The organism is Burkholderia sp. Bp9015 (genome assembly GCF_003853505.1).
In the GTDB taxonomy this organism is placed as follows: Bacteria; Pseudomonadota; Gammaproteobacteria; order Burkholderiales; family Burkholderiaceae; genus Burkholderia.
The window spans coordinates 1-56,397 of record NZ_QTPZ01000023.1 but is presented as its reverse complement, the minus strand read 5'-3'; the positions used below and the strand labels follow the sequence as shown (position 1 = coordinate 56,397).

Here is a 56,397-nt window from a genome sequence, read left to right as displayed (position 1 = left end):
TCCGCGTCCGGCGTGCGCGGTTGCACCGTCCGGCCGGCCGGTTCGCCCCGGCGCGCACGGCTGGCGCGGCACAGCACGAAAGGGCGGGATCATCGCGTCAATTGCTGAGAGAAGGGCGGGCTTTACGGTATAATCCGTTTTTCCCGCGAGCATCCAGCGATGACCAAATATGTTTTCGTCACCGGCGGCGTAGTTTCTTCCCTCGGCAAGGGTATTGCCGCCGCCTCTCTCGCCGCGATCCTCGAATCGCGCGGTCTGAAAGTCACCCTCCTCAAACTCGATCCCTACATCAACGTCGACCCCGGCACGATGAGCCCGTTCCAGCACGGCGAAGTGTTCGTGACGGAAGACGGAGCGGAGACCGACCTCGACCTCGGCCACTACGAGCGCTTCATCAGCACGAAGATGCGCAAGGCCAACAACTTCACGACCGGCCAGATCTACGAATCGGTGATCCGCAAGGAACGCCGCGGCGACTATCTCGGCAAGACCGTGCAGGTGATTCCGCACATCACGAACGAAATCCAGGCGTTCATCGAGCGCGGGGCGGCATCGGCCACCTGCGGCGAACCGGACGTCGCGATCGTCGAGATCGGCGGCACGGTCGGCGACATCGAGTCGCTGCCGTTCCTCGAGGCCGCGCGCCAGATGAGCCTGCGCCTCGGCCGCAATAGCGCGTGCTTCGTGCACCTGACGCTCGTGCCGTACGTCGCGACGGCCGGCGAACTGAAGACGAAGCCGACCCAGCACAGCGTGCAGAAGCTGCGCGAGATCGGCATCCTGCCGCACGTGCTGCTGTGCCGTGCGGACCGCCGCATCCCGGACGACGAATCGAAGAAGATCTCGATGTTCTCGAACGTGCCGGAAGACGCCGTGATCTCGGTGTGGGACGCCGACAGCATCTACAAGATTCCGCAGATGCTGCACGACCAGGGCCTCGACCGGATCATCTGCGAAGAGCTGAAGCTGTCGCCGAAGGACGCCGACCTGAGCATGTGGTCGGAACTCGTCGAGAAGCTGGAAAACCCGAAACACGAAGTGACGATCGGCATGGTCGGCAAGTACGTCGATCTGACCGAGTCGTACAAGTCGCTGATCGAGGCGCTGCGCCACGCATCGCTGCACACGTCGACCAAGGTCAACATCGAGTACATCGACTCGGAAGAGATCGAGACGAACGGTGTCGACAGCCTGAAGCATCTCGACGCCGTGCTGGTGCCGGGCGGTTTCGGCCGTCGCGGCACGGAAGGCAAGATCGCGGCGATCCGCTATGCGCGCGAGGCAAAGGTGCCGTACCTCGGCATCTGTCTCGGCATGCAGCTCGCGGTGATCGAATTCGCGCGCGACGTCGTCGGCCTGAAGCAGGCGAACAGCACGGAATTCGATCCGGAAACGCCGGAACGCGTGGTCGCGCTGATCACCGAGTGGCACGACCGCGAAGGCAAGGTCGAGACGCGCACCGAGGAATCCGATCTCGGCGGCACGATGCGCCTCGGCTCGCAACGCTGCCCGATCAAGCCCGGCACGATGGCCGAAGAGATCTATGGCAAGGACGTGAACGAGCGCCATCGCCACCGTTATGAAGTCAATAACCGCTTCGTGCCCCAGCTCGAAGCCGGCGGCCTTATCATCAGCGCCCGTACCCCGAGCGAGGATCTGCCGGAAATGATGGAGCTGCCGCGCTCGATGCACCCGTGGTTCGTCGGCGTCCAGTTCCACCCGGAATTCACGTCCACGCCGCGTGACGGTCATCCCCTCTTCAAGTCGTTCGTCGAAGCCGCGCTCGCCAACAAGCAAGCGCGCGGAGTGTAAAGCATGAAGCTGTGCGATTTCGAGGTCGGTCTCGACCAGCCTTTCTTCCTGATCGCGGGTACCTGCGTCGTCGAATCGGAGCAGATGACGATCGACACGGCGGGCCGCCTGAAGGAGATCTGCGAGAAGCTGAACGTCCCGTTCATCTACAAGTCGTCCTACGACAAGGCGAATCGCAGCTCGGGCAAGTCGTTTCGCGGCCTCGGAATGGACGAGGGCCTGCGGATCCTCGGCGAGGTGAAGCGCCAGCTCAGCCTGCCGGTGCTGACCGACGTGCATTCGATCGAGGAGATCGAGCAGGTCGCGTCGGTCGTCGACGTGCTGCAGACGCCCGCGTTCCTGTGCCGCCAGACCGACTTCATCCACGCGTGCGCACGCTCGGGCAAGCCCGTCAACATCAAGAAGGGCCAGTTCCTCGCGCCGCACGACATGAAGAACGTGATCGACAAGGCGCGCGACGCGGCGCGTGAAGCGGGGCTGTCGGAAGACCGCTTCATGGCGTGCGAGCGCGGCGTCTCGTTCGGCTACAACAACCTCGTGTCGGACATGCGCTCGCTCGCGATCATGCGCGAGACGCACGCGCCGGTCGTGTTCGATGCGACCCACTCGGTGCAGCTGCCGGGCGGGCAGGGCACGAGCTCGGGCGGCCAGCGCGAATTCGTTCCGGTGCTCGCGCGTGCGGCGGTCGCGACGGGTGTCGCGGGCCTCTTCATGGAAACGCATCCGAATCCGGCCGAAGCGAAGTCGGACGGCCCGAACGCGGTGCCGCTGAACCGGATGGGCGCGCTGCTGGAGACCCTCGTCACGCTCGACCAGGCGGTGAAGCGCAATCCGTTCCTGGAAAACGATTTCAACTAAAGATCGAATGAACCATGCGACGGCTTCGCGCGTCAGTAGCGTAAGCAATGTCGGCGCGCATGCCGTCGCAGTTTGAAGAATCCATCGTCATTCTCAGAGGAAACCCATGAGTGCAATCGTAGATATCATCGGCCGCGAGATTCTGGATTCGCGCGGCAACCCCACCGTCGAATGCGACGTGCTGCTCGAATCGGGCACGATGGGCCGCGCGGCGGTGCCGTCGGGCGCGTCCACCGGCTCGCGTGAAGCGATCGAACTGCGCGACGGCGAAGCCGGCCGCTACAACGGCAAGGGCGTGCTGAAAGCGGTCGAGCACATCAACACCGAAATCTCCGAAGCCATCATGGGCCTCGACGCGTCGGAACAGGCGTTCCTCGACAAGACGCTGCTCGAGCTGGACGGCACCGACAACAAGTCGCGCCTCGGCGCGAACGCGATGCTGGCCGTGTCGATGGCCGTCGCGAAGGCAGCGGCTGAAGAAGCCGGCCTGCCGCTGTACCGCTACTTCGGCGGCTCGGGTGCGATGCAGCTGCCGGTCCCGATGATGAACATCGTCAACGGCGGCGCGCACGCGAACAACAGCCTCGACATCCAGGAATTCATGATCGTCCCGGTGAGCCAGCCGACGTTCCGTGAAGCCCTGCGTTGCGGCGCGGAAGTGTTCCACGCACTGAAGAAGATCCTGAGCGACCGCGGCATGAGCACGGCAGTCGGCGACGAAGGCGGCTTCGCGCCGAACTTCGGCAGCAACGACGAGTGCCTGTCGACGATCCTGCAGGCGATCGAGAAGGCCGGCTACCGTGCGGGCGAAGACGTGCTGCTCGCGCTCGACTGCGCGGCCTCCGAGTTCTACCACGACGGCAAGTACCAGCTCGCGGGCGAAGGCCTGCAACTGTCGTCGGCCGAATTCACCGACTACCTCGCGACGCTCGCCGACAAGTTCCCGATCGTGTCGATCGAAGACGGCATGCACGAAGGCGACTGGGACGGCTGGAAGCTGCTGACCGAGCGCCTCGGCAAGAAGGTGCAGCTCGTCGGCGACGACCTGTTCGTCACGAACACGCGCATCCTGAAGGAAGGCATCGAGAAGGGCATCGCGAACTCGATCCTCATCAAGATCAACCAGATCGGTACGCTGACCGAAACGTTCGCGGCAATCGAAATGGCGAAGCGCGCGGGCTACACGGCCGTGATCTCGCACCGCTCGGGCGAAACGGAAGATTCGACGATCGCGGACATCGCGGTCGGCCTGAACGCCGGTCAGATCAAGACGGGTTCGCTGTCGCGCAGCGACCGCATCTCGAAGTACAACCAGCTGCTGCGCATCGAGGAAGATCTCGGCGACATCGCGAGCTACCCGGGCAAATCGGCTTTCTATAACCTGCGCTAACGCGCTACTATCGGGTTCGTCATCTCGACGCCGCTCTGTGCATGTCGCGCGGAGCGGCGCTTCTTATATCTGCGTCTCTTACATGCGGCTTGTCACTGTCGTCCTGATTGCCTTGCTGGCGCTCATTCAGTACCCCCTATGGTGGGGACACGGCGGCTGGTTGCGGGTGCACGAATTGCGCCAGCAGCTCGGCGATCAGCTGCAGAAGAACGCGGACGAGAAGCTGCGCAATGAACGGATCGCGGGCGAAGTGCAGGATCTGCAGGGCGGTACTGCGGCCATCGAGGAGCGCGCGCGCTACGAGATGGGCATGGTGAAGGATGGCGAAGTGTTCGTGCAGTTCGTATCGCCGAACGCGCCGGCCAGCCCGCTGAACAACACGCCGTCGAGCACGTCGACGCGCGGTACCGTGTCCGCGGCACCCGTGCGTGTCGTGCCGAACCCGCAGTCGATCGCGAAACCGTCGCGGCATCACGGCGGCGAGAAGGGCAAGGCCGCGCATCACTGAGCGCGGGAGTCCGAACCATTGAAAAAGCGCGGGAAATGCCGCGCTTTTTTATTTCCTGTCAGTCGTCAATCGGGTCGGTCGACGCGATGTCGCGTCACCACCACCAGCCCGGGTAACCGTAGCCATAGCCGATGCCGGTGCCCCACCGGTTGCCCCAACCACCGCCGTAATAGCCGCCGTAGACGGTCACGGGTGGCGGCGAGTAATAGGACCACGCGCGCGCGGCGGCCTCGGCCGCCATCGCGTCGTTCTGCTCGCGCAGCACCTGCCGGTCGATCTCGTCGTAGCGTTTGCGCTCCGCGCTCGACAGGGCGGGCGGCCGGCCGCCCGACGCGCCTGGCTCGGGCAGGCGGCTCAGGATCGTCGACGTAGGCGGCTGCACCGCGCAGCCGGCGAGGGCCAGCGTGCCGGCTGCGACACTGGCCAGGACGAGAGTGCGGAACGGGCGATTCATGAGTTTCTCCAGCAGCGCGCCGCAGTGCAAAGCGGCTTGCGCCGAAGGCGGAACCTGCGGCGCGTGAGCCGTACGGGCGACGCTCGTGCGTCATTATGCGCCCGCGCCCGCATCGCGGGCACGGACGCGCGGCTCGCTCAGTGACGCTGGTCGGTCGCGGGCGTGATGCCGGTCGCGAGTTCCGGCGCGGCGAACAACTGCGCGACGTCGACGGGATCGAATTCGTAGCGCTGGTTGCAGAACTCGCAGTGGATCTCGACGTGACCGCGCTCGACGATCACGCTGTCGACTTCGTCGCGGCCGAGCATGCGCAGCATCGCGCCGACCTTCTCGCGCGAGCACGAGCACTGGAAACGCGTCCCGGCCGGGTCGAAGTGCTGCACGTTTTCCTGCCAGAACAGCCGGCGGAACACGACTTCCGGTTCGACCTCGAGCAACTCCTTGGCGGACAGCGTGCCGCCGAGCGTGCAGACGCGCTCCCAGGTGTCGGCGTCGGTCTCGGCGTTGCGCGGCACGATGCCGCCGTCGCCCGGCAGCTTCTGCAGCAGCATGCCGACCGCGCGGTCGCGATCGGCCGCGAGCCACAGCCGCGTGTCGAGCTGCTCCGAGTGGTGCATGTAGTGCTCGAGCACCTGCGACACCGATTCGAGCGGGCCGTCGACGCCGTTCAGCGGCACGATGCCCTGGTACGGCTGCTGGCCCGGCAGCTTCTCGGCCGGGTCGAGCGTGATCACGCAGCGGCCGTGACCGCTGGCGTTGACGAGCGACGCGAAGTGCATGTCGTCGCCGATCGTCTGCGCCGCGTCGCCGGCGAACTTGGCCGTGGCGCGCATCGACAGGTCCGAGCCGCACTGGACGACCAGCATCTGGACCGGCCCGTCGCCGAAGATCTGCATGATCAGGGTGCCGTGAAATTTCAGGTTCGCCGACAGCAGCGCACACGCGGCCATCATCTCGCCGAGCACCGTGCGCACCGGGGCAGGGTAGTCACGGCGGGAAAGCACCTCTTGCCACGTGTTGCGCAGCGACACGATCTCGCCGCGCACGGGTGCCGAATTGAACATGAATTTCTGTAACTGGTCGCTCACTCTTCTTCCTTGAAATCCGCGCGAATCAGCCGATCCGCACGAGTTGCTCCTTGAAATGCGCACGCCGCTCGACGTACGTCTTCGCATTTGCGCGCAGCCGCGCGATGTCGTCTGCCGACAGCTCGCGCACGACTTTCGCCGGGGCGCCGAGAATCAGCGAATTGTCCGGGAACGTCTTGCCTTCCGTCACGACCGCGCCGGCACCGACCAGACAGTTGCGGCCGATCACCGCTCCATTCAAGACCACCGCCTGAATCCCGATCAGCGAACCCTCGCCGATCGTGCACCCGTGCAGCATCGCCTGGTGCCCGATCGTCACGTTTTCGGCAATCGTCAGCGGAAAGCCGGGGTCCGTATGCAGGACCGCGCCTTCCTGGACATTGCTGCCGGTGCCGACCGTGATCGTCTCGTTGTCGCCGCGAATCGTCGCGCCGAACCAGACGCTCGCGTTTTCCTCCAGCACGACCTTGCCGATGATGGCCGCCGTATCGGCGACGAATACGCTTTCGTGGATCGTCGGGGCCGTCTCGCCCAGTTTGTAGATCGTCACGGAGTCTCCTGGTCTCTTCGATGATGGGCGCCGGTAGAATGGCGCGTCTGGCGTGCCGGGCGCGTTGCGTGACGGCACAAACGCTTATTGTAAACCGTCGCGTGCCTGCGCTCCCGCGATGCGCGCGGATGGTGCCCCCGTTTGATGAGCATGCAGCCTTCTTCCCTTACCGCGGCGCCGCGTTGCGTGCGCCGCGCCGCACTCGACGCGCTGCGGATCTCCGAGCCGGCCGCGAAGGCCTCGCAGGTCCGTGCGCTGTATGACGCGCTGCTGGCCGGACGGGCCGCGATCGCGCCGGCGCTCGGCCTGGACGAGCCGGCCGACCTGCCCGGCCGTCCGGCGCGCCCGCCGCTCGTCGAGCCGCGCCAGCTCGAGCGCCGCAGCATGCGCTCGCCCGCGGGGCGCGCGGTGTTGCTGCACGCGCTCGCGCATATCGAATTCAACGCGATCAACCTCGCACTCGACGCCGTGTGGCGCTTCGCCGGCATGCCCGACGCGTTCTACGCGGACTGGCTGAAGGTCGCGGCCGAGGAGGCCTATCACTTCACGCTGCTGTCCGACCGGCTGGCCGGGTTCGGGCATGCGTACGGCGATTTCCCCGCGCACAACGGGCTGTGGGAGATGTGCGAGCGGACCAAGGCCGATGTGCTCGCGCGGATGGCGCTCGTGCCGCGCACCCTCGAGGCGCGCGGGCTCGACGCGTCGCCGCCGATCCGTGCGCGGCTCGTGCAGGCGGGCGACGACGCGTCCGCGGCGATCCTCGACGTGATCCTGCGCGACGAGATCGGCCATGTCGCGATCGGGAACCGCTGGTTCCGGCACTTGTGCGACGCCGCCGGCCGCGATCCGGTTCCCACCTACCGCGAGCTTGCCGAGCAGTACCATGCGCCGCGGCTGCGCGGCCCGTTCAATTTCGACGCGCGCCGCACCGCGGGATTCGAGCAGGCGGAGCTGGACGAACTCGCCGCGCAGGACGTGCCGGACGGCCCGGCGGCGGGTTAGGGCGAGCGGGCGCCGCCGGCTCCAGACGGGCGGGCGAACGCTGCCGCCGGCTGGCCACACGGGCCGCTCGGCGGCATTTCCGTGGCAGCCGATGCGCCGGACACGTACCGTCGGCTCACCGTCGCTAGAGCGCAGCCTCGACTGCCGGGCGCCGGAACGGAAGTGCCATCGCTATAATCGAACGACCATTCTTTTTTTTGGCGACTGCAATGAATGCCTCGAGTTCTGTTTCCGATTTCGTCACCGTCCGCGGCGTCAAGCTGCATGTGCGGCGCTGGGGCCGGCCCGATGCGCCGACGCTGTTCATGCTGCACGGCTGGATGGACGTCGCGGCATCGTTCCAGTTCGTCGTCGACGCGCTCGCGGGCGACTGGCAGGTGATCGCGCCGGATGCGCGCGGCTTCGGCCTGTCCGACTGGCCGGTCGCGCGGCAGGGCGGCGGTCATTACTGGTTCCACGAGTACCTGGGCGATCTCGACGCGCTGGTCGATCACTATGCGCCGACCGGCGAAGTCAACCTGGTCGGGCACAGCATGGGGGCGAACGTCGTGTGCCTGTACGCGGGCGCGCGGCCGGAGCGCGTGCGGCGCGTGGTCGACCTCGAAGGGTTCGGGCTCGCCCCCGCACGGGCCGAGCAGGCGCCGCGCCGGCTGCGCGGCTGGCTCGACGAGCTGCGCGAGCCCCCGGCGCTGCGCCCGTACGCGTCGCTCGACGACGTGGCGGCCCGGCTGACCAAGACCAATCCGCGGCTCGATCCGCGCCGCGCGGCGTTCCTCGCCGCGCACTGGTCGAAGCGCGACGACGACGGCCTGTATCACCTGCTGGCGGACCCCGCGCACAAGATGGCGGGCCCGCAGTTGTACCGGCTCGACGAGGTGATGGCCGTCTGGAAGCAGGTGCGCGCGAAGGTGCTGCACGTCGAGGCCATCAATTCGCCGACGCTCGCCTACATCGCGGGCGACATCCCGCTGCCCGAGTTCAAGGCGCGCTTCGGCGCGTTCCCCGACTGGCGCGAAAAGCTCGTCGAGGATGCCGGCCACATGGTCCATCACGACCAGCCGGAGCAGGTCGCGGCGCTGATCGAGGCGTTCTGCGCATAGGCCGGCGGCGGCAGCGGCGGGGCAGGCGGGCGGCGCATTTGCCGCATTGCAGTAGAATGAAGCTTCACCTGCCATACCGACAATGAACGCTGATCTCCACTGCCATTCGAATGTTTCCGACGGGTTGCTGTCGCCTGCCGACGTCGCGCGCCGCGCCCATGCCGGCGGCGTGACCCTGTGGGCGCTGACCGACCACGACGAGATCGGCGGCCAGGCGGCGGCGCGCAGCGAGGCGGAAGCGCTCGGCATGCGCTACCTGAGCGGCGTCGAGATTTCGGTCACGTGGGCGTCGCGCACCGTGCACATCGTCGGGCTGCACATCGATCCGTCGAACCCGGCGCTCGTCGACGGCCTGTACCGCACGCGCCACGGCCGTGCGGCCCGTGCGCGGGCGATCGCCGCGCAGCTCGAGACGCTCGGCATCCCCGGCGCGTACGAAGGCGCGCTGAAGTACGTGTCGAATCCCGACCTGATCTCGCGCACCCACTTCGCGCGTTTCCTGGTCGAGAACGGCCATGCCGCATCGACGTCCGACGTGTTCGACCGCCTGCTCGGCGACGGCAAGCCGGGGTTCGTTCCGCACCGCTGGGCGACGCTGTCCGACGCCGTCGCATGGATTCGCGCGGCGGGCGGGGAGGCCGTGGTCGCACACCCGGGCCGCTACCGCTATACGCCGGTCGAATTCGACGCATTCTTCGGCGAATTCATCGATCTCGGCGGCCGGGCGATCGAGGTCATCACGGGCAGCCACACGCCCGACCAATACCGCGAATACGCGGACGTCGCGCGCCGCTTCGGCTTCGAGGTGTCGCGCGGTTCGGATTTCCATGCGCCGGGCGAGGGCCGCGTCGAACTCGGCAGCCTGCCGCCGTTGCCGCCCGACCTGAAACCGGTCTGGGAGCGCTGGCTCTGACGCGTCGCGGCCGCTTGCCGTTCGCCGTTCGCGCTGCCGGCGAGGCGCGCATCCGACTTCTCCCTCTTTACGTGTCCCCATGTCCCAGTTCTTCAGGATTCATCCGGATAATCCGCAGCCGCGCCTGATCAAGCAGGCCGCGGACATCGTCAGCAAGGGCGGCGTGATCGCAATGCCGACCGATTCGAGCTACGCGCTCGCGTGCCACCTCGACGACAAGGACGCGGTCGAGCGCGTGCGCCGCATCCGCGGCCTCGACGAGAAGCAGCACCTGTCGCTGCTCGTGCGCGACCTGTCGGAACTGGCCAACTTCGCGATGGTGGACAACCGTCAGTACCGGCAGATCAAGTCGGTGACGCCGGGCCCGTACGTGTTCATCCTGCAGGCAACCAAGGAAGTGCCGCGCCGGCTGTCGCATCCGTCGCGCAAGACGATCGGGCTGCGCGTGCCCGATCACGCGATCACGCTCGCGCTGCTCGAGTCGCTGGGCCAGCCGCTGCTCGGCACGACGCTGATCCTGCCGCCGGACGACGAGCCGCTGAACGATCCCGACGACATCCGCGCGCGGCTCGAGAAGCAGGTCGATCTCGTGATCGACGGCGGCGCGTGTCCGCGCGAGCCGTCGACGGTGATCGACCTGACGGGCGACGCGCCGCAGCTCGTGCGCGCGGGGCGCGGCGCGCTCGAACCGTTCGGGCTGTCGGCCGCGTAAGCGCCATTCATTTTTGCGCGAGTGCGCTTGTTACAATAACGCGATATGGACGCTTCCCTGATTCAGACCATCGCCGTCTACGCGCTGCCCGTGATCTTCGCGATCACGCTGCACGAGGCTGCGCACGGCTATGCCGCGCGCCTGCTCGGCGACAACACCGCCTACATGATGGGGCGCGTGTCGTTCAACCCGATGCGCCACATCGATCCGCTCGGCACGATCGCGATTCCGCTCGTGATGTATTTCCTGACCGGCGGCGCTTTCCTGTTCGGCTATGCGAAGCCGGTACCGGTATCGTTCGGCAACCTGCGCGATCCGCGCTGGGGCAGCCTGTGGGTTGCGCTCGCGGGTCCGGCCTGCAACTTCGTGCAGGCGCTGGTCTGGGGCGTGCTGACCATCGTGCTGCCCGCGGCCGGCATCGACGAGCCGTTCTTCACGCGGATGGCCTATGCGGGCGTCAGCGCGAACCTGGTGCTCGGCGTGCTGAACCTGTTTCCGCTGCCGCCGCTTGACGGCGGCCGTATCCTTGCGGCACTGCTGCCGCCGAAGCAATCGATCGCGCTGTCGCGCATCGAGCCGTACGGTTTCATCATCGTCCTCGTGCTGGTCACGACGGGCGTGCTGACGAATTTCTGGCTGCGCCCGCTCGTGAACGCCGCGGCCGGCGTGCTGAGCGCCATCCTGTCTCCCTTCGCCTCGCTTTTCTAACGACAATCATGTTCCCAGATCGTATTTTCTCCGGCATGCGACCCACCGGGTCGCTGCACCTCGGCCACTACCACGGCGTGCTGAAAAACTGGGTGAAGCTGCAGTCCGAGTACCCGTGCTTCTTCTGCGTGGTCGACTGGCATGCGCTGACGACGCACTACGAAACGCCCGAGGTCATCGAGAAGAACGTGTGGGACGTGCTGATCGACTGGCTCGCGTCCGGCATCGATCCGGCGCAGGCGACGCTGTTCATCCAGAGCAAGGTGCCCGAGCATGCGGAGCTCGCGCTGCTGCTCGGCATGAGCACGCCGCTCGGCTGGCTCGAACGCGTGCCGACCTACAAGGAGCAGATGGAGAAGCTGAAGGACAAGGACCTGTCGACCTACGGCTTCCTCGGCTACCCGGTGCTGATGGCGGCCGATATCCTGCTGTATCGCGGCTCGCTCGTGCCGGTCGGTGAAGACCAGGTGCCGCACGTCGAGATGACGCGCGAGATCGCGCGCCGCTTCAACTACCTGTACGGCCGCGAGCCGGGCTTCGAGGAGAAGGCGCTCGAGGCCGCGAAGAAGCTCGGCGGCAAGCGCGCGAAGCTCTATCACGAACTGCGCAACGCGTACCAGCAGGAGGGCGACGACGAGGCGCTCGAACAGGCGCGTGCGATGCTGCAGGAGTCGCAAAGCCTGTCGATGAGCGACCGCGAGCGCCTGTTCGGCTATCTCGAAGGCGCGCGCAAGATCATCCTGGTCGAGCCGCAGGCGCTTTTGACCGAAGCGTCGCGGATGCCGGGCCTCGACGGCCAGAAGATGTCGAAGTCGTACGGCAACACGATCGGCCTGCGCGAGGACGCGGAGACGATCACGAAGAAGGTCCGCACGATGCCGACCGATCCGGCGCGCGTGCGCCGCACCGATCCGGGTGATCCCGACAAGTGCCCGGTGTGGCAGCTGCATCAGGTCTATACGGACGAAGCGACGCACCAGTGGGTGCAGAGCGGCTGCCGCTCGGCGGGTATCGGCTGCCTCGACTGCAAGCAGCCGGTCGTCGAAGGGATCCTGCGCGAACAGCAGCCGATGCTCGAGCGCGCACAGAAGTACATGGACGATCCGTCGCTGCTGCGCGCGATCGTCGCGGACGGCTGCGACAAGGCGCGCAAGCACGCGGTCGAGACGATGCGCGACGTGCGCGAGGCGATGGGCCTGTCGTACACCTGACCTGACGGCATGCGCGAACCCGTCATTGCCGCCGCGGGCGGCCACGTCGCCCAGACCGAGCCGTCGCGCTGGGTCAGCCGGTGGTCGCGGCTCGTCCCGGCGGGCGGCGCGGTGCTCGATGTCGCCGCGGGCGGCGGCCGCCATGCGCGCTGGTTTGCGTCGCACGGGCATCCGGTCGTCGCGCTCGACCGCGATCCGGCCGCGCTGGCCGCATTGCGCGCGATTCCCGGCGTCGACGCGCGCGACGCCGATCTCGAGGGCGCGCCCTGGCCGCTGCCGGCCGGCGCGTCGTTCGCGGCGGTGATCGTCACCCATTATTTGCATCGTCCGCTCTGGCCCCATCTGCTTGATGCGGTGGCGCCGGGCGGCGTGCTGATCTACGAAACCTTCGCGCAAGGAAACGAAACGGTCGGCAAACCGTCCAATCCCGCGTTCCTGCTCGCCCCGGGCGAGCTGCTGGACGCGGTGCGCGGCCGCCTGCGGGTGGTCGCGTACGAGGACGGATTCGTCGCCGCGCCGCGCGAGGCGTTCGTGCAGCGCATCTGCGCGGTACGCGAGGGCGCGACCCCGACGGCGGGGGCGGGAATTCCACGTTACGAACTGCCCGGCTAATCCGCTACAATCTCAACGTTTACCGGTACATCAATCAATCGCGTTTCATGGCTAACGGCACCCAAGACGGCATTCAAATCCGCGGCAGCATCCCCGCGATCGTCACCCCGATGCTCGAAGACGGCAGTCTCGACCTGCCGGCGTTTCGCAAACTGATCGACTGGCACATCGCGGAAGGCACCGACGCACTCGTCGTGGTCGGCACGAGCGGCGAGTCGGCAACGCTCAACGTCGAAGAGCACATCCTGATGATCCGCACGGCGGTCGAGCATGCGGCGAAGCGCATCCCGATCATCGCGGGCGCAGGCGGCAATTCGACCGCCGAGGCGATCGAACTGACGAAGCACGCGAAGGCCGTCGGCGCCGACGCGACGCTGCAGGTCGTGCCGTACTACAACAAGCCCACGCAGGAAGGGATGTACCGGCACTTCAAGGCGATCGCCGAAGCGGTCGACCTGCCGGTGATCCTGTACAACGTGCCGGGCCGCACCGTCGCGGACATGGCGCACGAGACGACGCTGCGCCTCGCGCAGGTGCCGGGCATCATCGGCGTGAAGGAAGCGACCGGCAACATCGATCGCGCCGCGCACCTGATCAAGGCCGCGCCGAAGCATTTCGCGATCTACAGCGGCGACGATCCGACCGCGATCGCGCTGATGCTGCTCGGCGGCCACGGCAACATCTCGGTGACGGCGAACGTCGCGCCGCGCGCGATGAGCGACCTGTGCCGTGCGGCGCTGGCTGGCGACGTCGCAACGGCGCGCGAGCTGCACATGAAGCTGCTGTCGCTGCACAAGAACCTGTTCATCGAGGCAAACCCGATTCCGGTGAAGTGGGCGCTGCAGGCGATGGGCAAGATGCAGGGCGGCATCCGCCTGCCGCTTACGCCGCTCGACGAGCGCTGCCACGATGTCGTACGTTCGGCCCTCGTCGAGGCCGGCGTCCTCGCCTGAGGCTCAGGCGGCCGCGTCCTGCGGCCGCCGGCTCGACCCCTCATCAACCCGCACCGGCCGGCTCCGTCCGGCGCCGCTCCTGACGAGCGTTCTAGCAAGACGAAGGATTTCATGAAACGTTTCGCCTTTTCCTCTCGCGCCATCCAGGTTTCGGTGGTGGCGCTGGCGCTGGGCGCGCTCGCCGGCTGCGATACGCTGAACGATTATCTGGCTCCTGACCGGGTCAACTACAAGAACACGGGTTCGGCGCCGCCGCTCGCGGTGCCGAGCGACCTGAAGCCGGTGCCGACGACCCAGCAGTTCGTCGCGCCGCCGAGCAATGCCGGTCTCGGCACGCTGCCGCCGCGGGCGACCACGGCCTCCGGCAACGCGACCGACGGTGTCCCGAGCGCGCAGGATCCGCTCGGCATGCATATCGAGCGCGACGGCGATCGCCGCTGGCTCGTCGTGGACGGGCGCACGCCCGAGCAGCTGTGGCCGATCCTGAAGGAGTTCTGGCAGGAAAACGGCTTCTCGCTGAAGACCGACGCGCCGTCGACCGGCATCATGGCCACCGACTGGGCCGAGAACCGCGCGAACATTCCTGACGACTGGTTCCGCCGCACGATCGGCAAGGTCATCGACTTCGCGTATTCGTCGGGCACGCGCGACCGTTTCCGCACGCTCGTGAACCGCACGCCGGACGGCAACACCGACATCTCGATCACGCACAGCGCGATGGAAGAAATGATGGTCGGTCCGCAGGGCGGCACGTCGTCGCGCTGGGAAGAGCGTCCGCGCAACCCGGTGCTCGAGGCCGTGTTCCTGTCGAAGCTGATGCAGAAGTTCGGCCTGAGCGACGCGCAGGCGAAGCAGCTGCTGACCGATGCACGTCCCGCGACGGCGCCGGCGAAGGTCGCTGACACGAGCGGCGGCGCCGCGACGCTGCAGCTGGCGGAATCGTTCGACCGCGCGTGGCTGCGCGTCGGTCTCGCGCTCGACCGTACCAACTTCGCGGTCGACAATCGCGACCGCGAGAAGGGCCTGTACACCGTCCGCTACGCGAACACGATGGAAGAGCTGAAGCGCGACGGGCTGTTCGGCAAGCTGTTCTACGGCGGCCCGTCGGCGGCCAAGCCGGGCAAGGAATACCTGGTCAACGTGCGCGCGCAGGGCAATGGCGGCACGCAGGTCGCGGTGGTCGACGCGAACGGCCAGGTCGACAACTCGTCGGATGCGCAGCGGCTCATTTCGCTGCTGCAGGCCCAGCTGAACTGACCGCGTGCGCTTCGCCAGCCTTGGTAGCGGCAGCGAAGGCAACGCGCTGGTCGTCGAGGTGTCGAGCGGCACGACGACCACCCGCGTGCTGCTCGACTGCGGTTTTTCTGCGAAGGAGGTCGAGCGCCGCCTCGGCCGCCTGAATCTCGGCATCGACGATCTCGATGCGATCCTCATCACCCACGAACACAGCGACCACGTCGGCAGCGCGCTGACGCTCGCGCGGCGCGGGTCGCTGCCGCTCTACATGAGCTGGGGCACGGCGCGCGCAGTAGGCGCGGACGAGGCCGATGTCGATCTCCACGTGTTGTGGGGCGACGAGACGGCCGCGATACGCGATCTGGCCGTGATGCCCTATACGGTGCCCCACGACGCGCGGGAACCGCTCCAGTTCGTCTTCATGGATGGCTGTCGCCGGCTCGGCGTGCTGACCGACGTCGGCATGGCCACGCCGCACATCACGACCGTCCTGAGCGGCTGTGACGCGCTGGTGCTCGAATCCAACCACGATACCGCGATGCTCGCCGGGAGCCGCTATCCGCAGTCGCTGAAGGCGCGGATCGGCGGCAATCATGGTCACCTGAGCAACGACGCCGCCGCCGGCATCCTCGCATCGCTCGAACGCAGTCGCCTCCAGCATCTGGTCGCGGCGCACCTGAGCCAGCAGAACAACCGGCCCGAGCTGGCCCGCCAGGCGTTTGCCGGCGTGCTGGGAACGGACGGGGAGGACGTGGTCGTGGCCACGCAGGACGCGGGCTTCGACTGGCTGACGCTCGGTTGAGCGGGCGCAGAGCGGCGCGGGAAGGGGCGGGCGGCGGCTTGGCCTGCTTGCCTGCCGGGTGCGATGCGCGAAACCGACAGACGTAAAAAAACCGGCCCGAAGGGCCGGTTTTTTTTCAGCTGATGCTGAGGCTTACTGGCTTGCGCCCGAAGCCGGAGCAGCCGTCGCTGCCGAAGCAGCCGACGCCACAGCAGCAGCTGCGTCGCTCGCAGCAGCCGTTGCCGACGAAGCAGCAGCCGAAGCGTCGCTCGCAGCACCAGCAACTGCCGAAGCAGCCGACGAAGCAGCAGCCGATGCGTCGCTAGCAGCCGACGAAGCAGCTTGATCAGCGCTCTTGTTGCAAGCAGCCAGTGCAACAGCAGCCAACAGGGAAGCTACGAGGAGGGATTTCTTCATGATCACGTCCTTTTATGGTTAAAGGTAAGCAACAGCGCGAAACAATACCGGTAATGTGCTCCAACACCGACCTGGGCCGCTGGTGGAGACGCACTTCTAGAGCGTGAATCTTCCCTACGGCTTGGGCGGAAATTATATGCACTTTCCTATCGACCGTCGACAAATGCGGGGTCAATACGTTGTCTTTCCCATACAGAATTTGATCTGCACGGGCATACGGGGCGGCCCACTAAATCCGGTATCCGACCCGCAGCCAGCCCGCACAATACCATTCGTGCAGCAAGGCTGTCATCGAGGGAGCCCGGGATAGTGTTACAAACCGTTTCGCCTCCATGTGGCGGAGATTGGCCAGTTCGGGCAGCCATTCGCCGGCTTGCTCGAGCGGTTGTTCCTCGCCATTAATGAAGTACGATCGCGCGTTATACATCAATGCGGCGCGTCTGTCGAGATGCACGCCCCGGCGCGATGCCTGCGCGACGAACGCGGCCTCGGACAGCGGCCGCGCCGGCGGCTCGAATACGACGTTCGATTTGGGCTCGCTCAGGTAGCAGCCGAGGAATTCGGCGACGTCGCGCTTGCGCCAGCGGATTGCCTCGACGATCTCGGCGACGCGCTCGACCATCGCCGGCGGCAGTTGCGCGGGGGTGTCGACGGCCGGCTGCTTGGGGTCGCGGTAGAGCGCGTCGCCGCGCTCGTCGCGCAGGCCGCCGCGTTCCGCGAGGTAGTACAGGAATTGCGCGCCCAGCTCCCCGGCGGACGGCGCCCGAAAGCCGATCGAGCAGGTCATGCATTCGCCCTCCGCTACGCCGTCGTGCGCGATGTGCGGCGGCAGGTACAGCATGTCGCCCGGCTCGAGCACCCATTCGTCGCTCGGCTCGAAATGCTCGAGGATCTTCAGCGGCACGTCCGGCTGCAGCGACAGGTCCTTCTGCGCACCGATGCGCCAGCGGCGCCGGCCTTCGACCTGCAGCAGGAATACGTCGTACGAGTCGAAGTGCGGGCCGACGCCGCCGCCGTCCGTCGCGTACGAAATCATCAGGTCGTCGAGACGCGCGTCCGGGATGAAGCGGAAGCGGTCGAGCAGCGCGCGCGCCGCGTCGACGTGCAGGTCGAGCCCCTGCACGAGCAGGGACCAGGATTTGCGCGAGATGGCCGGCAGCGCGCCCGGCTCGAACGGGCCGTGCGCAAGTTGCCACTTGTTACGAAAATGGGTGATCAGCCGCGATTCGGCGTCATAGTCGGCTGCCAGCTCGAACAATGCGTCGCGCGTGACCGGCGGCTTCACGCCGGGGATCGCCTGGCGGATCAGCAGCGGCTTTTTCTGCCAGTAGCGGCGCATGAATTGCGCCGGCGAGAGGCCGCCGAGCAGCGGCGTGGGAAGATCGGAAGGCGGCGCGCCGAGCGGGGCGTCAGCGGCATCCCGCGGTTCGGCTTGAGACCGGTTGCGCATCGTATAATGAGACTTGTATTTGGGAGAATTGGATGAAAATCGCAAAAAACACCGTCGTGTCGGTCGCTTACAAGCTGTCGGATGCGCAAGGCAATCTGATCGAGGAAAGCGACGAGCCGATGGTTTATCTGCACGGCGGCTATGATGGCACGTTCCCCAAGATCGAGGAACAGCTCGACGGCCAGGAGCCCGGTTACCAGGCGCAGGTTCAGCTCGAGCCGCAGGACGCGTTCGGCGACTACGATCCCGAACTCGTGAAGATCGAGCCGCGCGATCGTTTTCCCGAGCCGATCGAAGTGGGCATGCAGTTCGAAGGCACGCCGGAAGACGGCGACGAGGAAGTGGATTCGCTGATCTACACGGTCACCGACATCGCCGAAGACAAGGTCGTGCTCGACGGCAACCACCCGCTCGCGGGCATGGCGCTGCGTTTCGCGCTCACGGTCAAGGACGTTCGCGAAGCGACCGAGGACGAGATCGAGCATGAGCACGCGCACGGCGCGGAAGGCCTCGAAATCGTCGACGAGGACGAAGACGAGGACGGCGACGCACCGTCAGGGCGCACCCTGCACTGAACTGGCGGGCAGGCCGGGCGCCGGCCCCGAGGCAGGGGGCGGCGCGGGCCACGAGGCGCCGCCCGGCGTCGTGCCGTCGCCCTGCAGCGGCGGCGCGACCGACGACGAGTCGGGCAGGGCCGGCAAGGCCGGGATCTCCGGCATCTGCGGCAGCGGGACCTCGTCGCGCGGCACGACCGGCAGCGCGGGCGGGGTTGGCAGATTCTTCGGCACGTCCTGCAGGCTCACGTTGAAGATCGTCTGCCGTGCCGGCGACACGTTGACCTTCACCCACTGATTCGCCGGCTGACGCGGTCCGATCGCGACACGCGTCACATTTCCCACCAGCACACCGTCGTCCGCATGCAGCGGGCGATCGATCAGGAAACCATTCGCAAGCGGCTCGCTGCTCGCGTGCATCACCAGAATCGGGCCGCGGAATGTCGCCGCCGCCTTCACCAGCGTTCGTTTCAGTTCACGGAAGCCGTCGCGCACGCGCGGCCGGTTGAAACGCAACCACGCAAAGCGTTCGGTCCGCTCGTAGCGATCGAACTGCGGATCGCCTTCGAACATCACCACCATGGCGCGCGCTTCGCGCCGCTTCGCGTATTCGGCCGCGTGGTCGATCCAGAAGCCGTTCGCGACGATGCGGTCCTCGAATTCGCCGTTGCGGCCGCCGGCCGTCAGATAGTGGTTGTTCGGCGCCGGTGCGTTCAGCGCGACGTAGACGACGTCGTCATGCATCCAGCGCGCGTTTTCGCGATACGGCCGGAACCGCGCGACTTCACTTTCGCGGGTGATCTGCAGCGCGCCGGCGTCGGGCAGCGCGGCGTCCGCCAGCAGCGTCTGGCGCAGGAAGTCCAGGCGTTCGACCGGATCGTAGCTGCCGCCGGCCGCCGTGTTGCACGTTGCCCAGTCGTCGTGGCCGGGAATGAACACGAGCGGCACGCGCGATGCGTCCAGGATCGCGCCGCGCTGCGTGTACAGCGTGTCGCGGCACGCTTCCTTCGCACCCTTGAGGTCGCCCGCATAGACGACGAAGGCCAGATTGCGCTCGCGCGCGATCGATTCGAACAGCCGCTGCGCGGCCGGCTCGTCGGCCGGCGCGTTGATGACGCCCGACACGATCGCGAACGAGTAGGGGGCGGCGGCACGCTTGGGCGGCGCCGCGAGCGTGCTCACCTGCACGAGCGCGAGCGTCGCCGCGATCAGTGCGGCTGCGGCGGCGCGGGCCGGCCGGCCCGACGGGAGGCGTTTACGCGTGCCCGTCGACATCGTGCGAGCGGACGAGCGTGCGCAGTTCGTACAGCAGGTCGAGCGCCTCGCGCGGCTTGAGGTCGTCGGGATCGATGTCGCGCAGCTTTTCGAGTGCCGGATGCGGGGCGTCGGCCGGCGCCGGCGCATCCGCGCACGCGAGCTCCTCGGCCGCGGCGGGCGGCGCGCTGAACAGGTCGAGCTGCGGCGTGTGCTGGGCGGCCGACTGCTGTTCGAGATACGCGAGATGCTTGCGCGCGGCGCGGATCACCGGCGCCGGTACGCCCGCGAGTTGCGCGACCTGCAGCCCGTAGCTCTGGTTCGCCGGGCCTTCGTTGACCGCGTGCAGGAACACGATGCCGTGGCCGTGCTCGACGGCCGACAGATGGACGTTGGCCGCTTGCGGGAATTCGGCCGGCAGCTGCGTCAGCTCGAAGTAGTGCGTCGCGAACAGCGTGTAGCAGCCGTTTTGCGCGAGCAGGTGACGCGCGATGGCCCATGCGAGCGCGAGGCCGTCGAACGTCGACGTGCCGCGGCCGATTTCGTCCATCAGCACGAGGCTCTGCGGTGTCGCGTCGTTCAGGATCGCCGCGGCTTCGGTCATCTCGACCATGAAGGTGGAGCGTCCGCCGGCGAGATCGTCGGCCGCGCCGATCCGTGTGAAGATCCGGTCGATCGGGCCGAAGCAGGCCGATTTCGCGGGCACGTAGCTGCCGACGTACGCCATCAGCGCAATCAGCGCCGTCTGCCGCATGAAGGTCGACTTACCGCCCATGTTCGGGCCGGTGATCAGCAGCAGCTTGCGCTCGGCGCCGAACCGGCAGTCGTTCGCGATGAACTGCTCGACCTGCGCTTCCACGACCGGGTGGCGACCCTGTTCGATCTCGATGCCGATTTCGTCGGTGAAGGCAGGCGCGACCCAGTCGAGCGTGCGGGCGCGCTCGGCGAACGCGGCGAGCACGTCGAGCTCCGCGAGCGCCGACGCGACGCGCTGGCACTCCGGAATGAACGGCAGCAGCGCCTGCAGCACGCCGTCGTACAGCGCGCGCTCGCGGGCCAGCGCGCGTTCCTGCGCGGACAGCGCCTTGTCCTCGAAGGTCTTCAGTTCGGGTGTGATGTAGCGCTCGGCGTTCTTCAGCGTCTGGCGGCGGCGATAGTCGTCGGGCACCTTGTCAGTCTGGCCGCGCGTGACCTCGATGTAGAAGCCGTGCACCTTGTTGTATTCGACGCGAAGGTTCGCGATGCCCGTGCGGGTGCGCTCGCGCGCCTCGAGATCGATCAGGAACTGCCCGCAGTTCTCGGAGATGTCGCGCAGTTCGTCGAGCTCCGCGTCGTAGCCGCGCGCGATCACGCCGCCGTCGCGCACCATCGCGGCCGGCTCGGGGGCGATCGCGCTGGTCAGCAGGTCGAGGCATTCGGCGGGCGGCGCGAGCGCCGCGTCGACGCGGGCAAGCGCATCCGCGTTCGCGACGATCGCGCTGATGCGCTCGCGCAGCGCGGGCAGCGCGGCGAACGTGTCGCGCAGGCTCGACAGGTCGCGCGGCCGCGCGGACAGCAGCGCGAGCCGCCCGGTGATCCGTTCGACGTCGGCGATCTGGCGCAGCGCGCTGCGCAGTGCGTCGAGGCTCGCGTTCGCCGGTGCGTCGAGCAGTGCGCCGATCGCTTGCTGGCGCGATTGCGCGGCGACCGACGCGCGCGGCGGATGATGCAGCCAGTGACGCAGCAGGCGGCTGCCCATCGTCGTGCAGCAGGTGTCCAGCAGCGAGTACAGCGTCGGCGATTCGGTGCCGCGCAGCGTTTCGGTCAACTCGAGGTTGCGGCGCGTCGCCGGATCGAGCCCGATGTATTCGGTTTCGTTCTCGACCTTCAGGCTGCGCACGTGACGCAATTGCTGACCCTGTGTGGCGGCCGCGTACAGCAGCAGTGCGCCGGCGGCTCCGCATGCGCTCGTCAGCGAATGCGCGCCGAAGCCGTCGAGGCCCGCGACGTCGAGCTGGTCGCACAGGCGCTGCGTGCCCGATGCGATATCGAAGTGCCATGCCGGCACGCGTTTGATCGCGCCGGCGCCCGCGGGCACGGCGTCGGTCGCGCCGTCCGCCGTCAGGATTTCGGCTGGCCGGATGCGTTCGAGCGCGGCGCCGAGCTGGTCGGGTTCGATCTCGGCGAGCCGCAGTGCGCCGCTCGCGAGGTTCAGCCACGCGAGGCCGATGTTGACCGCGACGCCGCGCTTGTTGTGGCCCGTGCACATCGCGAGCAGGTAGACGTCGTTCTTGTCGGACAGCAGTGCCGCGTCGGTCAGCGTGCCGGGCGTGACGACGCGCACGACCTTGCGCTCGACTGGCCCCTTCGACGTGGCGGGGTCGCCGATCTGCTCGCAGATTGCGACCGATTCGCCCATCTTCACGAGCTTCGCCAGATACTGTTCGACCGCGTGATGCGGGACGCCGGCCATCTTGATCGGCGTCCCGGCCGAGGCGCCGCGTTGCGTGAGGGTCAGGTCGAGCAGGCGCGCGGCTTTCTCCGCATCCTCGAAGAACAGCTCGTAGAAGTCGCCCATCCGGTAGAAGACGAGCGTGTCGGGGTGATCAGCCTTGATGCGCAGGTACTGCTGCATCATCGGAGTATGGCCGGCGAAGGCTTCGGGCGACAGCGTGGTCATAGGTCAGGCAGGAAGTTGTTGCTTTGGTTGCCCGAGTTTACCAGTCGCTTCCATGTGCACGCGCGAAGTTCGCCGTTCGGCTAGTTGCCGGCGACGAGGGGGGTAGTTCCGCGCAGGCAATTTCCGCTTCTCGGCGTCGGCATCGAGATTGTGGATCATCTCAATACGGGGCCGTTGACCGTAAGCGGGACGTCGGTCGTCCATGCACCGACCGGATTGATGGCCGATATCGGTCATTCGATCTCGTGCGGTGCAGCTGACTGCCGTCACTTTGCAGGTGCGGCCGTCGGTCGGATGCTCATGTGACTCGCAAGAGCCGCGTCGGCCACCCTCCTCAAACGTTGTCCATGCGCCAACGACGCGGCGTAATACCGGTCACGCGCGTGAATGTTCTCGTGAAGTGGCTCTGGTCGGCGAAGCCGCATGCATCCGAGATCATTTGCAGCGGCATCGACGATGTGCGCATGTACATCATTGCGCGTTCGATGCGCTGATTGATCAGCCAGCGATGGGGCGGTAACCCGGTGGTCTGATGAAAGGCCTTGACGAAGTGGCCACGAGACAGGCCGCACGCTTTCGCCACATCGGCGATCGAGATGTTGCCGGTAAGGTGTTCGAGCAGAAAGCCTTTCGCCACGCGCTCCTGCCACGCCGTGAGTTTGCCGGTCGACTTCTCCCGCCGCTCGCCGATGCCGCCGTACAGACGCGCGACATGCGTCTGGAAGGCGAGCGCGACGTGGTCGACGAACAGCTGGGATGCGTGCTCGGGCCGCGCCAGGGCGGGGAGCAGGGCTTGGCCCAGGCGATGGATGACCGGATCCGTCGCACTCAAATGCGGCGGCAAGTAAAGCTGGGGCCGCTGCCTGCCACCGATTTCATCGACTGTCTCCTCCAGCGTTCGGCGCGGGAGGTGAAAATGGATGCAGTCGAACGCCCCCTTCAGGTCGGAAACCCAGCTGCGATCGAGGTCGTGAATCGTGACGGTCCCTGCGTCATAGGGGACGAAACAAGCAACACGTCCGTCAAGCCACAATTCCTGTTCGCCGAACGCGCGCAATTGCAACACGATGAGATCGGCGTCTTCAAGTTCGTATGGCGCGGTTCGGCCAATATTTCTACGAGATGTCTGCAGTCGGCTGATGCCGACCTGGGCGTGCGGCAGCGTCTGCGTGACCACGCTTTGCCTGAGGTCGGCCGGCATGAAATCAGATGACACGTTGTCCGACTGTGCGGCGGTCATGGATTCGTGGAAACGTGGAGAATTCGGCCGCGGAGTATACCAAAGCGAAATTTGGCCTGGCATCGGCCGTGTTCGGCACATTGACCACTAATGGCCGCGGCGCATCGCAAAGAGGGGGTAGCTTCGCGTGGCGAACCTTGTCAGGCAGGGCGCAGATACTGCTGGATCACCCGGCGCACGGACCTTCGTGCGCCGGGCCTGACGGGCAATATCAGGACGCGTGCGCCGACATCAGATCGAGCGCCACCGCCTGCGCGACCTCGATACCGTCGATGGCTGCCGAATAGATGCCGCCGGCATACCCGGCGCCTTCACCGGCCGGATACAACCCTTCGACGTTCACGCTCTGGTAATTGTCCTTGCGCCGGATCCGGATCGGCGACGACGTGCGCGTTTCCACGCCGGTGAGCACCGCGTCGTGCATCGCGAAGCCGGCGATCTTCTTGTCGATCTGCGGCAGCGCTTCACGAATGGCTTCGATCACGTAGTCGGGCAGCGCGGTGCTGAGGTCGGTCGGGCGCACGCCCGGCTTGTACGACGGCACCACGGAACCGAGCGACGTCGACGGCCGTCCTGCGATGAAATCGCCGACCAGCTGGCCCGGCGCGCTGTAATCGCCGCCGCCGAGTTCGAACGCGCGTTCTTCCCACTTGCGCTGGAACGCGATGCCCGCGAGCGGGCCGCCCGGATAGTCCTCCGGCGTGATGCCGACGACGATGCCCGCGTTCGCGTTGCGCTCGGCGCGCGAATACTGGCTCATGCCGTTGGTGACCACGCGGCCCGGCTCGGAGGTCGCCGCGACCACCGTGCCGCCGGGGCACATGCAGAAGCTGTAGACCGCGCGTCCGTTGCTGCAGTGATGAACCACCTTGTAGTCGGCCGCGCCGAGCTGCTTGTGGCCCGCGAACTTGCCGAAGCGGCTGCGATCGATCAGCCCCTGCGGATGTTCGATCCGGAAACCCAGCGAGAACGGCTTCGCTTCGACATACACACCGCGATCGTGCAGCATCTGGAACGTGTCGCGTGCGCTGTGGCCCACGGCCAGCACCACGTGATCGCACCGGAGCGTTTCGCCGTTCGACAGCGTCAGCGAGCGCACCTTGCCCTGATCGATCTCGATGTCCTCGACCCGGGTTTCGAAGCGCACTTCACCGCCCAGTTCGTGGATGGTCGCGCGCATCTTTTCCACCATGCTGACGAGGCGGAACGTGCCGATGTGCGGCCGGCTCAGATAGAGGATGTCCTCCGGCGCGCCGGCCTTGACGAATTCGTCGAGCACCTTGCGGCCGTAGTGATGGGGATCCTTGATCTGGCTGTACAGCTTGCCGTCGGAAAACGTCCCGGCCCCGCCTTCGCCGAACTGCACGTTGGACTCGGGATTGAGGACGCTCTTGCGCCACAGGCCGAAGGTGTCCTTGGTGCGCTCGCGCACGGCCTTGCCGCGTTCGAGGATGATGGGGCGGAAACCCATCTGCGCGAGGATCAGCCCCGCAAACAGGCCGCACGGCCCCATGCCGATGACGACCGGGCGCAGGAAGTTGCCGTGCTCGGGCGCCTTCGTGACGAAGTGGTACGCCATGTCGGGCGTCACGCCGCAATGCGGCGTGCCGGCGAGTCGCGGAAGCACGGCCGCTTCGTCCTTGACCTCGACATCGACGATGTACGTGAGCTTGATGTCGGAGCGCTTGCGCGCATCGTGCGCACGGCGGAACACCGTGTAACGGAGGAGCCCGTCTGCCGCCACGCCAAGCTCCGCGAGGCGCGCGCGAATCGCGGCTTCGAGGGCGCTCTCGGGGTGGTCGAGCGGGAGTTTAAGTTCGCTTAGCCGTAACATGAATATTCGGATACGGTCGCCACGAAGTCGTGGCGGTGTTGAGACGGGCGCGGGCGCGGCGCGGATTTACTCCGCTGCCGGATGCATGTAGCTGTAGCGGTTCAGGATCGGGATCATCTGCGCGTAGATCTTCGGATTCGCCGCGACGATCTCATGACGATGCAGGAAATCGGCGTCGCCCGTGTAGTTGCCGACGAGGCCGCCGGCTTCGGTGATCAGCAGGCTGCCCGCCGCCATGTCCCACACGTTGATGCCTTGCTCGAAGAACGCGTCGAGACGGCCGGCCGCGACGTTCGCGAGATCGAGTGCGGCCGCGCCCGGGCGGCGCAGCCCCGTGCAGGCCTGCGTCATTTCGGTGAACAGGCGCGCGTAGGCGTCGAGGCCGTCCTTCTCGCGGAACGGGAAGCCCGTGCCGACCAGCGCGTCCGCCAGGCGGTCGCGGCGGCCGACGCGGATGCGGCGGTCGTTCAGGTACGCGCCGCGGCCGCGGGTGGCCGTGAACAGGTCGTTCTTGTTCGGATCGTAGACGACGGCCTGCGTGACGACGCCCTTGTGCTCGAGCGCAATCGATACGCAGTAATAAGGGAAGCCGTGGATGAAGTTGGTCGTGCCGTCGAGCGGATCGATGATCCACTTGAATTCGGATTCGTTCTCCGATTCGCCCGATTCTTCCGCGAGGATCGCGTGGTCGGGGTAGGCGGTCTTCAGCGTCTCGATGATCGCCTCTTCGGCGGCCTTGTCCACTTCGGTGACGAAGTCGTTCTGCTGCTTCTTGCGGATCTCGATCAGGTCGAGGTCGAGGGAGGCACGGTTGATGATCTGTCCGGCGCGGCGCGCAGCCTTGACAGCGATGTTGAGCATGGGATGCATGAGCCTGGATCCTGTAGCCGGCGGCACGGGCCGCCACGAAGTGGAACACACCGCCCGGAACGGCGCAAAACGTGCCGGGCGAGATGAGACGCGAATTGACAAAGAGCAGGGTACGACCCGCGTCGCACGGGGCGCGGCGCGTAAACGCATGATTTTAGCCGATTTTCGGGAGTTTCAGGTGACCGGGATGCGGGGAAACCCCACTGGCCGTCCGGACGAGTGGGTTTGCCGGGGCGATGGCGATACCATACTGCCATTCTGACGAACCGAGTCGTATGTAGTGGAAACCCCGCAGAACCCCGCCGTGCCGTCCGAATCGGGCGCGGCTTCGTCCCCGCCGCTGTCCGGCGGCTTCACTTCCACCCGTTTCGTGCTCGTCGAGCCGAGCCATCCCGGCAATGTCGGGGCGGCCGCCCGCGCGCTGAAAACGATGGGTTTCTCCAGGCTCGTCCTGGTCGCGCCGCGCGTGCCGCACGTGCAGAGCGACCCCGAGGCGATCGCGATGGCGAGCGGCGCGGACGACGTCCTCGCGTCCGCGCACGTCGTGCCCACGCTCGGCGACGCGCTGTCCGGCGTCCACTGGTCGATCGCGCTGACCGCGCGCACGCGCGAATACGGACCGCCGCGCCTTGCGCCGCGCGCGGCCGCCGAACAGGCGCACACGCAGGTCGGCACCGGCGACATCGCGCTCGTGTTCGGCAACGAACGCACGGGCCTCGCGAACGAGCACGTCGAGCAGTGCAGCGCGCTCGCGCATATCCCGGCGAATCCGGCCTACAGTTCGCTGAACCTCGCGCAGGCCGTGCAGGTGCTCGCGTATGAACTGCGTGTCGCGTTCCTGGAGCAGGGGAGCGAGTCGCCGCGCGACGCGCAGCCCGAGGTCGGCACGCTCGCGCAGAGCGACGAGATCGAGCGGATGTACGCGCACCTCGAGAATGCGCTGGTCGCGCTCGATTTTCTCGACCCGCGCAACCCGAAGAAGCTGATGCCGCGGCTGCGGCGCCTGTTCGCGCGCACCGGCCTCGAGCGCGAGGAGGTCAACATCCTGCGCGGCATCGCGAAGCACATCCTGCTGAAGTCCGGCACGCCCGAAGGCGACGCGTAAGCGGCCGAAGTACGCCGCGGCCGGGCGCTCATGCGTTCGGCGGATGCGCTCCGCCTGCAGCCGGCGTGTCGCATCGGCCGCCGCGACGGGGGTGCCCGGTCCGTGCCCGGCCACCGGATGACCGCATGACGCGCATAACCGCGTTACCTGGCCACGATGGGCGTCCCGCGCGAATACCCGCGCCGCTGACGGGGTGAACGCGCGACGCTGTGCGGCCGCGGGCGAGTGGCCCTACAATCGCCGGACATCATAAGCAAATTACCCGGCGCGATAACGACCGGCCGTTGCCGGCGGGCGTGCCGGCCTTTTCCCCAGCCCAGACCCGATCATGTTCACCAGACTGCGCGAAGACGTTGCGACGATTCGCGAGCGGGATCCCGCCGCTCGCAGTGCCTGGGAAGTGCTGACCTGTTATCCGGGGCTGCACGCGCTCGTGCTGCATCGCTTCGCGCATGCGTGCTGGCGCGCGAAGCGCTACTGGCTCGCACGCTTCGCGTCGCAGGCCGGGCGTTTCCTGACGGGTATCGAGATCCACCCGGGCGCGACGATCGGCCGGCGCGTGTTCATCGATCACGGGATGGGTGTCGTGATCGGCGAAACCGCGATCGTCGGCGACGACTGCACGATCTATCAGGGCGTGACGCTCGGCGGCACGTCGCTCACGCGCGGCGCGAAGCGCCATCCGACGCTCGAGGCCGGCGTGATCGTCGGTGCGGGCGCGAAAGTGCTCGGCGGTTTCACCGTCGGCGCGGGCGCGAAGATCGGTTCGAACGCGGTCGTCGTGAAGCCGGTGCCGGCAGGCGGCACCGCGGTCGGCAATCCGGCGCGCATCGTGATGCCGGCGCAACCGAAGCCGCAGCCCGAGCGCGCCGCGTTCTGCGCGTACGGGATCACGCCGAACGCGGACGACCCGATGTCGCTCGCGATTCACGGCCTGATCGACCACGCGGCGAAGGAAAGCCGGCGCGTCGACGAAATCGTCGCGGCGCTCGAGCAGCTCGGCACGCATCTGGAAACGCTGCAGGGCGCGGACGCGGCGCGTCTCGATCTGCGCAGGCTGTCGGCGGTGCTGGAAGGCAAGGCGGTCGAGCGCCAGGCGTAACGCGGCGCGTGCCGGCGGCCGCCGGCAGCTGCGGCCGTGTCGCTCGCGTCAGTCGAGCGGCATCGCGTGGATGCCTTCGGCGTCGACGCGCAGATAGCCGCCGCGCGGCATGCCGTGGTCGAGATCCCAGTCGGGCAGTACCCAGCGAATCCCGCCCGGTTCGAGGTGGCGCGCGGGGCGATGCGTGTGGCCGTGAATGATCACGCTCGCACGGCTCTTCCGGAACAGCGCGGCGATGCCTTCACGCGTGACATCGTAGATCGCCGAAGCGGGGCGCATCCGGCCCGCTTCGCTGTTCGAACGCATCCGTTGCGCGAGCGCGCGGCGCCAGCGGAACGGCCACGCGAGAAACAGCGCCTGCGCGACGCCATTGCGGGCAAACCGCCGAAATATCTGATAGCCGCGATCGGCCGTGCATTGCGCGTCGCCGTGGGTGAGCACGATGCGCTGGCCGAACGACGTGATCAGCGCCGGGTCGCGCAGCAGCATCGCGCCGGCCGCCTTCATGAAGCGCCGGCCGAGCAGGAAATCGCGATTGCCGTGCATCACGTAAAGCGCGATCCCGCGCTCCGAGAACGTATGCATCAGCGCGGCCATGCGTGCCGCGAACGGATCGTGGTCGAGCACGTCGTCGCCGATCCAGTATTCGAACAGGTCGCCGAGGATGAACACCGAGTCGGCGCTGTCGGCCGTGTATTTCACGAAATGCTCGAACGCGGCGACCGTCTTCGGAATCGCCTCGCTCAGGTGCAGATCGGAGAGAAACAGGAACGGGCGTGCGGCTTGCGCGTATTCGCGCTCGCCCGGCACGCCCGCGGAGACGCTTCGCGGCGGACTCTCCTGCAACATCGAAGTGCCTCCGTAACGGCTGTGGGTCAGACCACCACGGCCTTTTCGATCACGACGTCGTCGGTCGGGACGTCCTGGTGGAAGCCCGCGTTGCCCGTCTTGACGCCCTTGATCTTGTCGACCACATCCTGGCCTTCGACAACCTTGCCGAACACAGCGTAACCCCAGCCCTGCGGCGTCGGCGACGAGTGGTTCAGGAAATCGTTGTCGTTCACGTTGATGAAGAACTGGGCGGTCGCCGAGTGCGGATCGTTCGTGCGCGCCATCGCGATCGTGTAGTTGTCGTTCTTCAGGCCGTTGTTCGCTTCGTTGTCGATCGGCGCGTCGGTCGGCTTCTGCTTCAGGCCCGGCTCGAAGCCGCCGCCTTGAATCATGAAGCCGTTGATCACACGGTGGAACACCGTGCCGTCATAGTGGCCCTTCTTCACGTAGTTGAGGAAGTTCTCGACCGTCTTCGGTGCCTTCGCGGCGTCCAGCTCGAGCTTGATCACGCCGTGGTTCGTGTGCAGTTCAACCATGATGAATTCCTTCGGTGAGGCGGTTTAAATGGCACGCGGCCGGTCGTGCGACGCGGCCGCGTGTGGCGCCGGACGTGCCGGCAGGTGCTTATTTCGAAACGATGCTGGCCGATTCGATCAGGACCGGCTGGGCCGGCACGTCCTGCATCGGGCCGCGCGAGGTCGTCGCCACGCCTTCGATCTTCTTCACGACGTCGAGGCCCGACACGACCTTGCCGAACACCGCATAGCCGTTGCCGTCCGGGTTCGGGTAGTCGAGGCCGCTGTTGTCGACCGTGTTGATGAAGAACTGCGCGGTGGCCGAGTTCGGATCGCTGGTACGCGCCATCGCGATCGTGCCCGTCAGGTTCTTCAGACCATTGCGGCTTTCCAGCGGGATCGGCGCGCGGGTCGGCTTCTCCTCGAAGTTGGTCTTGTAGCCGCCGCCCTGGATCATGAAGCCCTTGATCACGCGATGGAAGATCGTGCCGTTGTACTGGCCGGCCTTCACGTAGTCGAGGAAGTTGGCGACCGTCTTCGGCGCCTTCTCCGGGTAGAGCTCGACACGGATGTCGCCCTGGGAGGTCTTCAGCTGCACGACGGGGTGCGCGGTGGCCGATTGCGCGAACGCGGGCGCGGTCGCGAGAAGGGCGGCGCCGCCAAGCGCCAGCAACAGACGTTTCATTGCGATCCTCAGGTTGGGAGGGAGGGGAGGTTGCGCCGCTTACTGCGACGGCGCGACGTACGGCGCTGCCAGCGCACCGGACGGACCGTTGAACTGGAACGTCGGCGACATCGGCAGCGTGGTGGTGCTCACGTTTGCGGCGGCGCGATCGGTGTATGCGCGCGTGGCCGGCGTGACGCCGCGCGCGTTGGCGGCCGGCTTCGGCGGCGACACGATCTTCTGCAGGTCGGCGAGGCGCTGTGCGGTCGCGCCGCTCGTGCGGCCGAGCGCTTGCGCGCGCTTGTACGATTCGGCTGCGAGGCGCAGATAGAGGTCGCCGAGGTTCTCGTACGCGAGCGAGTAGCTCGGGTTCGATTGCGTCGCGGTGACGAGCGCGCTGCGCGCTTCGTCGTAGCGGCCGTGCTTCGCGTAGAGCGCCGCGAGGTTGTTGTACGGTTCGGGCAGTTCGGGGTAGGCCTGCGTGATCGCGACGAACTGCTGGATCGCGTCGTCGTCGCGGTTCAGGCGGGCGAGCACGGTGCCGCGCTTGAACTGCGCCTGCACGTCGTGCGGATTCGCCGCGATGCGCGCGTCGAGTTGCGCGAGCGCCTGTTTCCATTGCTTGCCGGAGATCGACGCGTCGATTTCGGGCGTGCCGTCGGCGGTGGCCGGGGCCTTCTGCGCATGCGCCGCGGGGGCCGCGAACAGCGTCAGTGCGACGCCCATGACGGCGGTCGCAACGAGGGTCGCAGCGCTCGGCGCGCGGCCGCGATGAGGTTTCATAGGCGTAAATCGGAATGTTATACTCCGAGCCATTCTAACAAAACGTCTGCGCGTTCCGGCGAGCGGCAGACAGTCTTTCTTTGCCTCTCGTGGCCGTCACCGCTGTGCTTGCAGCCTGACCGCCCCATGTGATATCGAGGACGCGCGGCGGCGAGCCGCAGCAGGTGGTCCGTCCGTTTCGCATGCTGGGCGAGCTTCGCCAGGGCGGTTTCCTTCGGCTCACGGTTCATCTCTATGGAATCACTGCGCATCTACAACACGCTCGCGCGTGACAAGCAAGTTTTCGTGCCGCGCCAGTCAGGCGAAGTGCGGATGTACGTATGCGGGATTACCGTCTACGACTATTGTCACGTGGGCCACGCGCGCATGCTGGTCGTATTCGACCTCGTCCAGCGCTGGCTGCGTGCGATCGGCTATCGGGTCACGTACGTGCGCAACATCACCGACATCGAGGACAAGATCATCCGCCGCGCGGTCGAGAACGGCGAGACGATCAAGTCGCTGACCGACCGGTTCATCGGCGCGATGCACGAGGATGAGGCGGCGCTCGGCATCCAGCGTCCGGACATCGAGCCGCGCGCGACGCAGTTCATTCCGCAGATGCTCGGGATGATCGAGAAGCTCGAGGCGAACGGCTACGCGTACCAGGCGAGCGACGGCGACGTCAACTATTCGGTGCGCAAGTTCGCGAACTACGGGAAGCTGTCGGGCAAGTCGCTCGACGACCTGCGCGCGGGCGAGCGCGTTGCCGCAAACGATGCGAAGCAGGATCCGCTCGACTTCGTGCTGTGGAAGCGCGCGAAGGAGGACGAGCCCGACGGTGCGTCGTGGGCATCGAAGTACGGGATGGGCCGGCCGGGCTGGCACATCGAATGCTCGGCGATGGGCTGCACGCTGCTCGGCGAGCATTTCGACATCCACGGCGGCGGGCAGGATCTGCAATTCCCGCACCACGAGAACGAGATCGCGCAGAGCGAAGGCGCGACCGGCCAGACGTTCGTCAACTACTGGATGCACAACGGCTTCGTGCAGGTCGACAACGAGAAGATGTCGAAATCGCTCGGCAACTTCTTCACGATCCGCGAAGTGCTCGAACGGTACGACGCCGAGGTCATGCGCTTCTTCATCGTGCGCACGCACTACCGGTCGCCGCTCAACTACAGCGACGTGCATCTCGACGACGCGCGCGCGTCGCTCACGCGCCTGTACACGGCGCTGAAGGATGTCGAGCCCGACACGCTCGCGCTCGACTGGAACGAGCCGCACGCGCAGCGTTTCGCGGCTGCGATGAACGACGACATCAACACGCCGGTCGCGGTGGCGACGCTGTTCGAACTGGCGGGTGAAGTCAATCGCACGCGCGATGCATCGCTCGCGCGGCAACTGAAACAACTGGCGGGCCTCCTGGGCCTGCTCGGCCGCGAACCGCGCGCGTTCCTGCAGCAGGGCACCGGTGCCGCGCAGGCGGGCGGGCTCGCAGCCGACGAAATCGAAGCGAAGATCGCCGCGCGTGTCGCGGCGAAGCAAGCGAAGGACTATGCCGAAGCGGACCGGATTCGGGCGGAACTGCTCGACGCCGGTATCGCACTTGAAGACAAACCGGGCGGATCGACCGAATGGCGTCGCGTATGAGCGCGATGCGTTCCACTGACCGATCCGTCAGGTAGGAGGCAGGATGGCAACGGCCAGAAAAGCGCCGGTCAGGCGTGCGACTCCGCTCGCCGCGCGTCCGGCAGCCAAGCGCGCGCCAGCGGCGAAGGCGGACGCGACGCGCGCCGTGCCGAACGGCGCGCTCAACGGTCATGCAAAGCCCGCGCGCGCGAAGGGCGTGGACGCGGCGCAGCCGGAGGTCGCGATGGCGGCCGCCGACGCGGCCCGCAAGGTGCGGGCAGCCGATGCGGCAGTCGACGGCGCCGATGGCGTCGTGCGTCCCGCGTACTGGGATAAAGCGAGCGCCGATCTCGTCAAGCGCGACCGCATCCTGAAGAAGCTGATCCCGAAGTTCGGCCCCGCGCATCTCGTGAAGCGCGGCGACCCGTTCGTCACGCTCGCGCGTTCGGTCGTCGGCCAGCAGATCTCGGTTCCGTCCGCGCAGGCGCTGTGGGCGCGCATCGAGGATGCGTGTCCGAAACTCGCACCGCAGCCGGTCATCCGGCTCGGCGCGGACAAGCTGATCGCGTGCGGGCTGTCGAAGCGCAAGACGGAATATATTCTCGATCTCGCGCAACACTTCGTGTCGGGCGCGCTGCACGTCGACAAATGGACGTCGATGGACGACGAGGACGTGATCGCGGAACTCACGCAGATCCGCGGCATCAGCCGCTGGACGGCCGAGATGTTCCTGATCTTCAACCTGTCGCGGCCGGACGTGCTGCCGCTCGACGATCCGGGTCTGATCCGCGCGATCAGCGTCAATTACTTCAGCGGGGAGCCCGTAACGCGCAGCGAGGCGCGTGAAGTGGCCGCCAACTGGGAGCCGTGGCGTACCGTCGCGACCTGGTACATGTGGCGCAGCCTCGACGCACCGGACGCCGACGCCGATTGACGGCTATCGGGTTTTAAACATCAATAGTTGAGAGCCGGTTTTGCACGTCGCCCGCGCGGGTAGAATACGCGCTGCCGCAAGACCCAAGGATTCGAACACATGAAGACCACGTTTCTGGATTTCGAACAGCCGATCGCCGAACTCGAGGCCAAGATCGAAGAGCTGCGATTCGTGCAGGACGACTCGGCTGTCGATATTTCGGAAGAAATCGAGCGGCTGTCGAAGAAAAGCCAGCAACTGACGAAGGACCTCTACGCGAACCTGTCGCCGTGGCAGGTCTCGCAGATCGCGCGGCATCCGCAGCGTCCGTACACGCTCGATTACGTTGCGGAACTGTTTACCGATTTTCACGAACTGCATGGCGACCGCGCGTTCGCGGACGACCTGTCGATCGTCGGCGGCCTCGCGCGCTTCGGCGGCCATCCGTGCATGGTGATCGGCCATCAGAAGGGCCGCGACACGAAGGAGCGCGCCGCGCGCAACTTCGGGATGCCGCGTCCGGAAGGCTATCGCAAGGCCGAACGGCTGATGCGTCTCGCCGAGAAATTCGGGCTGCCGATCTTCACGTTCGTCGACACGCCGGGCGCATACCCGGGCATCGGCGCGGAAGAGCGCGGCCAGTCGGAGGCGATCGGCCGCAACCTGTACGTGATGGCCGAACTGAAGACGCCGATCATCACGACCGTGATCGGCGAGGGCGGTTCGGGCGGTGCGCTCGCGATCGCCGTGGCCGACACCGTGATGATGCTGCAGTTCTCGACCTACTCGGTGATCTCGCCGGAAGGCTGCGCGTCGATCCTGTGGAAGAGCGCCGCGAAGGCGCCCGAGGCCGCGGAAGCGCTGGGCCTGACCGCGCATCGCCTGAAGGCGCTGGGCCTGATCGACAAGATCATCAACGAGCCGCTCGGCGGCGCGCACCGCGATCCGAAGGGCATGGCAGCGTTGCTGCGCCGTGCGCTCGCCGATTCGCTGCGCCAGTTCCAGGGCATGAGCATCGATGCGCTGCGCGAGCGCCGCTTCGAGCGCCTGATGGCCTACGGCAAGTTCAAGGAAACCACGCCCGGCGCATGACCGGCGTGTTCGCATCGCGCGCCGTCCGGCGCGCGTCTCGCTCGTGATCCCCCCGACCGAATTCTCCGCCGACCGTGTCGTCCTCGACGCGGTCGGCGTTGCGCTTGCCGATCTGCCGGCCGATGCGCGCATCGCGATCGCGTACAGCGGCGGCCTCGACTCGACGGTGCTGCTCGACGCGGCCGTGCGTGTGGCGGGCGCCGCGCGTTGCGTCGCGCTGCACGTGCACCACGGCCTTAGCGCGAACGCTGACGCATGGGTCGCGCATGCGCAGGCGACGGCCGGGCAACTTGGCGTCGCGTTCGAGTCGGAGCGTGTCGATGTGCCGCGCGACAGCGGCCTCGGCATCGAGGCGACCGCGCGCGAGCGCCGCTATGCGGCGCTCGACGCGATGTGCGAGCGCCACGGCGTGGCCGCGCTCTGGGTCGCGCAGCATGCGGACGACCAGGCGGAGACCGTGCTGCTTCAGCTGTTGCGCGGCGCGGGGATCGCGGGCCTGGCCGCGATGGCACCGCGTTATCGGCCTGACGGCGCAAGCGTCGAGCGCGTGCGGCCGCTGTTGCGATTGTTGCGCGCGCAACTGGAGCGCTATGCGGCGCAGCGCGCGCTGACGTGGATCGACGACGAATCGAACGGCGACACGCGCTACGCGCGCAATGCGCTGCGCATCGACGTGCTGCCGGCGCTCGCCGTGCATTTCCCGGGTTTTCGCGATGCGCTGGGCCGCGCGGCCCAGCATGCGGCCGCCGCGCAGCGGCTGCTCGACGATCTCGCTGAACTGGATTTCGCCGGCGCCGCGCGCGACGACGGCCGCGCGCTGTCGCGCGATGCGCTGGTCGCGTTCGACGATACGCGCGGCGCCAACCTGCTGCGTTTCTGGATGCGCCGGCTCGGGCTGCCCGGTGCGTCGGCGGGGCGGCTGGCGAACATGATGCGGCAGCTGCGCGCCGCGCACGACGCGCATGCGCTGCGGGTCGATCACGCGGGGCAGTGCCTGCGGCTCTATCGCGACACCGTGTACTGGGAGGCGGGCGACAGCGCCGAGCCGGCCGACGACGGCACCGGAACGCCGCATCCCGAATCCTCGCTCGCGTGGGACGGCCAGGAAGTCTGGCGCGTGCCGGCATGGCGCGGCACGTTCGTGTTCGCGCCGGCCGAGGCCGGCAGCGACGGCGCGGTGCCGGAGGCGCTGCTGCGCGGCGCGACGCTCGCCGCGCGCGCCCGCGCGGGCGGCGAGCGGCTGCGTACGTCGCCCGGCGGCCCGGGCCGCACGCTGAAGAATCTGTTCCAGGAGCGCGGCGTGCCGGCCTGGCAGCGCGACGTGCCGCTGTTGTTTGCGGGCGAGCGGCTCGTCTACGTGCCGCGGCTCGGCGTGAATCACGGCGACGGGCTGGCCGATGCCGGCGCGTGGCGCCGGATCGAATGGCGTCCCGACCTGCTGATCGCATAGCGGCGACACGCTTGCCGCCGCGCGATCGCGCGCCGGTTTTCACCATTTGGTAAACAGCGCCGGAACGCTTGCCGAACCGGCGAGCGGCTTGTCAAGCGGGCCTCTATCGGGTACGCTCGGTCGTTTGCTCGGCTCGATTTTTGAGCGATTTGTGCAGGTTTTCCGCGTGACGTACCCGGTTTGCGCGGCCTGATCGGCCTTCCGGGCAAAATCCGTCACGCTTGCGTGTTGCGTCCCAGCCGTCCCCCTCGTCGTCCGTCCACAGCCACAAGCCGCGTGACCGAACGGCAACGCGGCCTGCCCAGCGCGCCCGTGCGGCTTCTCCTCCAGTTCAGAACGACAATGGCACTCATCGTACACAAATACGGCGGCACTTCGATGGGCTCGGTCGAGCGCATCAAGAACGTCGCGAAACGCGTCGCAAAATGGCATCAGGCCGGGCACCAGATGGTGGTCGTGCCGTCCGCGATGTCCGGCGAAACCAACCGTCTGCTCGGTCTCGCGAAAGAGATTTCGAGCCAGCCGAGCCCGCGTGAGCTCGACATGATCGCGTCGACCGGCGAGCAGGTCAGCGTCGGCCTGCTGTCGATCGCGCTGCAGGAAATCGGCGTCGAGGCCGTGAGCTATGCCGGCTGGCAAGTGCCGATCAAGACGGACAGCGCGTTCACGAAGGCGCGCATCCACTCGATCGACGACGAGCGCGTGAAGGCCGATCTGAACGCCGGCAAGGTCGTGATCATCACGGGCTTCCAGGGCGTCGATCCGGACGGCCACATCACGACGCTGGGCCGCGGCGGCTCGGACACGTCGGCGGTGGCGGTCGCGGCCGCGCTGGATGCCGAAGAGTGCCTGATCTATACGGACGTCGACGGCGTCTACACGACCGACCCGCGCGTGGTCGAAGAGGCGCGACGCCTCGATCGCGTGACGTTCGAGGAAATGCTGGAAATGGCCAGCCTCGGCTCGAAGGTCCTGCAGATCCGCTCGGTCGAATTCGCCGGCAAATACCAGGTGAAGACGCGCGTGCTGTCGAGCCTGACCGATCCGCTGATTGCGCTCGACGAAGAAATGCGCTCGGGCACCCTGATTACTTTTGAAGAAGACGAGACCATGGAAAAGGCAGTCATTTCCGGCATCGCGTTCCAGCGCGACGAAGCACGCATTGCGGTGATGGGCGTGCCCGACAAGCCGGGCATCGCGTATCAGATCCTCGGCCCGGTCGCCGACGCGAACGTCGACGTCGACATGATCATCCAGAACCAGAGCGTCGAAGGGAAGACGGACTTCACGTTCACGGTCGGCCGCGGCGACTACCAGAAGGCGATGGACATCCTCACCAACCAGGTGCAGGGCCATGTGAGCGCCGAGCGCGTGCAGGGCGACCCGAAGGTGTCGAAGGTGTCGGTCGTCGGCGTCGGCATGCGTTCGCACGTGGGCGTCGCGAGCAAGATGTTCCGCACGCTGTCGGAAGAGGGCATCAACATCCAGATGATCTCGACGTCCGAAATCAAGATTTCGGTGCTGATCGACGAGAAATACATGGAGCTGGCCGTCCGCGCGCTGCACAAGGCATTCGAACTCGACCAGGCCGCGTGAATTTTTTCGTGATGCATTGAAGAAAATGCATCACGGAAATTGACGCACGGTTCGAAACCCTATATTATCTCGTTCTCGTCGCACTGCCTCCCTGGTGCGAGCGAAAGTTTGGGAGACGTGGCCGAGAGGTCGAAGGCACTCCCCTGCTAAGGGAGCATCTGGGCCAAAACCTGGATCGAGGGTTCGAATCCCTCCGTCTCCGCCAAAAGCGGTGACAAAGCCCCGCAAGTTCTCGGACTTGCGGGGCTTTTTCTTTTCCGGCGTCGTTTCCGCACGCACCGCCCGGCGCCACGCTTCGTCCGGACAGCCAATCAATGCTCGACTCGAGCGGCGCTCATGCGCTAAATAGGCGTATCGCCTCGCGCGGCTCAATCGGGAGTTCCGGCACGCATGCATTCCGTACTGACCATCCTTTCGCACCGTCCCGTCGACGGGCTCGTCGACAATCACGAACGTTACGCGCGGGCCCACGGCTACCGGCACGCGATCGTCGACGGCACGCACGTGTACGGCGAGCGCCAGCAGGTGCTGCACAAGTACCACGCGATCATCGCGCAGCTCGTCGCGATGGAGCAGGGCGCGTTGCTGCTCGTGCTCGATTCGTTCTCGGTCGTGTTCGGCCAGCATGCGTTGCCGGCCGTCGCGGACGGTTATGACGCGATCGTCACGACGCAGACCTCGAAGTCGTCGTTGCCCGCCGCGAGCGGCATGATCTTTCGCAACGTGCCCGACGTGCGCGAGTGCTTGCGCAAGCTGGTGGTCGAGCTCGGCAAGTGGGCGATGCGCCTGCCCGAGCGGCAACACGCATGCGAGGCGACGCTGCTTGCCGAGCACTTCCCGCCGCTGCCGTTCGATCAGCCGCTCGCGACCGGCCATTTCGCGTCGGCCCAGACGGTATGGCGCGACGGGCTAGCGATCGACGCGGTCGTCGGCGCGCATCCGCTCGTGGCGCACCAGGCGCCCGAATGGCAGCAGATCGATGGCGTATGGGCGCCGACGCCCGACTACGACTTTCGCTACGTGCTCGCGCTCGTCGACGACGCGGCGCGTGTCCAGCGGGGCGAGCAGCCGAGCGCGATGGACGACTGGCGCACCGCGCAGCAACGCCCGCGCGAACCGGCGCGACACCTGAACCCGCATGCAAGCATTGCGTTCGTGAGCCTGCACACGTCGCACATCGCCGGTTACGGCGATCTTCACGAAGAGAACTTCGTTCGCTACTGCACGCGACACGGCTATGCGTACCACGCGTATCGCGAACCGCCCGCGCTCCTGCCGGCCGGCGTCGATGCGAACTGGGCGAAGCTGCACCTGATTCGCGAACATCTGCCGGATCACGCGTTCGTGTTCTGGGTCGACGCCGACATCCTCGCGATCGACCAGCGCCAGACGGTCGACGGCGTGGTCGACGGCCGCGATTTCGTGATCGGCACCGACCACACGGCCTGGGCGATCAACTCGTGCATGATCGGCGTGCGTAACGTCGCGCCAATGCGCGAACTGGTCGAACGCATATGTGCGCGGATCGAGCGCATCGGCGATCGGTCGTCGGTCTATGCGAGCGGCGGCGACCAGCAGGCGATCTATGTCGAACTGCTGGAGGCGGGCATGATCGACGCGCGCTACATCGTCGATGCGATGTCGCTCGCGTCATCGCCGGTCTATGCGACGCGCGACAGCCGCTTCGTCCATTTCCCCGCGCAACACAACCACTATCGCGCGGTGACGATGCGCGTATGGGACAGGCTGAGCCATCAGCGCTGACGGAATGCGCCGCGATTTCCGGTGTTCCGGATCGCGGCGATCGGCGGCCGGTGAAATAAAAATGAAAGTATCCGTGTAAGGTTTGAATCGCTCTCATTCATCCTTCCCCGCATTCCACGCTTGCGCCCCGAAGAATCGGTCTTCCGGCCAAAAATGCGGCATCGCACCGATTCGTGCGATCGGCGTCGCATCACAATACGAAAAATTACACATAAAAATCAGCGATCTATCCGGGCGTCGTGAAAAGCTCCTCTGCTGCGATGCAAAAAATAATCATTCGCCTTATGCTGGTTAACCCGATTGCGCTTGAGCGGCGTCAAGCTTTGCCCTGATTCCGCTTTACATTTTGCCAACATTGGCGGTCCGCGAAATCTATCTGTCGATTTGATTTCGTTTCCTTCGTCACGCCTGTTTCCGATGCAGCGCGCGACCCTCTCAAGGCCTGTTGACATGCATGATTTCCCCTTTCTGAGCCTGGCGATCTGGGTTCCGATCCTGTTCGGCGCGTGCCTGCTGCGCGCCGGTTCCGACCGTCATCCGCATCGCACGAGGCTGATCGCGCTGGTCGGCGCACTCGCGGGGCTGGCCGCCGTCGTGCCGCTCGTCACCGGTTTCGATTCGCACTCGGCCGCGATGCAGTTCGCCGAAACCCGCAACTGGCTGGCGGCTTTCAACGCCGGCTGGCGTGTCGGGATCGACGGCGCGTCGCTGTGGCTCGTCGTGCTGACCGCCTTCACGACGCTCGTCGTCGTGATCGCGTCGTGGGAAGCGGTGACGGTGCGGGTCGCGCAGTACTACGCGTCGTTCCTGATCCTGTCGGGGCTGATGGTCGGCGTGTTCGTCGCGCAGGACGGGCTGCTGTTCTTCATCTTCTTCGAGGCGACGCTGATTCCGCTGTACCTGCTGATCGGCACGTGGGGCAGGGAGCATCGCGTCTACGCGGCCGTGAAGTTCTTCTTCATCTCGTTCGCGGGTTCGCTGCTGCTGTTGATGGCGATGCTGTACCTGTACGCGAAGTCGCATACGTTCGACATGAACGCATGGCGCACGCTGCAGCTCGGCTTCGCGCCGCAGCTCCTGGTGTTCCTCGGTTTCTTCGCCGCGTTCGCGGTCAAGGTGCCGATGTGGCCGGTTCATACGTGGCTGCGCGACGTCTACACCGACGGCCCGACGGGTGCCGCGCTGATGCTCGCGATGCTCAAGCTCGGCGGCTACGGCTTCCTGCGCTTCGCGCTGCCGATCACGCCGGACGCGAGCCACTTCTTCGCGCCGGCCGTGATCGCGCTGTCGCTGTTCGCGATCGTCTACGCGAGCCTGATCGCGCTCGCCCAGACCGATCTCGGCAAGCTGCTCGCGTATTCGACGGTTGCGCACATGGGGATCGTCACGCTCGGGCTGTTCCTGTTCAACCAGATCGGCGTCGAAGGCGCGATCGTGCAGCTCGTGTCGTACGGCTTCGTCGCGGGCGCGATGCTGCTGTGCGTGAGCGTGCTGGTCGATCGCACGAAGCAGCGCGAGATCGCCGCGTACGGCGGCGTGGCGGGCGTGATGCCGCGCTTCGCGACGTTCGCGCTGCTGTTCGCGATGGCCAACGTCGGCCTGCCGGGCACGTCGGGCTTCGTCGGCGAGTTCATGGTCATCATGGGCGCGATCCGCGTCAACTTCTGGATCGGCGCGATCGCGGCACTCACGCTGATCCTCAGCGCGTCGTACACGCTGTGGATGGTCAAGCGCGTCGTGTTCGGCAAGATCGCGGGTCCGCGTATCGCGAAGCTCGCCGACCTGAGTCGTCGCGAGATCGTGATGTTCGCGTCGCTCGCGCTGATCGTGTTGATGGTGGGCGTCGATCCGAAGCCGTTCACCGACGCGATCGATCCGACCGTCGCACGGCTGATCGAGGAAGCGAGCCGTTCGAAGCTGCCGGCCGGGGACGGCGGCGCACCGGCGCAGCCGGCGTACATGGCCGCGGCGCACGGCTGAGCGCGTGACGCCGCGCACGATGTCCGCATCGCGTGCCGATGCGGACATCGTTGCGCGCGCATTCATCGGGGCAGGGCGGACACGAGCCCGCGGTTTTTCGCCGATTTCGGCCGTCTCAAGGCCCTCGGCGTGAGACCCGAGGCCCGCGGCCGCCTCCCGGCTGCGTGAAATTGCCCCGCGACAATCTGTCTCACTGCGGATTCTGCAATGATGATTTGTCGCACCCACCGGTTTTTCGCCGCGCCCGCGCGACGTATGATTCGGCCACTTTCGTGGATCGAATGCGCATCGGGCAAACGCAACGGATTCAATGACCCTCGGGCTGTGTGATGAAAAGAAGAGCTTCAAAAGGCTGGACGGCGCTGATATCGATCGGCGCGGCGCTGAGCCTGTCAGGCTGTAATTTAGATGTACTAAATCCGAAAGGAAGCGTCGGGGCCGCCGAAAAGGCGCTGATCGCGACCTCGACATGGGCGATGCTGATCGTCGTCGTGCCGGTGATCCTGCTCACGCTGTGGTTCGCGTGGCGTTACCGCGCATCGAACCGCAACGCCGCCTATGCGCCGAACTGGTCGCACTCGACCGCGATCGAGGTCGTGATCTGGACGGTGCCGACGCTGATCATCCTGTTCCTCGGCGTGCTCACGTGGAAAACCACGCACGAGCTCGATCCGTACAAGCCGCTCGAGTCGTCGGTGAAGCCGATCGACGTCGAGGTCGTCGCGCTCGACTGGAAGTGGCTGTTCATCTATCCGGAACTCGGCATCGCGTCGGTGAACCAGCTCGCGATTCCGGTCGGCACGCCGGTGAATTTCCGCATCACGTCGGATTCGGTGATGAACTCGTTCTTCATTCCGCAGCTCGGCGGCCAGGTCTATGCGATGGCCGGCATGCAGACGCGCCTGCACCTGATCGCCGATGAAGCCGGCGACTACGCGGGCACGTCCGCCAACTTCAGCGGCCGCGGCTTCTCCGACATGAAGTTCCGCACGCTCGCCGAGCCGCGCGAACAGTTCGACGCGTGGGTGCAGAAGGTCAAGGCCTCGCCCGACCGGCTCGATGCGACCGTGTACGGCACCGTCGCGCAGCCGAGCGAGAAGGCGCCCGTGCGCTACTTCTCGTCGGTCGATCCGCGGCTCTTCCACAACATCATCGCGAAATACAACGATGGCCACGTCCTCGATCTGAAGGACGCCGCCTGCGGCACGAAGGGGTAACGCATGTTCGGCAAACTCACACTGGCGGCGATCCCGTTCGATCAGCCCATCATCATGGTGGCAGGCGCCTTCATGGGGCTGGTCGTGCTGGGCATTCTCGCCGCACTGACGATCACCGGCCGCTGGAAGTGGCTGTGGACGGAATGGCTGACGACGGTCGACCACAAGAAACTCGGCGTGATGTACATCATCGTCGCGCTGATCATGCTGCTGCGCGGCTTCGCCGACGCGATCATGATGCGCATGCAGCTTGCGCTCGCGTACAACGCGCCCGGCTACTTGCCGCCGCACCACTATGACCAGATCTTCACGGCACACGGCGTGATCATGATCTTCTTCATGGCGATGGTGTTCATGGTCGGCCTGATGAACCTCGTCGTGCCGCTGCAGATCGGCGCGCGCGACGTCGCGTTCCCGTTCATCAACTCGCTCTCGTTCTGGATGACGGCGGTCAGCGCGATCCTGATCAACATCTCGCTCGTGATCGGCGAGTTCGCGCAGACCGGCTGGCTCGCGTATCCGCCGCTGTCGGAGCTGCAGTTCAGCCCGGGGGTAGGGGTCGACTATTACCTGTGGGCGCTGCAGATTTCGGGTGTCGGCACGCTGCTGACCGGCGTGAACTTCTTCGTGACGATCATCAAGATGCGCGCGCCGGGCATGACGCTGATGAAGATGCCGGTGTTCACGTGGACGGCCCTCTGCACGAACGTGCTGATCATGGCGTCGTTCCCGATCCTGACCGCGACGCTCGCGCTGCTCGGCCTCGACCGCTACCTCGGCATGCACTTCTTCACGAACGAAGCCGGCGGCAACGCGATGCTGTACCTGAACCTGATCTGGGCGTGGGGCCATCCGGAGGTGTACATCCTGATCCTGCCGGCGTTCGGCATCTTCTCGGAAGTCATCGCGACGTTCTCGAAGAAGCCGCTGTTCGGCTACAAGACGATGGTGTATGCGACCTGCGCGATCATGGTGCTGTCGTTCCTCGTGTGGCTGCATCACTTCTTCACGATGGGCTCCGGTGCGAACGTGAACGCGTTCTTCGGCATCATGACGATGATCATCGCGATCCCGACCGGCGTGAAGGTGTTCAACTGGCTGTTTACGATGTACCGCGGCCGGATCGAATTCACGACGCCGGTGCTGTGGACGATCGGCTTCATGGTCACGTTCACGCTCGGCGGCATGACCGGCGTGATGATGGCGATCCCGGGCGCGGACTTCGTGCTGCACAACAGCCTGTTCCTGATCGCGCACTTCCACAACGTGATCATCGGCGGCGTGCTGTTCGGCTATCTCGCGGGCTTCAACTACTGGTTCCCGAAGGCGTTCGGCTTCAAGCTGAACGAGAAGCTCGGCAAGGCTGCGTTCTGGTTCTGGCAGGTCGGCTTCTACGTCGCGTTCGTGCCGCTCTACGTGCTCGGCTTCATGGGCATGACGCGGCGCCTGAACCACTACGACAATCCGGCGTGGCATCCGTGGCTGCTGGTCGCCGCGTTCGGCGCCGTGCTGATCGCGATCGGCATCGCGTGCCAGCTGCTGCAACTGGTGGTCAGCATCCGCAACCGCAACCTGCCGGCATATCGCGACACCACGGGCGACCCGTGGGGCGGCCGCACGCTGGAATGGGCGACCTCGTCGCCGCCGGCCGAGTACAACTTCGCGGTGATCCCGCAGGTGCGCACGCTCGACGCGTACGCCGACATGAAGGCACGCGGCGACGGCCGGCCGAACCCGGCGGCGATCCGCGACATCCACATGCCGTCGAATACGTGCGCGGGTCTCGTGGTCGCGGTCTTCAGCCTGGTGCTGGGCTTCGCGCTGGTGTGGCACATCTGGTGGATGGCGATCGGCGGCCTGGTCGGCATCGTCGCGACGCTCGTGGTCTACAGCTCGCGTGACAACGACGGCTACTACATCCCGGCGTCGAAGGTGCGCAGGATCGAAGAGAAGCAACCGGCGGCGCGCGTGGCCACGCGTGTCGACGACGTGGAACTGGAGGCCAACTGATGTTGCAGAAAACCCTGAGCGCAACCCTGCTCGAGCACGACGACCATCCGCCGTCGCACTCGGTGTTCGGCTTCTGGTTGTACCTGATGACCGACTGCGTGATCTTCGCGGCGCTGTTCGCGACGTTCGCGGTGCTCGGCAACCAGTACGCGGGCGGTCCGACCGCGAAGGACCTGTTCGACATTCCGGGCGTCGCGGTGGAAACCGCCGCGCTGCTGCTGTCGAGCATCACCTACGGCTTCGCGATGCTGGCCGCGTACAAGCAGCGGCGCGGCGCGCTGCTCGCGTGGCTCGCGGTGACATTCGTGCTCGGCGCGGCGTTCCTCGCGATGGAGCTGCGCGAGTTCTCGCACCTGATCGCGGAAGGCGCGGGCCCGCAGCGCAGCGCGTTCCTGTCGGCGTTCTTCACGCTGGTCGGCACGCACGGGCTGCACGTGACGGCCGGCCTCGTGTGGATGATCGTGCTCGCCGGGCAGGTCGTGCTGCGCGGCGGCGACCTGACCGATCGCGACCTGCGGCGTCTGACGTGCCTGAGCCTCTTCTGGCATTTCCTCGACATCGTGTGGATCTGCGTGTTTTCCTTTGTCTATCTCGCGAGCGTGATCTAAATGGCCCATTCGCATTCGTCGCAACTCGAAGAAGGGCACGGCAGCGTCGGCGGCTATGTCGCCGGTTTCATCCTGTCGGTGCTGCTCACGGCCGCGTCGTTCGGCCTCGTGATGGGCGGCGTGCTGTCGCCGCACGCATCGCTGATCGCGCTCGCCGTGCTCGCATTCGTGCAGATCGTCGTGCACCTCGTGTACTTCCTGCACATGAACGGTTCGTCCGGCCAACGCTGGAACGTGATGGCGTTCAGCTACACCGTGCTGACGGCGGCGATCCTGATCGTCGGCACGCTGTGGGTGATGCACAACGTCAGCATGAACATGATGTCGCGCTGAGCCCAGAGCGGCTGAGCGGCATCGCGGCGCAGCGGACGATCTCCATGCGCATTCATGCATCAAAGGCGGCACGCGAGTGCCGCCTTTGTCATTGTGGCCGCGCGGTGTGCGTGGCGTCGCTCGGCGCGGACGCGGGCCAGGATGAAAGATGTTTCAGGAAACGGCGGAACGGACATCGCGGCAGCGCGTCAATTGTTACAAGACGTTAGCGGACGCCTCCACGTGCGATGCAGCGCATCAGTTCTTACAAACTTGAAATATGCGGAGACTGTGCGTGCCGTTATAGTCGAATCACACATGAAACAACTCGAAGAGGAATCCATGAAGACTTTGCGTATTGCCTCGCTCTTGACCGGTATGACGGCCTTGCTCGTGTCGGGCGCAGCAATGGCGGGAGTCAATGTCGGGATCAACGTCGGCGTGCCGGCTCCGGTCTACGTCGCACCCGCGCCCGTGTATGCGCCGCCGCCTCCGCCGGTCGTCTACCAGCCGGCGCCCGTGTATGCGCCGGCGCCCGTCTACGCGCCGGCCCCGGCGATCGTGATCGGCTGGCACGGCGATCGCTACTGGGACGGCCGCCGCTACTGGGGCCGCGACGAGTGGTATCGCCATCATGGCCGCGGCTGGCACGGCGATCGCGGTCACTGGGACAACGGCCGTCACAACGGCTGGCGCTGATCGATCTGCGGCGCACGCGCGATGCGTGCGCGCCCTCGAAGGAAAACCGCCCGTGTGAACTGAACACCGGGCGGTTTTTCTTTGCCTGTGCGAGTCGCACGCGGCAGCCGCAACGTGCCGGTGCCATGCGCGAAAACCCGCAAGTTGGCTCGACGTCGAATTGAATGGGTAGAATCGACCCACGTTCCATCCCTCAATCGACCGACAGGGCCTCTATGACGAAGGGTTCGCCCCGGACCGCCGCCACCCGCATCCGCTTCGGCGCCGCGCATGCGGCACGGGCCGCCGGCCGCACGGCGGCAGTATGGACGCTACAGGCGGTACTGGCTGCAAGCGCCGCGCACGCGGCCTATGCAATCGCGCAGTACGGCGAGCCGAAATATCCGCCGGGCTTCAGGCATTTCGACTATGTGAACCCCGACGCGCCGAAGGGCGGCACGCTCGTGCTCGCGAACCCGAGCCGGCTCACGTCGTTCGACAAGTTCAATCCGTTCACGATGCGCGGCAACCCGGCACCGGGCATCGACCTGCTGTTCGAGAGCCTCGCGACCGGCAGCATGGACGAACCGGCATCCGCCTACGGGCTGCTCGCCGACGACATCGCGATCGCGCCGGACCGCCGCTCGGTCACGTTTCACCTGAACCCGCGCGCGCGCTTTTCGAACGGCGATCCGGTCACGGCCGACGACGTCAGGTTTTCGTTCGACACGCTGAAGAGCAAGCAGGCCGCACCGCAGTTCGGCGCGTATTTCGCCGAGATCGCGAAGGCGGTGGTGGTCGATCCCGCGACCGTGCGTTTCGAGTTCCGCAGCACGAACCGCGAGCTGCCGCTGATCGCCGGCGGCGTGCCGGTGTTCTCGCGCAAGTGGGGGCTGCGCGCGGACGGTTCGCGGATTCCGTTCGACCAACTCGCGTTCGAGCAGCCGATCGGCAGCGGCCCGTACCTGATCGAGCGCTACGACAACGGCCGCACGATTACCTATCGGCGCAATCCCGCGTACTGGGGCGCCGACCTGCCGGTGCGGGTCGGCACCGACAACTTCGAGCGGATCGTCTACAAGCTCTATGGCGACGGCGTCGCGCGGCTCGAGGCGTTCAAGGCCGGCGAGTACGACGTGCTGGTCGAATACATCGCGCGCAACTGGACGCGGCGCGACGTCGGCAAGCGCTTCGACAGCGGCGAGCTCGTCAAGCGCGAGTTCCGCCAGCACAACGGCGCGGGCATGCAGGGCTTCTTCATGAACCTGCGCCGGCCGCTGTTTCGCGACGTGCGCGTGCGCCAGGCGCTCGATCTCGCGTTCGACTTCGAATGGCTGAACCGCCAGTTGTTCTATAGCGCGTACACGCGCCTCGACAGCTATTTCGCCGATACCGACCTGCAGGCGACCGGTACGCCGGGCCCGGGCGAACTGAAGCTGCTGGAGCCGTTGCGCACGCAACTCGACCCGGCCGTGTTCGGCCCGATGGTCACGCAGCCGAACACGAACCCGCCGGGCTCGCTGCGCGCGAACCTGCTGAAGGCGCGCGCGCTGCTCGCGCAGGCCGGCTGGACCTACCGCGACGGCGCGTTGCGCAACGCGCAGGGCGAGCCGTTCACGTTCGAGATCCTCGACGATTCGGGCGCGGCGATGGAAGGCGTCGTGACAGCCTACCAGCGCAATCTCGCGAAGCTCGGCATCGACGCGCGTTTTCGCACGGCCGATTACGCGCTGCTGCAGAAGCGCCTCGACGCGTTCGACTACGACATGACGACGGTTCGCCTGCCGGGTGTGCAGGTACCGGGCGCCGAGCAGTTCTCGCGTTACGGCAGCAAGTTCGCGGACGAGCCGGGCTCCGACAACATCATCGGCCTGAAGTCGCCGGCCGTCGACGCGCTGCTGCATGCGCTCGGCGCCGCGCAGACGCGCGAGGACCTGCTCGACGCGACGCATGCGCTCGACCGCGTGCTGATGCACGGCTATTACGCCGTTCCGCAGTGGTACAGCACCACGCACCGGATCGCATACAAGCGCACGCTCGGCTATCCGCAAACGCTGCCGCTGTACTATTCGGCCGAGGGCTGGGTCGTATCGACCTGGTGGGCCAAGCCCGATCACTGAAGCCTGCCGGCCCTTCGTTCAACCCAGCCTATCGATCGCGAGTCGACGCCCTATGTGGAGCTACATCCTCAAACGCCTGCTGCTGATGATCCCGACGCTCGTCGGCGTGCTCACGCTCACGTTCGCGGTGATCCAGTTCGTGCCGGGCGGCCCGGTCGAACAGGCCGTGCAGGAACTGCGCAAGGGCGCGACGGAGCAGGGCGCGGCGCCGTTCGGAATGCGCGCGCACACCGGCGTCGACGCACAGCAGCTCGCACAGCTCAAGGCGCTGTACGGCTTCGACAAGCCGCCGCTCGAGCGTTACTGGCTGATGCTGAAGCGTTTCGCGCGCTTCGATCTCGGCGACAGCTACTTCCGCCACCAGAGCGTGTGGTCGCTGGTCGTGCAGAAGCTGCCGGTGTCGATCAGCATCGGGCTGTGGACGTTCTTCGTCACCTACCTGATCTCCGTGCCGCTCGGCATCGCGAAGGCCGTGCGCAACGGCTCGCCGTTCGATGTCGCGACGAGCCTCGTCGTGCTGGTCGGCTATGCGATTCCGGGCTTCGTGCTCGGCGTGCTGCTGCTCGTGCTGTTCGGCGGCGGCTCGTTCTGGCAGCTGTTCCCGCTGCGCGGGCTCACGTCGGACAACTTTTCCCAGCTGTCGCTCGCCGGCAAGGTGCTCGATTATCTGTGGCACATCGCGCTGCCGATCACGGCGTCGGTCGTCGGCAGCTTCGCGGTCATCACGATGCTCACGAAGAACGCGTTCCTCGACGAAATCCGCAAGCAATACGTGCTGACCGCGCGCGCGAAAGGGCTCGCCGAGCGCACCGTGCTGTGGAAGCACGTGTTCCGCAACGCGATGCTGCCGCTGATCGTCGGGTTTCCGGCCGCGTTCATCGGCGCGTTCTTCACGGGCAGCCTGCTGATCGAGACGCTGTTCTCGCTCGACGGCCTCGGGCTCTTGTCGTACGAGTCGGTCGTGCGGCGCGACTATCCGGTCGTGCTCGGCACGCTGTACCTGTTCACGCTGATCGGGCTCGCGACCAAGCTGATCTCGGACCTCTGCTATGTGTGGGTCGACCCGCGCATTCAATTCGACAACCTGGAGCGCTGACATGAAACCGTCCGCCAGCACGCCGCTCGCCGGCGCGCCTGTCCGCCTGCCCGCGCTCGCCGGGCGAGGTGCGCGATGAACCGGGCCGTCGTGTCGTCCCGCATCGACGCGGCCCGTGCGCGCGTGTCGCCGTCGCCCGCGCGCCGCGTCTGGCAGCGCTTTCGCCAGCAGCGCCTCGGCTACTGGAGCTTCGTGATCTTCGTCGTCGCGTTCGCCGCGAGCCTCGCGGCGCCGCTGTGGTCGAACGACAAGCCGCTCGTCGTGCGCTACGACGGCCAGACCTATTTCCCGATGTTCCATGCGTATCCGGAGACGACCTTCGGCGGCGACTTCCCGACGCCGGCCGACTATCTCGATCCGTACGTCCGCAAGCGGCTCGAGGCGCCGGGCAACTTCGTCGTGTATCCGCCGAACCGCTATTACTACGACACGCTGAACTATTTCTCGAGCGTGCCGAACCCGGCGCCGCCGTCGCGTGCGAACTGGCTCGGCACCGACGCGCAGGGGCGCGACCTGCTCGCGCGGCTCGTGTACGGGTTCCGCGTGTCGGTCGAGTTCGGGCTGGTCCTGACCGCGATCGGCACGCTGCTCGGGATCGCCGCGGGCGCCGTGCAGGGCTTCTTCGGCGGGCGCATCGACATCGTCGGGCAGCGGCTGATCGAGATCTGGAGTTCGCTGCCCGAGCTGTACCTGCTGATCATCTTCGCGTCGATCTTCGAGCCGAGCTTCCTGCTGCTGATCGTGCTGCTGTCGCTGTTCGGCTGGATCGGCCTGGCCGACTACGTGCGTGCCGAATTCCTGCGCAACCGCACGCAGGACTACGTGCGCGCGGCCCGCGCGATGGGGCTCACGAACTGGCAGATCATCTGGCGCCACGTGCTGCCGAACAGCATGACGCCCGTGATCACGTTCCTGCCGTTCCGGATGAGCGGCGCGATCCTCGCGCTCACGAGCCTCGACTTCCTCGGGCTCGGCGTGCCGCCGCCGACGCCGAGCCTCGGCGAGCTGCTCGCGCAGGGCAAGGGCAACCTCGACGCATGGTGGATCTCGCTGTCGACGTTCGGCGTGCTGGTCGCGACGCTGCTGCTGCTGACCTTCATGGGCGACGCGCTGCGCAACGCGCTCGACACGCGGATCGCCGACTCGGTGCGCGCGGCAGGAGGCCAGCGATGAGCAGCACGGTCGTATCGAACGCGGGCGAGCCGCTGCTGTCGCTCGAACATCTGCAGGTGCGCTTCGGCGACACGGTGGCCGTCGACGACGTGACGCTCGCGATCGGCCGCGGCGAGCGCGTCGCGCTCGTCGGGGAGTCGGGATCGGGCAAGAGCGTGACCGCGCTGTCGATCCTGCGGCTGCTGCGCGACGCCGACGTGAGCGGCACGATCCGCTTCGCCGGGCATGACCTCGCCGGCAAGAGCGAACGCGAGATGCGCGGGCTGCGCGGCTCGGACATCGCGATGATCTTCCAGGAGCCGATGACGGCGCTCAACCCGCTGTACACGATCGGCACGCAGATCGGCGAGACGATCGTGCTGCACGACGGCGTGACGGCGGTGGAGGCGCGCAAGCGCGCGATCGCGCTGCTTGCGCGTACCGGCATCGCGGAGCCGGAGCGGCGCGTCGACAGTTACCCGCACCAGTTGTCGGGCGGCCAGCGGCAGCGCGCGATGATCGCGATGGCGCTCGCCTGCCGGCCGCGCCTCCTGCTCGCGGACGAACCGACCACGGCGCTCGACGTGACGATCCGCGCGCAGATCGTCGACCTGCTGCTCGAGCTGCAGCGCGAGGAGGCGGAAAAGCGCGGGATGGCGATCCTGCTGATCACGCACGACCTGAACCTCGTACGGCACTTCGCCGAGCGGGTCGCGGTGATGGAGCGCGGCAAGCTGGTCGAAAGCGGGCCGGTCGAGCGGATCTTCGCGGAGCCGGAGCATCCGTATACGCAGCGGCTGCTGAACAGCCGGCCGCAGCGCGCGGTCGCGCCGGTGATGCCGATCGCGCCCGTCGTGCTCGATGCGCGCCACGTCAGCGTGCAGTTCGCGCGCAAGCGGCCGGGCTTCGCAGGCTGGTTCGGCACGACGCCCGTGACGGCGGTCGCGGACGTGTCCGTGTCGGTGCGGCAGGGCGAGACGCTCGGGATCGTCGGCGAATCCGGCTCCGGGAAGTCGACCCTCGCGATGGCGCTGCTCGGGCTGCAAAGGACGGCCCACGGCGAGATCGAATTCCAGGGGCGTGCGCTCTCGACCTATCGCGGCCGCGAACAGACCGCGCTGCGCTCGAACATGCAGGTCGTCTTTCAGGATCCCTTCAGTTCACTGTCGCCGCGTCACACGATCGAGCGGATCGTCGGCGAGGGGCTCGAACTGCATCGCCCGGAACTCACACCGGACGCGCGGCGCGCGAAGTCGCTGGCCGTGCTGCGCGAAGTCGGCCTCGACCGCACGGTGCTGCATCGCTATCCGCACGAATTCTCGGGCGGGCAGCGCCAGCGGATCGCGATCGCGCGTGCGCTCGTGCTGGAGCCGCGCATCCTGATCCTCGACGAACCGACGTCCGCGCTCGACGTGTCGATCCAGCAGCAGGTGCTGAAGCTGCTCGCGAATTTGCAACAGAAATACAACCTCGGCTATGTATTCATCAGCCACGACCTGGAGGTGATCGGCGCGATGGCGCACCGGGTCGCGGTGATGCAGGACGGGGCGATCGTCGAGTCCGGCGACGTGGCCGATATCTTCACGAAACCGTCACATCCTTACACACAAAAGCTGTTGAAAGCGGTCTGGAAAGCGTGATAGGCGTCCAATGGTCTGACTATCTCGATTGTATTTTTTAATTTGTTTTGACAAACGATTACGCGCTGGCTAGTATCGACCGAAATTTTCCGCCAATCAGCTGATTTTTAAGCACATTCCATCGACCAATGCAGCATCGATCCCTGACCCAGGCATGCGCGCGTACCCTCGCCGGGCTGTTCATCGGCGCCCTGTTCGCAGCAGCTCCCGGCGCGTTCGCCGACGAAGTCAGCAGTTTTAACCAGAATGTCACGAATTCGACTCAAATCGGGTCGAGCTCCTCCCTCCAGCAGACCAGTGCCCAGTCGTCGAGCGGCGGCGCGAAGTCGTTTCTTGCCGGCATGGCGGGCAAGGCAGGCGACGTCGTCGTCGGTGCGCTGAACATGATCGGCGTGCGTTACCGCTGGGGCGGCAACTCGCCGGATTCCGGCCTCGACTGCAGCGGGTTCGTGCGCTACGTGTTCCAGGACACGCTCGGCATGTCGCTGCCGCGTCGCGCCGAAGAGATGAGCCGCGTCGGCGAGAAGGTCAGCATGAGCAACCTGAAGCCGGGCGACCTCGTGTTCTTCAACACGATGCGCCGTACGTTCTCGCACGTCGGCATCTATATCGGCGACAACAAGTTCGTGCATTCGCCGTCGACGGGCAGCACGATTCGCGTCGACGATCTCGATAGCGGCTACTGGGAAAAGCGTTTCACCGGTGCGCGCCGGCTCGAGTCGGAGTTCCCGATGAAGGCCGACGACCTGCGCCAGCGCGTGCGTGCCACGATCGGCGACGACGCGGCGAACGGCAGCAACTGACCGACGCTCGCCGGCGAACCGCCGGATCCAAAAAACCCTGTCACTGGAAGGCGGCAGGGTTTTTTGTTTTGGGGCGTGCGCAAGCGGCTGGTGGCGGTGCCATCGTCGGTGGCGCGCTCGCTGTCGTGCGCCGCGCGCCGCGATGCGCCGCTTATGCCGCCGCGACGCCGCGGGCCGCCGCGAGCTTGCGCTGCAGCTCGGGCATGACGCGCGCGACGGCTTCCTCGCCCGCGAGGATCGCCGCGTTGCGCTGGTTGAAGTCGCTGCCGCCCATCGCTGCGAGGTTCGGGCGGATCACGACATCCGCGTATTTGTCGAGCTCGTAGGTCTTGATCGTCTGGCCCATGATCGTGAAGGTCTGCAGCAGCATCTCGATCGGGTTGTTGGTCGCCGCGCCGTCCGGCCGCGACGAGATGTCGACCGCGATCACGAAGCTCGCGCCCATCTTGCGCGCGAACGACGCGGGCACCGGGCTCACGAGGCCGCCGTCGACATATTCGCGGTTGCCGATCTTCACGGGCTCGAACACCGACGGCACGCTGCACGACGCGCGCACCGCGAGCCCCGTATTGCCCTGCTGGAACAGGATCGGCTGGCCGTTCTGCAGGTCCGTCGCGACGATGCCGAGCGGCTTCGCCATCTTTTCGATCGGCCGGTTGTTGAGCGTCTTGTTCAGGAAGTTCTGCAGCGCCACGCCCTGCAGCAGCCCGCGCGAGCGGAACGGCAGCGCCCAGTCGCTGATCGCCGCCTGATCCATGTCGAGTGCGATCTTGTTGATCTGCAGCCCGCTCATCCCGGCGGCATAGAGCGCCCCGACCACCGAGCCCGCGCTCGTGCCCGCGACGATCTCGACCGGGATGCCGCGCGCCTCGAGCGCCTTCAGCACGCCGATGTGCGAAAAGCCGCGGGCGGCGCCGCCGCCGAGCGCGATGCCGATCTTCACGGGTTTCTCGCGCGACTGCGCGGGATTCGCGGCGTTGTCGGGGCGGGACTTGTCGCCGAACGACGTGCAGGCGGCGAGGCTGGCGGATGCGCAAGCGATCGTGAAGTGACGGCGCGACAGGCGAGGGGACGACATCGAATGGTTCTCCGGCGGCTTGGCGGCGGGCCGTGCGGCCCGCGGCGGCGATAGGTTCCGAGCGGCCGCGCGGCACAAACCGCGCGGCCGGCGCGGCGCCGGCTGGCGGCCGCGGCGCGCACATCATAAAGCAAGCGGCGCGCTTGGCGCGAAGGGCGGCGCGAGTATAATTCCGGCTTCTTTCCCGTTCCGGGCGCGGCCGGCCCCAGTGCTGTCCGGGCTGTCGCCGTCGATCCCGCGTCGAATCATTCATGCGCCCCAGGCGTTCGAGTTACCGTTTATGACCCGTCCTGTCCGTACCCGCTTCGCGCCGAGTCCCACCGGCTTCATCCACCTCGGCAACATCCGCTCCGCGCTCTATCCGTGGGCGTTCGCGCGCAAGATGAAAGGCACGTTCGTGCTGCGTATCGAGGATACCGACGTCGAGCGTTCGTCGCAGGAAGCCGTCGACGCGATCCTCGAGGGGATGCAGTGGCTCGGCCTGGATTTCGACGAAGGCCCGATCTACCAGATGCAGCGGATGGACCGCTACCGCGCGGTGCTCGCGCAGATGCTCGAGCAGGGCCTCGCGTACCCGTGCTACATGTCGGCCGAGGAGCTCGACGCGCTGCGCGAACGCCAGCGCGAGGCCGGCCTCAAGCCGCGCTACGACGGCACGTGGCGTCCGGAGCCGGGCAAGGTGCTGCCCGAGCCGCCGGCCGGCGTGAAGCCGGTGCTGCGGTTCCGCAACCCGCTGACCGGCACGGTCGTGTGGGACGACGCGGTGAAGGGCCGGGTCGAGATCTCGAACGAGGAGCTCGACGACCTCGTGATCGCGCGTCCGGACGGCACGCCGATCTACAACTTCTGCGTGGTCGTGGACGACATGGACATGAACATCACGCACGTGATCCGTGGCGACGACCACGTGAACAACACGCCGCGCCAGATCAACATCCTGCGCGCGCTCGGCGGCGAGCCGCCCGTCTACGCGCACCTGCCGACCGTGCTGAACGAGCAGGGCGAGAAGATGAGCAAGCGGCATGGTGCGATGAGCGTGATGGCGTACCGCGACGCCGGCTTCCTGCCGGAGGCCGTCGTCAACTACCTGGCGCGCCTCGGCTGGTCGCACGGCGACGCGGAGATCTTCTCGCGCGAGCAGTTCGTCGAATGGTTCGACCTCGAGCATCTCGGCAAGTCGCCCGCGCAGTACGACCACAGCAAGCTGAGCTGGCTGAACGCCCATTACATCAAGGAAGCGGACAACGCGCGCCTCGCCGCGCTGGCGAAGCCGTTCCTCGACGCGCTCGGGATCGACGACGCGGCGATCGCGACGGGCCCCGCGCTCGATGCGGTGGTCGGCCTGATGAAGGACCGCGCGACGACGGTCAAGGAGATCGCCGAAGGCGCCGCGATGTTCTACCGCGTGCCGGCGCCGGATGCCGATGCGCTCGCGCAGCACGTGACCGATGCGGTGCGCCCGGCACTGGCCGATCTCGTCGCCGCGCTGAAGGCGGCCGACTGGACGAAGGAAGCGGTGTCCGCCGCGCTGAAGGCGACGCTCGGCGCGCACAAGCTGAAGATGCCGCAGCTCGCGATGCCGGTGCGCCTGCTGGTGGCGGGCACGACGCATACGCCGTCGATCGACGCGGTGCTCGTGCTGTTCGGTCGTGACGTCGTGGTGTCGCGTATCGAGGCCGCGCTGGCCTGAGGTTTGAGCGGATGCGAAGCCGCTCGCGCAGGGTGTCACGGCGGCTTCGCAAAAAATTTCGCTCGAATCGCAAAAAGGGTATTTACAAGTTCAAATTCGGTCCATATAATCTCATTTCTGTTCTGCAAGGGGGTATAGCTCAGCTGGGAGAGCGCTTGCATGGCATGCAAGAGGTCAGCGGTTCGATCCCGCTTACCTCCACCATCAGAGCAGAACGAATTGATTTGCGAAGCAGCGGTAGTAAGTAATAAATGCTTCACAAAATGATTTAAAGCAGTTAGAATTTCGGCCTTCGCTGTTGATGATGAGTGAATAGCGAAAGTCAGACAGATCTGAAAAGATCATGTCCCCTTCGTCTAGAGGCCTAGGACATCACCCTTTCACGGTGAGTACAGGGGTTCGAATCCCCTAGGGGACGCCA

At 66.5% G+C, this 56,397-nt stretch carries 52 protein-coding genes, 3 tRNA genes and 1 pseudogene; 40 read left to right on the top strand and 16 right to left on the bottom strand.

Annotation, left to right across the window (positions count from 1 at the left end):
- The first annotated feature begins 159 nt into the window (after positions 1-159).
- From DIE12_RS23485 to ftsB, 4 genes are all read left to right on the top strand, one after another.
- Positions 160-1,812, top strand: a complete 1,653-nt coding sequence (locus tag DIE12_RS23485) for a CTP synthase (protein WP_124488302.1) — start codon at positions 160-162, stop codon at positions 1,810-1,812.
- A gap of 3 nt (positions 1,813-1,815) precedes the next feature.
- A complete protein-coding gene (gene kdsA, locus DIE12_RS23480; protein WP_124522137.1) occupies positions 1,816-2,670 on the top strand; it encodes a 3-deoxy-8-phosphooctulonate synthase in 855 nt (284 codons plus the stop codon).
- A gap of 106 nt (positions 2,671-2,776) precedes the next feature.
- Entirely contained in the window at positions 2,777-4,060 is a 1,284-nt protein-coding gene (eno, locus tag DIE12_RS23475; RefSeq protein ID WP_011885396.1) for a phosphopyruvate hydratase, read from the top strand.
- Between the two features lie 82 nt (positions 4,061-4,142).
- Entirely contained in the window at positions 4,143-4,568 is a 426-nt protein-coding gene (gene ftsB, locus DIE12_RS23470) for a cell division protein FtsB (protein WP_044848176.1), read from the top strand.
- Positions 4,569-4,662: 94 nt separating this feature from the next.
- On the opposite strand, the gene DIE12_RS23465 is transcribed toward ftsB, so the two are convergent.
- From DIE12_RS23465 to DIE12_RS23455, 3 genes are all read right to left on the bottom strand, one after another.
- Entirely contained in the window at positions 4,663-5,022 is a 360-nt protein-coding gene (locus tag DIE12_RS23465; RefSeq protein ID WP_124522135.1) for a hypothetical protein, read from the bottom strand.
- A 137-nt stretch (positions 5,023-5,159) separates the two neighbouring features.
- Entirely contained in the window at positions 5,160-6,110 is a 951-nt protein-coding gene (hslO, locus tag DIE12_RS23460; protein ID WP_124488299.1) for an Hsp33 family molecular chaperone HslO, read from the bottom strand.
- Positions 6,111-6,135: 25 nt separating this feature from the next.
- Positions 6,136-6,660 carry a gamma carbonic anhydrase family protein gene (locus tag DIE12_RS23455; protein ID WP_057925213.1) on the bottom strand — a complete coding sequence of 175 codons (525 nt, stop codon included), beginning with the start codon at positions 6,658-6,660 and terminating at the stop codon, positions 6,136-6,138.
- 144 nt (positions 6,661-6,804) lie between these two features.
- Here DIE12_RS23455 and DIE12_RS23450 point away from each other — a divergent pair, with 144 nt between their 5' ends.
- From DIE12_RS23450 to DIE12_RS38175, 11 genes are all read left to right on the top strand, one after another.
- Positions 6,805-7,662: a ferritin-like domain-containing protein gene (locus DIE12_RS23450; protein ID WP_124488298.1), complete on the top strand. Its 858-nt coding sequence runs from the start codon at positions 6,805-6,807 to the stop codon at positions 7,660-7,662.
- A 209-nt stretch (positions 7,663-7,871) separates the two neighbouring features.
- On the top strand, positions 7,872-8,762 hold the full coding sequence (locus DIE12_RS23445; RefSeq protein WP_124522133.1) for an alpha/beta fold hydrolase: 891 nt from the start codon (positions 7,872-7,874) through the stop codon (positions 8,760-8,762).
- Positions 8,763-8,844: 82 nt separating this feature from the next.
- A complete protein-coding gene (locus DIE12_RS23440; protein WP_124488296.1) occupies positions 8,845-9,675 on the top strand; it encodes a 3',5'-nucleoside bisphosphate phosphatase in 831 nt (276 codons plus the stop codon).
- A gap of 79 nt (positions 9,676-9,754) precedes the next feature.
- On the top strand, positions 9,755-10,387 hold the full coding sequence (locus tag DIE12_RS23435) for an L-threonylcarbamoyladenylate synthase (protein WP_124522131.1): 633 nt from the start codon (positions 9,755-9,757) through the stop codon (positions 10,385-10,387).
- 45 nt (positions 10,388-10,432) lie between these two features.
- A complete protein-coding gene (locus tag DIE12_RS23430) occupies positions 10,433-11,095 on the top strand; it encodes a site-2 protease family protein (protein ID WP_044847994.1) in 663 nt (220 codons plus the stop codon).
- 8 nt (positions 11,096-11,103) lie between these two features.
- Complete coding sequence (locus DIE12_RS23425) at positions 11,104-12,306, top strand: tryptophan--tRNA ligase (protein WP_044847993.1); 1,203 nt, start codon at positions 11,104-11,106, stop codon at positions 12,304-12,306.
- 9 nt (positions 12,307-12,315) lie between these two features.
- Positions 12,316-12,918 (top strand): bifunctional 2-polyprenyl-6-hydroxyphenol methylase/3-demethylubiquinol 3-O-methyltransferase UbiG, encoded by a 603-nt coding sequence (locus DIE12_RS23420; RefSeq protein ID WP_124522129.1) that lies wholly within the window; start codon positions 12,316-12,318, stop codon positions 12,916-12,918.
- Positions 12,919-12,965: 47 nt separating this feature from the next.
- Positions 12,966-13,871 (top strand): 4-hydroxy-tetrahydrodipicolinate synthase, encoded by a 906-nt coding sequence (gene dapA, locus DIE12_RS23415; protein WP_044847991.1) that lies wholly within the window; start codon positions 12,966-12,968, stop codon positions 13,869-13,871.
- A gap of 111 nt (positions 13,872-13,982) precedes the next feature.
- Positions 13,983-15,128 (top strand): outer membrane protein assembly factor BamC, encoded by a 1,146-nt coding sequence (gene bamC, locus DIE12_RS23410; RefSeq protein ID WP_044847990.1) that lies wholly within the window; start codon positions 13,983-13,985, stop codon positions 15,126-15,128.
- 4 nt (positions 15,129-15,132) lie between these two features.
- On the top strand, positions 15,133-15,909 hold the full coding sequence (locus DIE12_RS23405) for an MBL fold metallo-hydrolase (RefSeq protein WP_124488293.1): 777 nt from the start codon (positions 15,133-15,135) through the stop codon (positions 15,907-15,909).
- Between the two features lie 122 nt (positions 15,910-16,031).
- Complete coding sequence (locus DIE12_RS38175; RefSeq protein ID WP_185500420.1) at positions 16,032-16,214, top strand: hypothetical protein; 183 nt, start codon at positions 16,032-16,034, stop codon at positions 16,212-16,214.
- 20 nt (positions 16,215-16,234) lie between these two features.
- On the opposite strand, the gene DIE12_RS39095 is transcribed toward DIE12_RS38175, so the two are convergent.
- Positions 16,235-16,480: a hypothetical protein gene (locus DIE12_RS39095; protein WP_011657350.1), complete on the bottom strand. Its 246-nt coding sequence runs from the start codon at positions 16,478-16,480 to the stop codon at positions 16,235-16,237.
- 54 nt (positions 16,481-16,534) lie between these two features.
- A complete protein-coding gene (locus DIE12_RS23390; RefSeq protein ID WP_124488292.1) occupies positions 16,535-17,755 on the bottom strand; it encodes a cupin domain-containing protein in 1,221 nt (406 codons plus the stop codon).
- Between the two features lie 32 nt (positions 17,756-17,787).
- Between DIE12_RS23390 and DIE12_RS23385 the strand changes: the two genes are divergently transcribed.
- Positions 17,788-18,330, top strand: a complete 543-nt coding sequence (locus DIE12_RS23385) for a peptidylprolyl isomerase (RefSeq protein ID WP_044847987.1) — start codon at positions 17,788-17,790, stop codon at positions 18,328-18,330.
- Here DIE12_RS23385 and DIE12_RS23380 read toward each other — a convergent pair.
- The 5 genes from DIE12_RS23380 to DIE12_RS23360 all read right to left on the bottom strand — a co-directional run bounded on the left by DIE12_RS23380 (position 18,310) and on the right by DIE12_RS23360 (position 26,166).
- Positions 18,310-19,584 carry a hypothetical protein gene (locus DIE12_RS23380; RefSeq protein WP_124522125.1) on the bottom strand — a complete coding sequence of 425 codons (1,275 nt, stop codon included), beginning with the start codon at positions 19,582-19,584 and terminating at the stop codon, positions 18,310-18,312. The two genes, DIE12_RS23385 and DIE12_RS23380, sit on opposite strands and share 21 nt — an antisense overlap.
- Positions 19,565-22,222 (bottom strand): DNA mismatch repair protein MutS, encoded by a 2,658-nt coding sequence (mutS, locus tag DIE12_RS23375; RefSeq protein ID WP_124522123.1) that lies wholly within the window; start codon positions 22,220-22,222, stop codon positions 19,565-19,567. Before mutS ends, DIE12_RS23380 begins: the two co-directional genes overlap by 20 nt.
- A gap of 334 nt (positions 22,223-22,556) precedes the next feature.
- Positions 22,557-23,462, bottom strand: coding sequence for an AraC family transcriptional regulator (locus DIE12_RS23370; protein ID WP_124522121.1), 906 nt, complete (start codon positions 23,460-23,462; stop codon positions 22,557-22,559).
- A 211-nt stretch (positions 23,463-23,673) separates the two neighbouring features.
- A complete protein-coding gene (locus DIE12_RS23365) occupies positions 23,674-25,296 on the bottom strand; it encodes an NAD(P)/FAD-dependent oxidoreductase (RefSeq protein ID WP_124522119.1) in 1,623 nt (540 codons plus the stop codon).
- 66 nt (positions 25,297-25,362) lie between these two features.
- On the bottom strand, positions 25,363-26,166 hold the full coding sequence (locus tag DIE12_RS23360) for an inositol monophosphatase family protein (RefSeq protein WP_044847980.1): 804 nt from the start codon (positions 26,164-26,166) through the stop codon (positions 25,363-25,365).
- On the opposite strand from DIE12_RS23360, the gene DIE12_RS23355 reads away from it, so the two are divergent.
- From DIE12_RS23355 to cysE, 3 genes are all read left to right on the top strand, one after another.
- Positions 26,165-26,428, top strand: a complete 264-nt coding sequence (locus DIE12_RS23355) for a hypothetical protein (protein ID WP_124522117.1) — start codon at positions 26,165-26,167, stop codon at positions 26,426-26,428. The two genes, DIE12_RS23360 and DIE12_RS23355, sit on opposite strands and share 2 nt — an antisense overlap.
- An 18-nt stretch (positions 26,429-26,446) precedes the next feature.
- Positions 26,447-27,271 carry an RNA methyltransferase gene (locus tag DIE12_RS23350; RefSeq protein ID WP_124522115.1) on the top strand — a complete coding sequence of 275 codons (825 nt, stop codon included), beginning with the start codon at positions 26,447-26,449 and terminating at the stop codon, positions 27,269-27,271.
- A gap of 328 nt (positions 27,272-27,599) precedes the next feature.
- The gene (gene cysE / locus DIE12_RS23345) at positions 27,600-28,373 is read left to right on the top strand and encodes a serine O-acetyltransferase (protein ID WP_044847978.1); all 774 of its coding nucleotides are present in this window, start codon (positions 27,600-27,602) and stop codon (positions 28,371-28,373) included.
- A gap of 48 nt (positions 28,374-28,421) precedes the next feature.
- Here the strand turns inward: cysE and DIE12_RS23340 are convergent, their stop codons facing one another.
- The 4 genes from DIE12_RS23340 to DIE12_RS23325 form a co-directional block, all read right to left on the bottom strand.
- Positions 28,422-29,222, bottom strand: a complete 801-nt coding sequence (locus DIE12_RS23340) for a UDP-2,3-diacylglucosamine diphosphatase (protein WP_044847977.1) — start codon at positions 29,220-29,222, stop codon at positions 28,422-28,424.
- 26 nt (positions 29,223-29,248) lie between these two features.
- Positions 29,249-29,740, bottom strand: a complete 492-nt coding sequence (locus DIE12_RS23335) for a peptidylprolyl isomerase (RefSeq protein ID WP_006483987.1) — start codon at positions 29,738-29,740, stop codon at positions 29,249-29,251.
- Between the two features lie 88 nt (positions 29,741-29,828).
- Positions 29,829-30,404: a peptidylprolyl isomerase gene (locus DIE12_RS23330; protein WP_012364186.1), complete on the bottom strand. Its 576-nt coding sequence runs from the start codon at positions 30,402-30,404 to the stop codon at positions 29,829-29,831.
- Between the two features lie 39 nt (positions 30,405-30,443).
- Positions 30,444-31,166, bottom strand: coding sequence for a tetratricopeptide repeat protein (locus DIE12_RS23325; protein WP_185500418.1), 723 nt, complete (start codon positions 31,164-31,166; stop codon positions 30,444-30,446).
- 234 nt (positions 31,167-31,400) lie between these two features.
- Here DIE12_RS23325 and cysS point away from each other — a divergent pair, with 234 nt between their 5' ends.
- From cysS to tilS, 4 genes are all read left to right on the top strand, one after another.
- Positions 31,401-32,798, top strand: a complete 1,398-nt coding sequence (gene cysS, locus DIE12_RS23315; RefSeq protein WP_044847975.1) for a cysteine--tRNA ligase — start codon at positions 31,401-31,403, stop codon at positions 32,796-32,798.
- Positions 32,799-32,841: 43 nt separating this feature from the next.
- Complete coding sequence (locus DIE12_RS23310) at positions 32,842-33,711, top strand: DNA-3-methyladenine glycosylase (protein ID WP_124488283.1); 870 nt, start codon at positions 32,842-32,844, stop codon at positions 33,709-33,711.
- 99 nt (positions 33,712-33,810) lie between these two features.
- Positions 33,811-34,782 (top strand): acetyl-CoA carboxylase carboxyltransferase subunit alpha, encoded by a 972-nt coding sequence (locus tag DIE12_RS23305; RefSeq protein ID WP_006478433.1) that lies wholly within the window; start codon positions 33,811-33,813, stop codon positions 34,780-34,782.
- 43 nt (positions 34,783-34,825) lie between these two features.
- Entirely contained in the window at positions 34,826-36,232 is a 1,407-nt protein-coding gene (tilS, locus tag DIE12_RS23300) for a tRNA lysidine(34) synthetase TilS (protein WP_124522113.1), read from the top strand.
- 122 nt (positions 36,233-36,354) lie between these two features.
- Here the strand turns inward: tilS and DIE12_RS39090 are convergent.
- A pseudogene (locus DIE12_RS39090) lies at positions 36,355-36,592 on the bottom strand (hypothetical protein); the annotation flags it as partial.
- Here DIE12_RS39090 and DIE12_RS23295 point away from each other — a divergent pair.
- From DIE12_RS23295 to DIE12_RS23220, 14 genes are all read left to right on the top strand, one after another.
- Positions 36,575-37,828 carry an aspartate kinase gene (locus DIE12_RS23295; RefSeq protein ID WP_040144529.1) on the top strand — a complete coding sequence of 418 codons (1,254 nt, stop codon included), beginning with the start codon at positions 36,575-36,577 and terminating at the stop codon, positions 37,826-37,828. The pseudogene DIE12_RS39090 and the gene DIE12_RS23295 overlap by 18 nt on opposite strands.
- Positions 37,829-37,939: 111 nt before the next feature.
- A tRNA-Ser gene (locus DIE12_RS23290) sits at positions 37,940-38,033 on the top strand.
- Between the two features lie 185 nt (positions 38,034-38,218).
- On the top strand, positions 38,219-39,592 hold the full coding sequence (locus DIE12_RS23285; protein WP_124522111.1) for a hypothetical protein: 1,374 nt from the start codon (positions 38,219-38,221) through the stop codon (positions 39,590-39,592).
- 450 nt (positions 39,593-40,042) lie between these two features.
- Positions 40,043-41,572 (top strand): NuoM family protein, encoded by a 1,530-nt coding sequence (locus DIE12_RS23275; RefSeq protein WP_124488279.1) that lies wholly within the window; start codon positions 40,043-40,045, stop codon positions 41,570-41,572.
- 329 nt (positions 41,573-41,901) lie between these two features.
- Positions 41,902-42,789 carry a ubiquinol oxidase subunit II gene (gene cyoA, locus DIE12_RS23265; protein ID WP_044847970.1) on the top strand — a complete coding sequence of 296 codons (888 nt, stop codon included), beginning with the start codon at positions 41,902-41,904 and terminating at the stop codon, positions 42,787-42,789.
- A gap of 3 nt (positions 42,790-42,792) precedes the next feature.
- Positions 42,793-44,799 carry a cytochrome o ubiquinol oxidase subunit I gene (gene cyoB / locus DIE12_RS23260; RefSeq protein WP_044847969.1) on the top strand — a complete coding sequence of 669 codons (2,007 nt, stop codon included), beginning with the start codon at positions 42,793-42,795 and terminating at the stop codon, positions 44,797-44,799.
- Positions 44,799-45,407, top strand: a complete 609-nt coding sequence (cyoC, locus tag DIE12_RS23255) for a cytochrome o ubiquinol oxidase subunit III (RefSeq protein WP_124488277.1) — start codon at positions 44,799-44,801, stop codon at positions 45,405-45,407. The genes cyoB and cyoC overlap by 1 nt, the downstream gene beginning before the upstream one ends.
- Positions 45,408-45,740: a cytochrome o ubiquinol oxidase subunit IV gene (cyoD, locus tag DIE12_RS23250; protein ID WP_011352504.1), complete on the top strand. Its 333-nt coding sequence runs from the start codon at positions 45,408-45,410 to the stop codon at positions 45,738-45,740.
- Between the two features lie 321 nt (positions 45,741-46,061).
- Positions 46,062-46,418, top strand: coding sequence for a hypothetical protein (locus tag DIE12_RS23245; RefSeq protein ID WP_044848002.1), 357 nt, complete (start codon positions 46,062-46,064; stop codon positions 46,416-46,418).
- 215 nt (positions 46,419-46,633) lie between these two features.
- Positions 46,634-48,517: an extracellular solute-binding protein gene (locus tag DIE12_RS23240; protein WP_124522109.1), complete on the top strand. Its 1,884-nt coding sequence runs from the start codon at positions 46,634-46,636 to the stop codon at positions 48,515-48,517.
- Positions 48,518-48,569: 52 nt separating this feature from the next.
- On the top strand, positions 48,570-49,613 hold the full coding sequence (locus tag DIE12_RS23235) for a microcin C ABC transporter permease YejB (protein WP_124488275.1): 1,044 nt from the start codon (positions 48,570-48,572) through the stop codon (positions 49,611-49,613).
- A gap of 75 nt (positions 49,614-49,688) precedes the next feature.
- Positions 49,689-50,786 (top strand): ABC transporter permease, encoded by a 1,098-nt coding sequence (locus DIE12_RS23230; protein ID WP_124488274.1) that lies wholly within the window; start codon positions 49,689-49,691, stop codon positions 50,784-50,786.
- Positions 50,783-52,405, top strand: coding sequence for an ABC transporter ATP-binding protein (locus DIE12_RS23225; protein WP_124488273.1), 1,623 nt, complete (start codon positions 50,783-50,785; stop codon positions 52,403-52,405). The genes DIE12_RS23230 and DIE12_RS23225 overlap by 4 nt, the downstream gene beginning before the upstream one ends.
- A 128-nt stretch (positions 52,406-52,533) precedes the next feature.
- Positions 52,534-53,208 carry a C40 family peptidase gene (locus DIE12_RS23220; RefSeq protein WP_124522107.1) on the top strand — a complete coding sequence of 225 codons (675 nt, stop codon included), beginning with the start codon at positions 52,534-52,536 and terminating at the stop codon, positions 53,206-53,208.
- 151 nt (positions 53,209-53,359) lie between these two features.
- On the opposite strand, the gene DIE12_RS23215 is transcribed toward DIE12_RS23220, so the two are convergent.
- On the bottom strand, positions 53,360-54,286 hold the full coding sequence (locus DIE12_RS23215; protein WP_044847962.1) for a patatin-like phospholipase family protein: 927 nt from the start codon (positions 54,284-54,286) through the stop codon (positions 53,360-53,362).
- Between the two features lie 280 nt (positions 54,287-54,566).
- On the opposite strand from DIE12_RS23215, the gene gltX reads away from it, so the two are divergent.
- The 3 genes from gltX (at position 54,567) to DIE12_RS23200 (ending at position 56,397) form a co-directional block, all read left to right on the top strand.
- Positions 54,567-55,976, top strand: coding sequence for a glutamate--tRNA ligase (gene gltX / locus DIE12_RS23210; RefSeq protein WP_124488272.1), 1,410 nt, complete (start codon positions 54,567-54,569; stop codon positions 55,974-55,976).
- A 128-nt stretch (positions 55,977-56,104) separates the two neighbouring features.
- Positions 56,105-56,180 (top strand) — tRNA-Ala (locus DIE12_RS23205).
- A 141-nt stretch (positions 56,181-56,321) separates the two neighbouring features.
- A tRNA-Glu gene (locus DIE12_RS23200) sits at positions 56,322-56,397 on the top strand.

What these genes read in the sequence shown, in the direction of transcription:
- DIE12_RS23485 (WP_124488302.1), top strand. Translation starts at nt 160, where the DNA reads ATGACCAAATATGTTTTCGTCACCGGCGGCGTAGTTTCTTCCCTCGGC.
- kdsA (WP_124522137.1), top strand. Translation starts at nt 1,816, where the DNA reads ATGAAGCTGTGCGATTTCGAGGTCGGTCTCGACCAGCCTTTCTTCCTG.
- eno (WP_011885396.1), top strand. Translation starts at nt 2,777, where the DNA reads ATGAGTGCAATCGTAGATATCATCGGCCGCGAGATTCTGGATTCGCGC.
- ftsB (WP_044848176.1), top strand. Translation starts at nt 4,143, where the DNA reads ATGCGGCTTGTCACTGTCGTCCTGATTGCCTTGCTGGCGCTCATTCAG.
- DIE12_RS23465 (WP_124522135.1), bottom strand. Translation starts at nt 5,022, where the DNA reads ATGAATCGCCCGTTCCGCACTCTCGTCCTGGCCAGTGTCGCAGCCGGC.
- DIE12_RS23450 (WP_124488298.1), top strand. Translation starts at nt 6,805, where the DNA reads ATGAGCATGCAGCCTTCTTCCCTTACCGCGGCGCCGCGTTGCGTGCGC.
- DIE12_RS23445 (WP_124522133.1), top strand. Translation starts at nt 7,872, where the DNA reads ATGAATGCCTCGAGTTCTGTTTCCGATTTCGTCACCGTCCGCGGCGTC.
- DIE12_RS23440 (WP_124488296.1), top strand. Translation starts at nt 8,845, where the DNA reads ATGAACGCTGATCTCCACTGCCATTCGAATGTTTCCGACGGGTTGCTG.
- DIE12_RS23435 (WP_124522131.1), top strand. Translation starts at nt 9,755, where the DNA reads ATGTCCCAGTTCTTCAGGATTCATCCGGATAATCCGCAGCCGCGCCTG.
- DIE12_RS23430 (WP_044847994.1), top strand. Translation starts at nt 10,433, where the DNA reads ATGGACGCTTCCCTGATTCAGACCATCGCCGTCTACGCGCTGCCCGTG.
- DIE12_RS23425 (WP_044847993.1), top strand. Translation starts at nt 11,104, where the DNA reads ATGTTCCCAGATCGTATTTTCTCCGGCATGCGACCCACCGGGTCGCTG.
- DIE12_RS23420 (WP_124522129.1), top strand. Translation starts at nt 12,316, where the DNA reads ATGCGCGAACCCGTCATTGCCGCCGCGGGCGGCCACGTCGCCCAGACC.
- dapA (WP_044847991.1), top strand. Translation starts at nt 12,966, where the DNA reads ATGGCTAACGGCACCCAAGACGGCATTCAAATCCGCGGCAGCATCCCC.
- bamC (WP_044847990.1), top strand. Translation starts at nt 13,983, where the DNA reads ATGAAACGTTTCGCCTTTTCCTCTCGCGCCATCCAGGTTTCGGTGGTG.
- DIE12_RS38175 (WP_185500420.1), top strand. Translation starts at nt 16,032, where the DNA reads ATGCTGAGGCTTACTGGCTTGCGCCCGAAGCCGGAGCAGCCGTCGCTG.
- DIE12_RS23390 (WP_124488292.1), bottom strand. Translation starts at nt 17,755, where the DNA reads ATGCGCAACCGGTCTCAAGCCGAACCGCGGGATGCCGCTGACGCCCCG.
- DIE12_RS23385 (WP_044847987.1), top strand. Translation starts at nt 17,788, where the DNA reads ATGAAAATCGCAAAAAACACCGTCGTGTCGGTCGCTTACAAGCTGTCG.
- DIE12_RS23380 (WP_124522125.1), bottom strand. Translation starts at nt 19,584, where the DNA reads ATGTCGACGGGCACGCGTAAACGCCTCCCGTCGGGCCGGCCGGCCCGC.
- mutS (WP_124522123.1), bottom strand. Translation starts at nt 22,222, where the DNA reads ATGACCACGCTGTCGCCCGAAGCCTTCGCCGGCCATACTCCGATGATG.
- DIE12_RS23370 (WP_124522121.1), bottom strand. Translation starts at nt 23,462, where the DNA reads ATGACCGCCGCACAGTCGGACAACGTGTCATCTGATTTCATGCCGGCC.
- DIE12_RS23365 (WP_124522119.1), bottom strand. Translation starts at nt 25,296, where the DNA reads ATGTTACGGCTAAGCGAACTTAAACTCCCGCTCGACCACCCCGAGAGC.
- DIE12_RS23355 (WP_124522117.1), top strand. Translation starts at nt 26,165, where the DNA reads ATGAGCCTGGATCCTGTAGCCGGCGGCACGGGCCGCCACGAAGTGGAA.
- DIE12_RS23360 (WP_044847980.1), bottom strand. Translation starts at nt 26,166, where the DNA reads ATGCATCCCATGCTCAACATCGCTGTCAAGGCTGCGCGCCGCGCCGGA.
- cysE (WP_044847978.1), top strand. Translation starts at nt 27,600, where the DNA reads ATGTTCACCAGACTGCGCGAAGACGTTGCGACGATTCGCGAGCGGGAT.
- DIE12_RS23340 (WP_044847977.1), bottom strand. Translation starts at nt 29,222, where the DNA reads ATGTTGCAGGAGAGTCCGCCGCGAAGCGTCTCCGCGGGCGTGCCGGGC.
- DIE12_RS23335 (WP_006483987.1), bottom strand. Translation starts at nt 29,740, where the DNA reads ATGGTTGAACTGCACACGAACCACGGCGTGATCAAGCTCGAGCTGGAC.
- DIE12_RS23330 (WP_012364186.1), bottom strand. Translation starts at nt 30,404, where the DNA reads ATGAAACGTCTGTTGCTGGCGCTTGGCGGCGCCGCCCTTCTCGCGACC.
- DIE12_RS23325 (WP_185500418.1), bottom strand. Translation starts at nt 31,166, where the DNA reads ATGAAACCTCATCGCGGCCGCGCGCCGAGCGCTGCGACCCTCGTTGCG.
- cysS (WP_044847975.1), top strand. Translation starts at nt 31,401, where the DNA reads ATGGAATCACTGCGCATCTACAACACGCTCGCGCGTGACAAGCAAGTT.
- DIE12_RS23310 (WP_124488283.1), top strand. Translation starts at nt 32,842, where the DNA reads ATGGCAACGGCCAGAAAAGCGCCGGTCAGGCGTGCGACTCCGCTCGCC.
- DIE12_RS23305 (WP_006478433.1), top strand. Translation starts at nt 33,811, where the DNA reads ATGAAGACCACGTTTCTGGATTTCGAACAGCCGATCGCCGAACTCGAG.
- DIE12_RS23295 (WP_040144529.1), top strand. Translation starts at nt 36,575, where the DNA reads ATGGCACTCATCGTACACAAATACGGCGGCACTTCGATGGGCTCGGTC.
- DIE12_RS23285 (WP_124522111.1), top strand. Translation starts at nt 38,219, where the DNA reads ATGCATTCCGTACTGACCATCCTTTCGCACCGTCCCGTCGACGGGCTC.
- DIE12_RS23275 (WP_124488279.1), top strand. Translation starts at nt 40,043, where the DNA reads ATGCATGATTTCCCCTTTCTGAGCCTGGCGATCTGGGTTCCGATCCTG.
- cyoA (WP_044847970.1), top strand. Translation starts at nt 41,902, where the DNA reads ATGAAAAGAAGAGCTTCAAAAGGCTGGACGGCGCTGATATCGATCGGC.
- cyoB (WP_044847969.1), top strand. Translation starts at nt 42,793, where the DNA reads ATGTTCGGCAAACTCACACTGGCGGCGATCCCGTTCGATCAGCCCATC.
- cyoC (WP_124488277.1), top strand. Translation starts at nt 44,799, where the DNA reads ATGTTGCAGAAAACCCTGAGCGCAACCCTGCTCGAGCACGACGACCAT.
- cyoD (WP_011352504.1), top strand. Translation starts at nt 45,408, where the DNA reads ATGGCCCATTCGCATTCGTCGCAACTCGAAGAAGGGCACGGCAGCGTC.
- DIE12_RS23245 (WP_044848002.1), top strand. Translation starts at nt 46,062, where the DNA reads ATGAAGACTTTGCGTATTGCCTCGCTCTTGACCGGTATGACGGCCTTG.
- DIE12_RS23240 (WP_124522109.1), top strand. Translation starts at nt 46,634, where the DNA reads ATGACGAAGGGTTCGCCCCGGACCGCCGCCACCCGCATCCGCTTCGGC.
- DIE12_RS23235 (WP_124488275.1), top strand. Translation starts at nt 48,570, where the DNA reads ATGTGGAGCTACATCCTCAAACGCCTGCTGCTGATGATCCCGACGCTC.
- DIE12_RS23230 (WP_124488274.1), top strand. Translation starts at nt 49,689, where the DNA reads ATGAACCGGGCCGTCGTGTCGTCCCGCATCGACGCGGCCCGTGCGCGC.
- DIE12_RS23225 (WP_124488273.1), top strand. Translation starts at nt 50,783, where the DNA reads ATGAGCAGCACGGTCGTATCGAACGCGGGCGAGCCGCTGCTGTCGCTC.
- DIE12_RS23220 (WP_124522107.1), top strand. Translation starts at nt 52,534, where the DNA reads ATGCAGCATCGATCCCTGACCCAGGCATGCGCGCGTACCCTCGCCGGG.
- DIE12_RS23215 (WP_044847962.1), bottom strand. Translation starts at nt 54,286, where the DNA reads ATGTCGTCCCCTCGCCTGTCGCGCCGTCACTTCACGATCGCTTGCGCA.
- gltX (WP_124488272.1), top strand. Translation starts at nt 54,567, where the DNA reads ATGACCCGTCCTGTCCGTACCCGCTTCGCGCCGAGTCCCACCGGCTTC.